Source organism: Streptomyces polyrhachis, assembly GCF_042663125.1.
GTDB lineage: Bacteria > Actinomycetota > Actinomycetes > Streptomycetales > Streptomycetaceae > Streptomyces > Streptomyces polyrhachii.
In genome coordinates, this window is sequence record NZ_JBHSZO010000001.1 from 170,984 (window position 1) to 226,886 (window position 55,903).

The window sequence follows — 55,903 nt, forward strand, 5'->3', positions numbered from 1 at the left end:
GCGTCCACGCGCTCCAGCCGGCCGGGCACCCCGGGGACGGCGGCGACGCCCGCGGCGGCGGTCTGCGGGTCGATGCCCGCGGTGGCCAGCGCGACGATGGCGGCGAGGGTGTTGGCGACGTTGAAGGCGCCGGGCAGCGGGGAGGCGGCGCGCAGCGTGATGCCGTCGGGGCCGTAGACGGTGAAGGCGGAGCCCACCGGGTGGGGGTCGGCCGCGGAGGGCGCGGGGCCCAACTCCACGTCGGCGGCACGCCAGTCGGCGTCCGGGTGGCCCTCGGCGGAGAAGGTGGTGACCGGGTAGCCGGCGGCCGCGCACTCCCCGGCGAGGCGGCGGCCGTACTCGTCGTCGAGGTTGACCACGCCGGCGCGGGAGCGCGCGGGGGTGAAGAGGGCGGCCTTCGCCCGGAAGTAGTCCTCCATGTCCGGGTGGAAGTCCAGGTGTTCGGGGCTGAGGTTGTTGAAGACGGCGACGTCGAAGACGCAGCCGTCGACCCGCCCCAGCGTCAGCGCGTGGCTGGAGACCTCCATCACGACCGAGGCGACGCCGCGTTCGCGCATCACCGCGAGGAGCGCCTGCAGGTCGGTGGCCTCGGGGGTGGTGCGCTCGGACTTCAGCCGCTCGTCGCCGATGCGGGTCTCGACGGTGCCGATGAGGCCCGTCAGCCCCTCCCCCGCCTTCTCGGCGGCGGCCCGCAGGCCGCCCTCGGCGAGATAGGCGGTGGTGGTCTTGCCGGAGGTGCCGGTGATCCCGATCTGCAGCAGTCCCGCGCCGGGGTGGCCGTAGATCGCGGCGGCCAGGGCGCCCATCTCGGCGCGCGGGTCGTCCGCGACCAGTACGGGCAGTCCGGTGGCCGCCGCCCGCTCGCGGCCCTGCGGGTCGGTCAGTACGGCCGCGGCGCCGCTCTGGGCGGCCTGTGCGGCGAAGTCGGCGCCGTGGAAGCGGGCGCCGGGCAGGGCGGCGTAGAGGTCGCCGGGGCGGACGGCCCGCGAGTCGTGCGTGATGCCGGTGACGGCGGTCTCCGCGGTCTCGGCGGTCTCGGCGGCCTCGGCGGCGGAGCCGGCCCGCAGGGCGGCGGCCAGCTCCCGCAGCGGGGTGGGGGTGCTGTGTACGGGCCGGGGGGCGCCGGGGTGGGACTGATCAGGGTGGGACACGGCGGTGAGCGTACCCCCTGCCGGGGGACGCGGGGGTGCGGGGGTGGTAGCCGGGATTCCGGTCGCGGGGTCAGTCGCTGCTTGCTGTGTGCTCATCGGCCGGGGACCGCTCACTGGTTCTCGTCGGGGGAGTTGGTCGCGTTCTCGTCGCTTGCGTCCGGCTTCGTGCCGGGGGGCTGGTCGGGGTCGTAGCTCACGGGGAGCCGGGGCGCCTTGCCGCCGGACGGGGGTACCTGCAGGGTCTTCAGGGAGAACTCCATCACCTGCTTGAAGACCGGGCCGCAGACCTGGCCGCCGAAGTAGCTGCCGCGCCTGGGGTCCTGCACCGCGCAGTAGACCGTCACCCGCGGCCGGTCCGCCGGGGCGAAGCCCGCGAAGGAGGCCGTGTAGCCGCGGTAGCGGCCGGTGCGCGGGTCGACGCGGTTGGAGGTGCCGGTCTTGCCGGCCACCCGGTAGCCGGGGATGCGGGCCTTCACACCCGTGCCCTCCTCGTCGTCCACCACGGACTCCAGCATGCGCGCCACGGTACGCGCCGTCTTCTCGGAGAGCACCCGGCGCTGCTCGGGCTCGGGGGCGGGGGCGAAGCGGCCGTCGGGGCCCTCCTCGCCGCGGACGAGGGTGGGCTCGACGCGTACCCCGCCGTTGGCGATGGTGGAGTAGACGGAGGCGGCGTGCAGGGCGGTGATGGAGACGCCCTGGCCGAAGGGGATCGTGTACTGCTGCGCCTGGTCCCACTGCTGCGGCGGCTTCAGCAGGCCGGCGCTCTCGCCGGGGAGGCCGAGCCCGGTGGGCCGGCCCAGGCCGAAGTCGCGCAGGTAGGAGGAGAGCACCCGGTTGGCCGCGCGCTGGGACTTCCCGAGCTGCTCCACGGCGAGGATCGTGCCGATGTTGCTGGACTTGGCCAGTACGCCGTTGAGTGTCAGGTGCCAGGTCGGGTGGTCGATGTCGTCGGCGAAGGAGCGGTCCGCGCGGGGCAGCCGGTTGGGCACCTCGACGTGGGTGGCGGGGGTGGCCACGCCCTCCTCCAGCACCGAGGACAGGGAGATGACCTTGTTGACGCTGCCGGGCTCGTAGACGTCCTCGACGGCCCAGTTGCGCAGTTGGTCGGGCTTGGCCCGGCTGAGGTCGTTGGGGTCGAAACCGGGCGCGTTGGCCATGGCCAGCACCTCGCCGGTACGGGTGTCCTGCACGATCACGTAGCCGCGCGCGGCCTTGTGCCTGCGCACCGTCTCGGTGATCGCGCTCTGCGCGGCCCACTGGATGTCGCGGTCGATGGTCAGCTCGATGTCGGTGCCCGGCTCGGCGGGCCGCTCCTGCGAGCCGGCGGTGGGGACGCGGCGGCCGGCGGACTGGGCGTAGACCAGTTCGCCGTCGCGGCCGGCCAGCTTGCTGTTGAGCGCGCTCTCGATGCCGCCGCCGCCGGCGCCCTCGGCGTTGACGAAGCCCAGCAGGCCGGCGGCGAGGTCGCCGTTGGGGTAGACGCGCTTGCTCCGCTGCTCGGCGAAGACGCCGGCCAGGATGTTGGTGGCGGCGTCGGCGTCCTGGGCGAGGGCCGCCTTGCGCTCCTTGATCCTCTTCCAGGTCTGCGGGGACTGCAGCCGCGCCAGCAGGACGTAGCGGGAGCCGCGTGTGGACAGCAGCGCGGCCAGCTCCGCCTCGTCCTTGCCGAGCAGCGGTGCGAGCAGCCGGGCCGCGCGCCGGGGGGCGTCGGGCAGTTTGGCCTGGCCGGGGGTGAAGAGGAAGGGGTCGGCGGTGATGTCGTAGGCGTCGACGTTGGCGGCGAGGTCGACGCCGTCGCGGTCGGTGATACGGCCCCGCTCGGCGGTGAGCTTGAGCGGGACGAGCCGGTTGACCTTGGCCTTCTGCGCGTACGCGGAGGCGTCCACGGCCTGCACCTGCAGCAGCCGCACGGTGAAGACGAGCATCACGAGCGTCAGCGCCACGCTGAAGAGGCGCAGCCTCGGCCGGGAGCGGGCCAGGCGCAGGGCGGGGGCGGGGCGCGTCGGCGGGCCCGGGGGGCGGGGCGGGCCGGAGGGGGCGCGCCGCGCGGGGCGTACGGGGCGCTCGGCGCTCTCCGGGCGTGCGCGCTCGGCACGGGAAGTGCCGCTCGGGACGCGGGAGTTCGCGCGTCGCGGGTCGGAGGGGCCGGGGACCCTGGGCATGGGATCAGCGCTCCTGGGCGGGGGCGGCAGGACTCGGGGCGGACTGGGAGGCGCCGCTGGGGGCGGGGTCGGCGGTGGGGCCGGCGGTGGGGCTCTGCGAGGCGCCCTCCCCGGCCCGCGCCGCGCCGGCGGAGGCACTGGCCTTCGGGGTCGGCGTCGGGGTGGGGCTGGGCGCGGGGCGCGGGGGTACGGGCGCGGGGCTCGCGCTGCCCCGTACCCGGCCGTCCAGGGAGAGGAAGGCCGGGGCACCGCCCGGCACCATGCCCAGCTCGCCGGCCCGCCGCGAGAGGGCGTCGGGGGCGGCGTAGGCGTCGATCTCGCGCTGCAGGCGCTGCTCCTCGTCGGTGAGGACGGTGGTGTCGCGGCGCAGCTCGCCCAGCTCGAACGAGCCCTGGTTGACCGCCGCGTTGAGCAGCAGCAGCGCGATCAGCCCGGCGCCCAGCAGCGCCACCACCAGCACGACGAACGGTGTGCGCGCGGCGGCCGTGGCCCCGGAGGGGACCAGCCACGCCAGCCTGCGGGGCGTCTCCCCCATCAGCTCCCCTTCCCCAGCTCCGGACGGATGCGTTCCGCGCCGCGCAGCCGCGCGGGCGCGGCCCGGCGGTTCTCGGCGACCTCCTCCTCCGTCGGGAGTTCGGCGCCGCGGGTGAGCAGCTTCAGCCTCGGCTGGTACCGCTCGGGCACCACGGGCAGTCCCGGCGGCGCGGTGTTCTCCGCGCCGGCCGCCAGTACCTGCTTGACCAGGCGGTCCTCCAGGGACTGGTAAGACAGGACCGCGATGCGTCCCCCCACGGCCAGTGCGTCCACGGCGGCCGGGATCGCCCGCTGCAGCACCTCCAGCTCGCCGTTGACCTCGATGCGCAGCGCCTGGAAGGTCCGCTTGGCCGGGTTGCCGCCGGTGCGCTTGGCCGCCTGGGGCAGCGCGTCACGGATCACGTCCACCAGACGCGCGCTGCGGCTGAACGGTTCCCGCTCGCGCTCGCGCACCACCGCCTCGACGATCCGCTTCGCCTGCTTCTCCTCCCCGTACGCCCGCAGGATCCGCACGAGTTGGCCAGGCGGGTAGGTGTTGAGGACCTCCGCCGCCCCGATGCCCTTCGTCTGGTCCATGCGCATGTCCAGCGGGGCGTCCTGGGCGTAGGCGAAGCCGCGCTCCGCCTCGTCCAACTGCATGGAGGAGACGCCCAGATCGAACAGGACGCCCTGCACCTTCGGGACGGCGAGGTCCGCCAGCACGGCGGGCAGCTCGTCGTAGACGGCGTGCACGAGGCTCACCCGGTCGGCGTACGGCTCCAGGCGGCTGCGGGAGAGGTCCAGCGCGGCGGTGTCGCGGTCGAGGGCGATGAGGCGGGCCTGGGGGAAGCGCCGCAGCAGCGCCTCGCTGTGGCCGCCCAGGCCCAGGGTGCAGTCCACGACCACCGCTCCGGGCTCCTCCAGGGCCGGGGCCAGCAGGTCCAGGCACCGCTGGAGCATGACGGGTACGTGGCGGGCCTCGCTCAATGCGCCTCTCCTCATCCGATCGCACCCGGATGTGCGTCGCCCCGGAGCGTATGCGAAGGGAGCGCTCCCGCGCCCACCGGCGGATCTCCCGGACGGAGCGGACCGAAGGAGCGTGAGCGAGGCGACGCGGTGGCCCTCCCACTGCGGAACCGATGTCACCCCTGGGAGGGACGAAGCAGCGGTCTCCGACGGCGTCACCCTATCGAAGGTCCTGTGCGAAACGACTCAGGCGCCCCTGTACACGTGGATCCGCCAGCCGCGTTGGCGGGGAAGTGAGACGGAGATTACGTGGCCGAAACGACGGCGCCGGTGGCGGTGCGCTCCCCGGCGGCTAACGTCGTGGCTATGTCGATATCCGCGGCAGAGCCGCTGCCCCCCGCGCCGGCCGGCGACAGCCCCGACGGCGGGGCCGACCGCCACGTCATCGACCGGCTGGTAAAGGCGAACGAGGAGTACGCCGAGACCTTCACCGACCCCGGGATGGGCGCCGCGCCCGTGCTGCGGGTCGCCATCGTGGCCTGCATGGACGCCCGGCTCGACCTGCACGAGGCGCTCGGTCTGGAGCTGGGCGACTGCCACACGATCCGCAACGCCGGCGGGGTGGTGACGGACGACATCATCCGCTCGCTGACCATCAGCCAGCGCGCCCTGGGCACCCGCAGCGTGGCGCTGATCCACCACACCGGCTGCGGACTGCTCGACCTGACCGAGGACTTCCGCTACGAACTGGAGGCGGAGGTGGGCCAGCGTCCGCCGTGGGCGGTGGAGGCCTTCCGCGATCTCGACCAGGACGTGCGCCAGTCCGTCCAGCGGGTGCGCACCTCGCCGTTCCTGCTGCACACCGACGATGTGCGCGGCTTCGTCTTCGACGTCCACACCGGGCTGCTGCGCGAGGTGCTGCCCCAGTAGCGCTCCCCACGTACCGCGCCGTGCTCCGGCCGCCTTCCGCTGCCGCGGGGGGCGGCCCCTCGCACGTCGGGGGCGGGCTGCCCGGGGGCGTCTGTCACAAACCGCCGCTTGCGCGACTTTTGCCCGTACAGGCGACATAGCAGCGGGTGTTGCGGGGCGCAATGCCGGAACACCCGTGACGAAATCGCCTCTCTCCAGCAACAATGCGGGGGTGGCCGCCCGCGGCCGGGCGAGCCGTCCGGACGGGCGGGCCGCACGTATGCCGGAGAGGAGCGGACCGCGGCACGGTACGCCGGTCCGTCAGGGGTAGCCCCCGCTCCGCCAGGGGTCCGGGGGAAAGGCCGAGGAGGGCCGGGTGACGACGTATGACGAGCGATCAAGCCTCAGCGATCTGACCAGCACGGCGGAGCAGGTGCGCAGGTCGGTCGAGAGCGTCATCGAGGGCAAGCCGGAGGCCGTGCGCCTGGCGCTGACCGTGCTGCTCGCCGAGGGCCATCTGCTGATCGAGGACGTGCCGGGGGTGGGCAAGACGATGCTCGCCAAGGCCCTCGCCAGGTCGATCGACTGCTCGGTGCGGCGCATCCAGTTCACCCCCGACCTGCTGCCCTCGGACATCACCGGGGTGAGCGTCTTCGACCAGCAGCGCCGGGACTTCGAGTTCAAGCCGGGGGCGATCTTCGCGCAGATCGTCATCGGCGACGAGATCAACCGCGCCTCGCCCAAGACCCAGTCGGCGCTGCTGGAGTCGATGGAGGAGCGGCAGGTCACCATCGACGGGCAGACCTACCAACTGCCCAGCCCCTTCATGGTGGTGGCGACGCAGAACCCGGTCGAGATGGAGGGGACCTATCCGCTGCCGGAGGCCCAGCGCGACCGCTTCATGGCGCGGCTGTCCATCGGATACCCCAGTGTCGCCGCCGAGTTGGAGATGCTCGACGTGCACGGCGGGGTCTCGCCGCTGGGCGATCTGCAGCCGGTGGCGCACGCCCACGACATCCAGAAGCTGATCGACGCCGTGCGTACGGTGCACGTCGCGGACTCGGTGCGGCGCTACGCGGTGGACCTGGTGACCGCCACCCGCGAGCACCCGGAGCTGCGGCTGGGCGCCTCGCCGCGTGCCACGCTGCAGCTGGTACGGGCCGCGAAGGCCACGGCGGCGCTCTCGGGGCGGGAGTTCGCCCTGCCCGACGACGTGCGCGACCTGGCCGTGCCCGTGCTCGCGCACCGGCTGCTGCCCACGGCGCAGGCCCAGCTCAACCGCCGCGGCGCCGAGCAGATCGTCGAGGAGATCCTGCAGCAGACCCCCGCGCCGGCCGGCGACGCCCGTGCGGCGCGGGCCGCCGGGCAGGTCTATCCGCAGCAGTCGCCGGACGCGCGGAGGTACTGATGGCGGCCCCGGCGGCAGCGCCGCCCTACCGCGGCGCGGACCCGCAGACCGGCCAGGCCGCGGGGCCGGCGGGTCCCGCTGCCGGCCCCGCTACGGGCGCCGGGCAGCCGGGCGGGCTGCGGGCGGCCCTGTCGGGGCTGACCACCCGCGGGCGCTCGTTCCTCGCCGCGGGCCTGGCCGCGGTGGCGTGCAGCTACATCCTGGGGCAGCCCGACCTGCAGCGGGTGGGGCTGCTGCTGATGGCGCTGCCGCTGGTCTGCGTGGTGGCGCTGCACCGTACCCGCTACCGGGTCGCCGGCAGCCGGCGCCTCTCCCCCGCCCGGGTGCCCGCCGGCTCGGAGGCGCGGGTGCAGCTGCGCATCGACAACGCCTCGCGGCTGCCGACGGGGCTGCTGATGCTGCAGGACCGGGTGCCGTACGTACTGGGGCCGCGGCCCCGCTTCGTCCTGGACCGGGTGGAGCCGGGCGGGCGGCGCGAGGTGTCCTACCGGGTGCGCTCCGACCTGCGCGGGCGCTATCCGCTGGGGCCGCTGCAGCTGCGGCTGAGCGACCCGTTCGGGATGTGCGAGCTGACGCGCTCCTTCAGCGCGTACGACACGCTCACCGTCGTCCCGCGCACCGAGACGCTGGCGCCGGTGCGGCTGGCCGGGGAGTCCTCCGGCTGGGGCGACGGGCGGCGGCGCACGCTGGCGCTGGCCGGGGAGGACGACGTCCTGCCGCGCGAGTACCGGCACGGCGACGACCTGCGGCGGGTGCACTGGCGCTCCACCGCCCGCTACGGCGAGCTGATGGTGCGCCGCGAGGAGCAGCCGCACCGCGCCGGCTGCACGGTGCTGCTCGACACCCGGCGGGCCGGCTACTCGGGCTCCGGGCCCGACTCGGCCTTCGAGTGGGCGGTCTCCGCCGCGGCCTCCACCGCCCTGCACATGCTGGGGCGCGACTACGCGGTGCGGCTGCTCACCGACACCGGCGACAGCGTGCCGGGCTCGGACTCGGCGGGCGGCGCGATGGGCGCGCACGCGGAGTCGGCGGACGCGGCCGGCCTGCTGCTGGACACCCTCGCGGTGGTCGGGCACTCGGCGGGCGAGGAGCTGTCCGCCGCCTACGACGTGCTGCGCTCCGGGCACGAGGGGCTGGTGGTGGCGTTCCTCGGTGAACTGGACGAGCAGCAGCTCGCGTTGGTGGCGCGGATGCGGCGCCGGGCGGGGGCCGCGCTGGTCTTCGTACTGGACGGCGGGGCGTGGTCGGCGGGCGAGCGGGCGGCGCAGGACGCGGCGCCCCGCAGCGACGACCAGGTGCGGGTGCTGCGCGAGGCGGGCTGGACGGCGGTGGCGGTGCGGCCCGGCGACCGGCTGGCGGAGCTGTGGCGGGGGGCCGAGGGGGGCGCGGGCGGCCTCACGGGCGGCGGGGGCAGGGCCCAGCAGTTCGCGCGGGGCTTCGACTCGGGGGTGTGAGGACGACGTTGTACGGGACGGCGCGGTACGGGACGGCGCGGTACGGGACTGGGGAGAGCGGATGCTGAGCGGGCGGGGACGACTGGCGCTGGCGGCCTGGACCGCGACCTTGCTGACGGCCACCGCGCTGCTGCCCCTCACGGACGGCCTGGGCTGGTACCTCCAGGCGGTCTTCGCGGTGAGCGTGCTCACCGGGGCGGGCGTGGTGGGGCGCCGGGTGCCGCTGGCGCGGCCGGTGACGGTGCTGGCGCAGACGGTGCTGGCGGTGATGCTGCTGACGCTGATGTCCGTCGCGGGGCAGGCCGTCGCCGGGGTGGTCCCGGGGCCGCGGGCGCTGGCGGAGTTCGGCGTGCTGCTGGACGCGGGGGTCGAGGACGTCCAGAACTTCTCCACCCCCGCGCCGGTCACCGACGGCATCAGGCTGCTGCTGCTCCTCGGCGTGGTCACGGTCGCGGTGCTCGTGGACGCGCTGGCCGTGACGTACCGCAGCGCCGCCCCCGCCGGGCTGCCGCTGCTCGCCCTCTACTCGGTGGCGGCGGGCATCGACGACGGCAACGGCTGGCTGCTCTTCCTGCTGGTCGGCTGCGGCTATCTGGCGCTGCTGCTGGCCGAGGGGCGCGAGCGGCTGGTGCAGTGGGGGCGGGTCTTCGGCTCCGCACACGGCTCCCGTCCGCCGTCCGCCGCCGGCGCGCAGCCGGTCACCCCGATGCGCACGGGGCGGCGGCTCGGGGCGGTGACGCTGGGACTGGCGCTGATCGCCCCGGTGGCACTGCCCTCCCTCAGCGGGGGGCTGCTGGAGGGCGCCGGTACGGGGCCGGGCGAGGGGCCGGGGCGCGGGACGGTCAGCGCCGTCAATCCGGTCGTACAGCTGCAGCAGAGCCTCAACCAGCCGGACGACCGCGAGGTGCTGCGCTACCGGGCCGCCGGGGAGGGCAGCGGCGAGCAGTATCTGCGCTTCGTGGCCCTGGACCGCTTCGACGGGGTGATGTGGACCGCCGGGAAGCGGCAGATCGGGGAGATCCCCGGGAAGCTGCCGCAGCCGGCCGGGATGACGCTGGGCGATCTCGACGTACGGACGGTGGAGCTGGAGGTCGAGGCGCGGGAGTGGTACCGGCAGCAGTGGCTGCCGATGCCCTATCCGGCCTCCGAGGTCGAGGTGGACAGCCGGGAGTGGAAGTTCGAGCCCGTGGGCCGCACGGTCGTCGGCAGCGACGGGCGCGACACCGGCGGCGCCGAGTACCGGCTGAAGGTCTACCAGGTACGTCCCACGCCCGAGCAGCTGATGAACGCGGGCGAGCCGCCGGCGGAGCTGCGGCGCGAGTTCACCGCGCTGCCCGGCGACTTCCCCGCGGAGGTGCGCCGCAAGGCCGCCGAGCTCACCCGGGACGACGCGACCGCGTACGGGAAGGCGGTCTCCCTGCAGCGCTTCTTCCAGGGCAGCTTCACCTACGAGACGACCGTGGACCTCGACCGCAACGACCCGCGGGCGATCGTGAAGTTCCTCCAGGAGCGCAAGGGCTTCTGCGTCCACTTCTCCTTCGCCATGGCCTCCATGGCGCGCTCCCTCGGCATCCCGGCCCGCATCGCGGTCGGCTTCACGCCCGGCAAGGCCGAGAACGGCATGATGTCCGTCGGGCTGAAGGACGCGCACGCCTGGCCCGAGCTGTACTTCGAGGGGATCGGCTGGACGCGCTTCGAGCCGACGCCGACCCGGGGGACGGTGCCGGGCTACTCGCTCGGCGAGAGCAGCTCCACCACGCCGCGCAACCAGCCCCGGGACCCGCAGGCGACGGCGGGCAGCAGCGCACCGGCGGCGCCCGGCCCCAGCACCTCGGGCTGTCCGAGCTCGCTGCGCCGACTCGACCCCGCGGGCTGCGGGCAGGCGCAGCCGGGTGCGCTGACGGGGCCCGGGACGAAGGACCCGTGGCTGCTGCGCGGCGAGACGCTGTTCGGCGGCGCGGTGCTGCTGGCCGCCCTGGTGGCGCTGGTGACGCCCGCGCTGTGGCGGCGGCGGCTGCGCAGGACGCGGCTGGCGCGGGGGGCGCCGGCGCTGGCGGCCTGGACGGAACTGTCCGACAGCGCCTGGGACTTGGGCATCCCGCCGGACGACGCGCTCACCCCGCGGGCCGCGATGGAGCGGCTGGTGCGGGTCGGGCCGCTGAGCGGGGACGCCGCGGCGGCGGCCGAGCGGGTGGCGGGCGCGATCGAGCGGGTGCTCTTCGCGCCGGGCTCCTGGCCGGCGGCCGGGGTCGCGGGCGACGTACGCCGGGTGGTCGACGCGCTGACGGCCGCGGCGCTGCGCGGTGTGCGGCTGCGGGCGCGGCTGGCGCCGCCGTCGGTGGCGCAGGTCTTCCAGGGCTGGGCGGCGGCCTGGTCCGCGCGCGCCGAGCGCTGGTCGGACGCGGTGCGCGAGGCGGCGGGGCGGCTGCGCCCGCGCCGCCAGGGGGCCTCGTAGGGCCGGTGCGCTCCCAGGGCCTGCATCGAGTTGGCCTTCTGCGCCCCGCCGCCCGCGCTTCGCGCGGACGAAGGCCAACTCGGTACAGGCCCTACGCCGTACGGGGGATGCCGTCACCGGGCGTCCTTAACGTAAGAGGCTGTTGCCGAACCCCCGTCGTCCGCGCGAAGCGCGGGCGCAGCGGCGGTCGGTGCGTGCTCTCGGCGTGCGCCGTCGCAGGTCATGTGGCGGAGCCACCTGTCCTGCGACGGGGTGCGGCGAGAGTGCGTGCCGGGCGTCGGGGCGCAGACGGGGGTTCGGCAACAGCCTCTAAGGCTTCCGGGCACACGAAACCCCGCGCTCCTGGCGCGGGGTGCTGTGTGCGCGGTCGCGGGCGTGCGTCAGCGCTGCGGTGCGGAGGGAGGCCGGGGGTGCCGGCCTCCTCTTACTGCTGCTCGTCGCGCCGGCGCTGCCAGCGGTCCTCGATGCGGTTCATCACGGAGCGCTTCTGGCGCCCCTGCCGTCGCGATCCCGAGCCGGAAGGGCCCGAGGAGCCGACGGGGGACGCGGCGGCCTCGCCGGGCTTGCCCACCTTGCGCCAACCGGTCACGGCCAGCACCGCACATCCGAGCATGACGAGGAAGCCCACCACGCTGATCCAGATCTGCTGGGCGACCATTCCGGCCATCAGGAGCGCGATACCCACCAGAAAGCCGGCCACGGCCTGATACACCCGTCGACGGGTGTAGGTGCGCAGCCCACTTCCCTCAAGCGCTGTCGCGAATTTGGGATCTTCGGCGTACAGCGCTCGCTCCATCTGCTCGAGCATGCGCTGCTCGTGCTCCGAGAGCGGCACGGAGTCCTCCTAGTCGTCGGTCGCAGGGGGCGACCAGGGTGTCCCCTTCAGGATAGGCAGGGAACCGCCCCCGTGACACCCGCCCTCTGCGCCAAATCCACCGATCCGCGAAGGCGGACCGTGTCTGACGATGATACGGGCCGCTGAGGCCGAACGGGTGGTCTGTGGCCCACTGCACCCCGCTGCGGCACACCGCCGCCCCGGTCCGCTCAGCCGCGGGTGGCCAGCAGGTGCAACTGGCCGGCGATCGCGTGGAAGGCCGGGGACTCGGCCGCGGCCTCCTCCAGCTCCAGCAGCGCGTCCAGAGCGCCGGGCTCCTGCTCGGCAAGGCCGCCCGCGACCAGGTCCGAGAAGATCCGCACTCCGTGCACGGCGGAGATCTCCAGACCCTCCGCCGTGAGGAGGCCGCTGAGCTGTTCGGGTGTGAAGCGCCGCGGCATCGGGTCGCTGCCGCCCCAACTGCCCTCGGGCGAGGCCAGGGCGCGGCGGGCGGCGGTGAAGTGGCCGGCGAGGGCGCGGGAGAGCACCGCGCCGCCGGCGCCGGCGGCCAGCAGGCTGAGCAGGCCCGCGGGCCGCAGCGCCGCGACGGCGTTGCGCACCCCGTCGGCCGGGTCGTCCACGTACTCCAGGACGCCGTGGCAGAGCACCACGTCGTACCCGCCGCGCTCCACGACCTCGAAGAGTCCGTGCACATCGCCCTGCACTCCGCGCACCCGCTCCGCGACGCCCGCCTCGGCCGCGCGGCGCTGGAGGCCGAAGAGGGCGTCGGGGCTGGGGTCCACGACCGTGACGCGATGGCCGAGAGCGGCGATCGGCACGGCGAAGTTGCCCGTGCCGCCACCGGTGTCGAGCACGTCGAGCACCGGCCCGCGGGGCGAGCGCCCCTCCTTGGCACGCCGGTCGAGCGCCTCGCGCAGCACCCGCCAGACGACGGCCGTACGCGCCTGCGCCCGGCTGCCGCTCCCCCGCCCGGTCGCGGCCGGCGCCTTTGGGCCCTCCGGGGCAGCGGGAACGGACGGGGCGGGCGGGGCGCTGCTCTGGTCCTGCGACATGGATGCTCCGTACGCTGCTCCGGCTCGATGGCGGGCCCCAGCTTAGAGCGTGCCGATGAGCCCCTTGACCCTGCTTCCCGCTTACGCCGGAGGCGTTAGGCGCCGTCCGCCTCGCTCTGCCGGGGCAGCAGCGGCTGCACCACCAGCGCCCGCTCGACTATGCGCACGAACATCCCCGTCGCCCGGATCAGATCGTCCGCGTCGCGCCAGCTGACCGCTCCCTGTATGCCGGCCTCGGCGCGGGCCCGCACCCGGGCGCCGGCGGCGAACAGGGCGCTCCACTCGGCCAGTTCGGGAGCGACCTCGGGGAGGACCTCCCAGGCGCTGCGGATGCGCTTGCGGCGCCGGGGGGAATCCTCGGGGCGCCCGCGCACGGCGAGCACCGCGGCGGCGGTGCGCAGCGCCGCCAGATGGGCGGTGGCATAGCGCTCGTTGGCCGTCTCCAGCACCGCGGCCTCCTCCAGCCCGGCGTGCGCCTGGGCCAGCAGGTCCAGCGCGGCGCGGGGCGCCGGGGGGCGGCGGAGCTCGGGCCGGCCGGACCCGGCGGACCCGGCGGAGGGGTCAAACGCGGTGGTCGGGGGGCGGTGAGCAGTGGCACCGTGCGTGGGCTTGACTGCCATGGCGGCCTCCTTACTTCTCACGTCCTGTCGGTCGTATGCCCCCATCGTGGGGCACACCACTGACAATCCCTCCGGAGAAGGCCCTGACCTGGGACGATGCCGACAGGCGGCGGCCGGGTCCGTACAAACGAACGCGCCGCCCCGGTGCGGAACGATCCCCCGTCGTTCCGCGCCAGGACGGCGCTTCCTCCCGGCCGGTCCCCCTCCCCGCCTCCCGCTCCGCCGCCCCGTGCCGGCGGTGCGGGCCGCGAGCTCCTCCGGCCTGGTGACCACTCTGCCGTCGGCGCGGGCCGGGCCCATCCGGGCAACTACTCATCTCTCCCCCTAGGTACGGGTACTCACGCCTGCGCCCGCGACCCCATCCCCGGCGGGCGGCGGCGTGAGCAGGCGTTAGGGTCCCCGCATGGCACGGATTGCGGTGATCGGCGCCGGGATGGGCGCGATGGCGGCGGCGGCGCGGCTGGCGACAGCCGGGCAGTCGGTGACGGTGTACGAACGCGGGGAGACCTACGGCGGCGGGGTGCGCCGCCTGGTCCGCGACGGCTTCGGCTTCGACACCGGGCCGGGGCTGCTGCACCTGCCGGCCGTCTACCGCGACCTCTTCCTCAAGACCGGCCGGCGCCCGCTGGAGGAGTGCGTCGGGCTGACGCCGCTGGACCCGGCCGTGCGGCACGTCTTCCCGGACGGCACCGCCGTCACGCTGCCCGCCTCGCGCGGCGGCGTGGTCGAGGCGCTGGACTCCCTCGCCGGGCCGGACGCCGGGCGGCAGTGGGGGGAGCTGGTCAACCGGGGGCGGGACGTCTGGGAGGCCGTCCGCCGGCCGCTGCTGGAGGAGCCGCTGGCCGCCGATCCCCGGTTCCTGGGCCGCGAGCCCTATCCGCCGGTCGAGGTGCGGCGCGGGCTGCTGCGCCGGCCGCGGCCCGTACGGGCGCGGACGCTGGCGGAGGTCTGCGCGGGTCAGCTGGACGACCCCCGGCTGCGCGCGATGCTCGCGGGCGAGGCGCTGGCGTACGGCTTCGATCCGGCGCGGGCGCCGGCCTCCGCCGCCGTACTGCCGTACCTGGCGCAGACGTTCGGCAGCTGGTACGTGCACGGCGGCCTGCGCGCGCTCGCCGAGGCGCTGTACGGGCGCTGCCTGGAGCGCGGCGTCACCTTCGCCTTCGACACCCCGGTCGCCGGCGTGGCGACCGAGGGGGGCCGGGTGTCGGGGGTGGAGCTGGCGGACGGGCGGACGGCCGGGGCGCGGTACGTGGTGGCCGGTGTCCCGCCGGCGGGGCTGCGCGCCCTGGCGGGCGGCGGGGCGGAGGACGGGGGAGCGGGGGACGGCGCGTCGGCCCCCGGGCGGATCGTCGTCTGCCTGGCGCTGCGCGGCGCCCGCCCCCGCGACGCCGTGCACCGCACGGTCGTCCACGGCGGGGCGCAGGAGGCGCAGGCGCGGTGGGCCGTCCGGGGCGAGGGCGGCCTCCCGGCCGAGGCTCCCTCCGTCACGGTGCTGCGCCCCGACGACCCCGCCCAGCGGCCAAACGACGGGCACGAGGCGGTGACGCTGAGCGCGGTGGTCCCCGCCGGCGCGGACTGGGACGCGTCGGCGGCCGGGCTCTTCGCGGACCGGATGGCCGAGGCGGCCGAGGCGGCGGTGCCGGGACTGCGGGAGCGGACGCTGTGGCGCGAGGTCCGCACCCCCGCCGACACGGAGCGCGAGACGGGCGCCAGGGGCGTCCCGGGCCCGGCGCTCGCGGGGGGCGGTGGCGCGTATCTCGTACGGGGCAACGGCACCGGGGTGGCGGGCCTGTACGCCGTGGGCGGCTGGGCGCACCCGGGCGGCGGGCTGCCGCACGCGGGGATGTCCGGGGCGCTGGTCAGCGGGCTGATCGTGGAGGGGGCGGGCTTCCGCGGCTCGCAGTGAGACCGGGCGGTGCACGGGGCGGGGAAGGCGACGGCCCGCCGGCGCTGGCGGGCCGTCCCGCTGTCCCGGGAGGGTCAGTAGCGGTACTGGCCCTCGTAGTAGCCCGGCTGCTGGGTCGGGTACTGCCCGGTCTCGTACCCCTCGCCCTCGCGCTGCTGCGGCAGCCAGGTGCCGTCGGCGCCGTAACCGCCCTGCTGCGCCGGGTACTCGCCGGTGGTGTAGGCCCCCTGCGTGCCGTAGCCGCCCTGCTGGCCCTGGTCCGCCGTGGGGTGGGAGCCGGTGTCGTAGCCCTCGTAGTACGACGGGGTGGCGTACTGGGTGCCGCTGTACTGGTCGGTGTAGCCACCCGTGTCGTAGCCGCCGGTGGCATAGCTGCCGGTGTCCTGGTACGCCGGGTTTCCCTGGGCCGGGTAGCTGCCGGTGTCGTACCCGGTCGTCGGGTAGGAGCCGGTGTCGTAGCCCTGGTAGCCCGCCGTCGTGGCGTAGCTGCCGGTGTCCTGGCCGGTCGTGGCGTAGCTGCCGGTGTCGTAGCCGCCGCTGTAGGCGTCGTACGCACCGGAGCCGGCCGGGGCGCTCGGCGGCGCGGCGCCGGCGCCCCCGAAGGGCGTGAACTGGGCGGTGGCGGGGGCCTCCTGCTCGGCCGGCGCGCGGCGGGGCAGCGGCGCCTCCTCCTCGAAGTCGTCGTACTCCTGCCGGGACGGCTCCTCGCGCCGCCGGGGGCGCGGCATCAGTTCCTCGTCGTCCTCCGCGTGCGGGCCCAGCGCCCAGCCGTCGGAGAAGCCGCTGCGGTACGAGAGGGTCACCTTCACCTGGCCCACGGCGAAGAGCACCGCGCCCAGGCCGATGACGAGCCGGCTGCCCATGACGAACAGCCCCGCGGCGACGAGCAGGAAGCCGGCCAGGGCCAGCAGGCGCCAGCGCAGCCGCGCCTTGTACTGCATCAGCACTTCCCACAGCAGCCAGAGGGTCACGGCCGCGAAGGCGATGTACAGGACAGTCCTCATGCCCTCGCCCATGTTCCGCCTGCTTTCCGCCGCGTCATGCCGGCTGTCGGGACCGCTCGTGCAGCCCGAGGTTTTCGTAGATCTCCAGCGTTGCCGTGGAGTGGTTCAGCGTAATGAAATGCAGTCCGGGGATTCCCTCGGCCAGCAGCCGTGCACTGAGCTTGGTGGCGTGCTCGATGCCAAGGGAGCGTACCGCCGCCTTGTCGTCCTTGACGGCGAGAATGCGATTCGCGAGGTCGCTGGGGAATTCCTCGTTGCTCAGCTGGGCGAAGCGCTCGATCTGGCCGATGTGGGTGACCGGCATGATCTCCGGGATGATCGGCGTCTCACAGCCGGCCGCGGCGACGCGGTCGCGCAGGCGCAGGTAGTCCTCGGCGCGGTAGAACATCTGGGTGATCGCGTAATCGGCGCCCGCGCGGCACTTGTTGACGAAGTGCCGGATGTCCGTTTCCCAGTCCGCCGAGCGCGGGTGCATATTGGTGAATGCGGCCACACCGACGCAGAAATCCCCGGATTCCTTGATCAGGCGGACGAGTTCCGCGGCATATGTCACACCCTCCGGATGCGCGATCCATTCGCCCATCGGATCGCCGGGCGGATCACCGCGTACGGCGAAGACGTTGCGGATCCCGGCGTCCGCGTACTGGCCGATGATGTTGCGCAGTTCGGCGACGGAGTGCTCGACCGCCGTGAGGTGCGCCACGGGCGTCAGCGTGGTGTCGGTGGCGAGGCGCTCGGTGGCGCGCACGGTGCCCTCGCGGGAGGAGCCGCCGGCGCCGTAGGTGACGGAGACGAAGGTCGGCCCGACCGCCTCGATGCGGCGCACGGCGTCCCAGAGGGTGCGTTCACCCTTCGGGGTTTTGGGCGCGTAGAACTCGAAGGAGAAGGACTGCTTCCCGGACGCGAGAAGCTCACGAACGGTGATCGCTCGATCTGTCCTGGTCGATGCGGTGCCGTGGGCCATACGGGGCAGGCTAACCGCCCGGTAGCCGCAGACCCAAGGGCTCGCCCCTTTTGTCCCAATGGTCGTGCGGAGTAGGTGCTTCCGGCCCCTTCCGGCCCCTTCCGATGCCTGCCGCCTCCACCGCCGCCCCCTACTGCCGCCCCCGTCTCAGTCCGCGGCGGCGGCTTCCCGCAGTCGGGCCGCCAGGTGCGCGGCGGCGCTCCCGGGGTCCTGGGCGGCGGTGAGGGCGCGGACGACGACGATCCGGCGGGCGCCCGCGTCGAGGACCTCGTCCAGGTTGGCGGCGTCGATGCCCCCGATGGCGAACCAGGGGCGCGCGGGGGCCAGCGCGGCGGTGCTGCGGACGAGGGCGAGGCCGGGCGCGGGGCGGCCGGGCTTGGTGGGGGTGGGCCAGCAGGGGCCGGTGCAGAAGTAGTCGACGCCGGGCTGGACGGCGGCGGCCGCCGCCTCGGCCTCGCTGTGGGTGGAGCGGCCGATCAGCACCCGCTCGCCGAGGAGGGCGCGGGCGGCGGGCACGGGCAGGTCGCCCTGGCCGAGATGGAGCACCGGGGCGCCGGCGGCGTGCGCCACGTCGGCGCGGTCGTTGACGGCGAGCAGCCGGCCGTGGCGCCGGCAGGCGTCCGCGAAGAGCGCCAGCAGCTCCAGCTCCTCGGCGGCCTCCAGGGACTTGTCCCGCAGCTGTACGACGTCTACGCCGCCGGCGAGCACGGCGTCGAGGAAGGCGGGCAGGTCGCCCTGCGCCTTACGGGCGTCGGTGCACAGGTAGAGCCTGGCGTGGTCCAGCGTCATGGGTCCCCCCGGGGTCGCGTCCGTTGCGGCTGGGGGGATTGTGCCCGAGCGGCGGGCACGCCGGTCCTACGGGGCGGTACGCGGGGTCGGTACGGGGCCGGGCGCACGGTTGCTCCACCGCACCGGCCCCGTACCGCTCAGTGCGCCGCTAGACGGCCAGCGCCTGGGCGCGGCGCTTCACCTCCGTGCCGCGGTTCTCCAGGAGCGCCTGGGCGGGCGTGCCGGGCAGGGTGTCGTCCGGCGTGAAGAGCCACTCCAGGGCCTCCTCGTCGCTGAAGCCGTCGTCGCGCAGCAGCGTCAGCGTGCCCGACAGCCCCTTCACGATCCTGTCCTCGTCGATGAAGTCGGCCGGCACCATCAGCGCGTTGTTCTCCCCCCGGCGCACGGCGATGATCAGGCCCTCCTTCACGTACTGGCGCACCCGCGTCACCTCGACACCGAACCTTTCGGCGATGTCGGGCAGGGTCAGCCACGCAGGTACAAGTGCATCGGTCTTCGCGTCGATCTCGGTCACGGGACAAGCCTGCCATCTCCCACCGACAGCCGGTACAGGGCACCGTCTGTCGGAGGGACGCCCGACGCGGCGCCCGCTCAGCGCACCGCCGACTTCAGCGGGACCGCCGGGTCCGCCGCCCGGGCCGCGTCCAGCCGCGCGCCCTGCGCGATCAGCTTGCGCCCCTGCGTCAGGTCCCGGGGGCGCCCGACGGCCAGCAGCGCCACCAGCGCCCCGTCCCGCAGCCAGCACACCGCCCAGGAGGCGTCCGCCGGCTCCCCGCGCCAGACCAGCTCGTCCGCGCCGCCGTGGTGCCCCGCGTACTGCACGAAGCGCCCGAACTGCTCCGACCAGAAGTACGGCACCGGGTCGTACGCCACCGGTGCCGGGTCCGCGCAGCTGTCGGCGACGATGTTCGCCGCGACGGTGGCCGGCCCCTGCAGCGCGTTGTCCCAGTGGTGGACGAGCAGCCGCTCCCCGTAGCGGGCGGAGGGGAAGGAGGCGCAGTCGCCGACGGCGTAGACGTCCGGCGCGGTGGTGCGCAGCCGCGCGTCCGCCAGGACCGCCCCGTCGGGGCCCAGGTCGACGGCGGAGGACTCCAGCCACCGGGTGGCCGGGCGGGCGCCGATGCCGACCACCACCGCGTCCGCCGGCAGCCGCCGGCCGTCGGCCAGCTCCACCGCGCCGTCCACCACCCGCGCGACGGCCGTCCCGGTGAGCAGCCGCACGCCCGCGGACTCGTACCAGTCGGCCATCGGCGCCGCGACCTCGGCGGGCAGCGCGTGCGCGAGCGGGCGGTCGGCCGCCTCCACGACCGTGACGGAGCAGCCGGCCTCGCGGGCGGCGGTGGCGAACTCCGCGCCGATCCACCCGGCGCCGACCACGACGATCTCGCCGCGCCCGGCGAGCACCGGGCGCAGCCGCTCCGCGTCGTCCAGGGTGCGCAGCAGGTGGACGCCGGGGACGCCCGCGCTGCCGGGCAGCGCGACGGGTTCGGCCCCGGTGGCCAGCACGAGCACGTCGTACGGCACCTCGCCGGCCTGCGTACGCACCACGCGGCGCCCGGCGTCCAGGCCCGAGGCACTCTCCCCCAGGCGCAGTTCGACGTCCAGCGCCTCGAAGTCCACGTCGAAGGCGGAGTGCTCCGCCTTGCCGAGCAGGACGGCCTTGGACAGCGGCGGGCGGTCGTAGGGCTGGTGCTGCTCGGCGCCGATCAGGACGACCTCGCCCGCCCAGCCCTGCTCGCGCAGCGCGACGGCCGTCTGCACCCCGGCCATACCGGCCCCGACGATGACGGCCCGCCAGCCGCTGGTCCGCTCGTTCATGCGGTCACCCTAGGTCAGAACATCCCCGCAACGGGCCTGCCACCTGCGCGATCCGCGGTCACCTGGGCGGGCGCCCCTGGGAGCGCCCCGCAACTGCCGCTACCCTGGCGGACGTAGACCACTCGCGGGAGCCCGGTGGACGGGCTGAGAGGGAGGCGGACGCCTCCGACCGTACGAACCTGATCCGGGTCATGCCGGCGAAGGGAGGGGCTGTCCGGTCATGCGGTCAGTCAAGTCAGGCACATCCAGCACGGCAAGCACGTCCTACGACACCCTGATCATCGGCGGCGGCATCATCGGCCTGGTGACCGCCTGGCGCCTCGCGCAGCGCGGCCTCGCGGTGGCCGTGGCCGATCCGGCGCCCGGCGCGGGCGCGGCTCGGGTGGCGGCGGGGATGCTCGCGCCCGTGACGGAGGTCCACTACGGGGAGGACGCGCTGCTGGCGCTGAACCTCGCCTCCGCCCGCCGCTACCCCGACTTCGCGGCCGAGCTGGCCGAGGCCGCGGGAGGGGCGGGCGCGGCGGACGGGGACATCGGCTACCGCGCCTGCGGCACCCTCGCGGTCGCCCTCGACGCCGACGACCGGGCGCAGTTGCGCGAACTGCACGCCTTCCACGGGCGGTTGGGGCTCTCCTCGCAGTGGCTGCAGGGCCGCGAGTGCCGCCGCCTGGAGCCGATGCTCTCCCCGGCCGTACGCGGCGGGCTGCGTGTCGACGGCGACCACCAGGCCGACCCCCGCCGCCTCGCCCGCGCCCTGCTGCTGGCCTGCGAGCGCGCCGGGGTCGCCGTCCACCGCACGCGCGCGCTGCGGCTGACGGTGGCGGGCGGCCGGGCGCGCGGCGCGGCGCTGGCGGACGGCACGCAGGTGTCGGCCGGGCGGACGGTGCTGGCGGCCGGCAGCCTCTCCGGGCGACTGGACGGCGTACCGCCCCAGGTGCTGCCGCCGGTGCGGCCGGTGAAGGGCCAGGTGCTGCGGCTGCGGATCCCGCCCGCCGCCGCCCCCTTCCTCTCGCGGACCGTGCGCGCGGTCGTGCGGGGGGCGGACGTCTACCTGGTGCCGCGCGAGAACGGCGAGCTGGTGGTCGGGGCGACCAGCGAGGAGCTGGGCTGGGACACCACGGTGACGGCCGGCGGGGTGTACGAACTCCTGCGCGACGCCCATGAGTTGCTCCCCGGACTGCGGGAGCTGCCGCTGGTGGAGACCGCCGCCGGGCTGCGCCCCGTCTCCCCCGACAACGCCCCGCTGCTCGGCGCCACCGCCCTGGACGGACTGCACCTGGCCACCGGCCACGGCCGCAACGGCGTACTCCTCACCCCGGTGACGGGCGACGCCCTGGCCGAGGAGCTGACGGGCGGCGAACTGCCGCCCGAGGCACGCCCGTTCCACGCACGCCGGTTCGCGCAGAAGGGGCTGTCCCGCGTATGAGCACGATCTCCGTGAACGGACGGCCCCGCGAGCTGCCCCCCGGCGGCCTCACGCTGGCCGCCCTCGTCGCCGCCCTGTCCCCCGCCGCGAACAGCGCGGCCGCGGGCCTGGCGGCGGCCGTCAACGAGGCGGTCGTCCCGCGCTCGCGCTGGTCGGCCACCGAGCTGCGCGCGGGCGACCGCGTCGAGGTGCTGACCGCCGTGCAGGGCGGGTGAGCGCGATGGACCCCGCGGGCACCCCCGCGCGCACCCCGGACGATCCCCTCGTCATCGCCGGTACGGCCCTGGGCTCGCGCCTGATCATGGGCACGGGCGGCGCCACCGGCCTGGACGTGCTGGAACGCGCCCTGCTGGCCTCCGGCACCGAGCTGACCACCGTGGCCATGCGCCGCCTGGACCCGGGCGTCCAGGGCTCGGTGCTCTCCGTGCTCGCCCGCCACGCCATCCGCGTGCTGCCCAACACCGCCGGCTGCTACACGGCCGGCGAGGCGGTGCTCACCGCGCGGCTGGCCCGCGAGGCGCTGGGCACCGACTGGGTGAAGCTGGAGGTCATCGCCGACGAGCGCACCCTGCTGCCGGACCCGGTGGAGCTGCTGGACGCCGCCGAGACCCTGGTGGACGAAGGCTTCACCGTGCTGCCGTACACCAGCGACGACCCGGTGCTGGCGCGCAGGCTGGAGGACGCGGGCTGCGCGGCGGTGATGCCGCTGGGCTCGCCCATCGGCTCCGGGCTCGGCATCCGCAATCCGCACAACTTCGAGCTGATCACCGCGCGGGCCGGGGTGCCGGTGATCCTGGACGCGGGCGCGGGCACCGCCTCGGACGCGGCGCTGGCGATGGAGCTGGGCTGCGCGGGTGTGATGCTCGCCTCAGCGGTGACCCGGGCGCAGGACCCGGTGCTGATGGCGGCGGCGATGCGCGCCGGGGTGGCGGCGGGCCGGCTGGCGTACCGGGCCGGGCGCATCCCCCGGCGCTACTTCGCCCGCGCCAGCTCGCCGCGGGAGGGGCTGGCGGAGCTGGACCCGGAGCGGCCGGCGTTCCCCTGACGGCTTCCGGCGGCTTCCGGCGGCTTCCGGCGGCTCTCGGAGGACAGCCGTCAAGCCGTCCTACGTCAACGTTGTGCTCCAGTCCGGCCGCAGTACGCAACCGAAGGCCCGGCCCCTGTCCAGCCCCTCGTAGAATCCGGACCGTGGACACGCCCCGCCCCTACCCGCAGCCCCACCCGCAGCACGATCCGCTGCTCGGGCACACGCTCGACGGCCGCTACCGCATCGACGCGCGGATCGCCGTCGGCGGCATGGCCACGGTCTACCGCGCCCTGGACCTGCGGCTGGACCGGGTGGTGGCGCTGAAGGTGATGCTCCCGGCGCTGGCGGCCGACCCCGGCTCGGTGGAGCGCTTCATCCGCGAGGCGAAGGCCGCCGCGGCGCTGGCGCACACCAACGTGGTGGGCGTCTTCGACCAGGGCATCGACGGCCCGTACGTCTTCCTCGCGATGGAGTACGTGGCCGGCTGCACCCTGCGCGACGTGCTGCGCGGCCGCGGCGCGCTGCAGCCGCGCGCCGCCCTGGACATCCTGGAGCCGGTGCTCGCCGCGCTCGGCGCCGCGCACCGGGCCGGGCTGATCCACCGCGACATGAAGCCGGAGAACGTCCTGATCGGCGACGACGGCCGGGTCAAGGTCGCCGACTTCGGCCTGGTCCGCGCGGTCGACACGCACAGCACCAACGCGAGCGGCCAGATCCTGGGCACCGTCTCCTACCTGGCGCCCGAGCTGATAGAGCAGCAGCCGGCGACCCCGCGGGCGGACGTCTACGCCTGCGGCGTGCTGCTGTACGAGATGCTGACCGGCTACAAGCCACACCGCGGCGAGAACGCCGCCCAGATCGTCCACCAGGCCCTCCACCACGACGTGGGGCTGCCCTCCGAGCTGGCCCCCGGGGTGGCGCCCGAGCTGGACGGCCTCACCCTGGCCGCCACCGCCCGCGATCCCCGCCGCCGGCCCGCGGACGCGGTGGAGCTGCTCTCCAAGGCCCGCGCCGCCCGCGCCGCGCTCGGCGACGCCCAGCTCGACGCGCTGCCGCCGACCGCCCGCCGGGCGGAGCACAGCGGCTCGGAGGACCTCACCAGCGTGGTGCCGCGCCCGGAGGCGGCGGCGCGGGCGGCATCGCGGGCGGAGGCGGCGGAGGCGCAGCTGAACCGCACCAGCGTGCTGCAGATGGCGCCCCCGCCACCGCCCGCGGGGGGCTACGGCCCGCCCCCCGGCCGTGCGCGGCGCACGCCGGGCGCCCCCCGGCGCGGGCTGCTGGCGCTGGCGGGTGCGCTGATCGTGATCGTGCTGGGCACGGGCGTCTGGTACATCAACTCGGGCCAGTTCACCAAGGTGCCGGCGGTGCTGGGCAAGACGCAGGTGCAGGCCGAGAACGCCCTGGAGGGCGAGGAGCTGCGCTTCCGGGTCCGGGAGGTCTTCCATCCGACGGTCCCGCGCGGCGAGGTGGTCAGCAGCCTCCCCGGCCAGGGCGACCGGATCCGCGACAACGGCACGGTCACGCTGACGGTCTCCAAGGGGCCGGCGCGGGTGCCCGTACCGCAGCTGGCCGGGATGGCGCTGGAGCAGGCGCGGCAGCGGCTGGAGCAGGCGGGGCTGCGGGCGGGGAGGGTCACCGAGGAGTTCCACGACTCCGTGCGGGCGGGCGCGGTGGTCGACACCGGCATCGCGCCGGGCCGCGACGTCCGCAACGGTACGGCCGTACCGCTGGTCGTCTCCAGGGGCCGCCCGGTCGAAGTGCCGGACGTGGTCGGCCGCGAGGAGGCGGAGGCGGTCGCGGAGCTGCGCGAGGAGGGCCTCACGGTGGAGGTCGCCCCGCAGCGCGTCTTCTCCGAGGAGGACGAGGGCACGGTCGCCACGGTCGACCCGGCGCCCGGCACGCGCCTCGCCGCGGGCGACACGGTGACGGTCGCGGTCTCCAAGGGGCCGGACCTGGTCGAGGTGCCGGACGTGGAGGGCATGAGCGCCGACGAGGCGGAACGCACGCTGCGCGCGGCCGGCTTCGAGGTGAGGCGCAACAGGATCTTCTTCGGCAGCGAGGTGTTCCAGCAGTCCGTGTCGGGCGGCGACGAGGCCCCCCGGGGCAGCGAGATCACGATCTGGGTCAGGTGACGGCGAAGGGGCGGGCAGCACTCCCCCACGGGGCCCCGCAGCCCCGGCCGTCCACCTCAGACCTACAGTTCGGGTCCGTCGCCCGGCGATTCCTGGTACGAGTAGCGCTGCTCGCGCCAGGGATCGCCGACGTTGTGGTAGCCGCGCTCCTCCCAGAAGCCGCGGCGGTCCGCCGTCATGTACTCCACGCCGCGCACCCACTTGGGGCCCTTCCAGGCGTACAGCCGCGGCACCACCAGCCGTACGGGGAAGCCGTGTTCGGCGGTGAGGAGTTCGCCGTCCTTGTGCGTGGCGAAGATCGTGTCCCCGGCGAGGAAGTCCTCGATCCGCAGGTTGGAGGAGAAGCCGTACTCGGCCCAGACCATCACATGGGTGACGTCGGGCGCGGGGGGCACCAGCTCCGCCACCGTACGGGCGCACACGCCGCCCCACTCCGCGCCCAGCATGCTGAACTTCGTCACGCAGTGCAGGTCCGCGACCACCGCCTCGTACGGCAGGGCGGAGAACTCCTCGTGGTTCCAGGCGTGTTTGGCGCCGTCCGCCGTCGCACCGAAGACCGCGAACTCCCAGCGCTCCGGCCTGAAGCGGGGCACCGGACCGTAGTGCGTCACCGGCCAGCCCCGCTGCAGGCGCTGCCCCGGGGGAAGCTCCCCCGCACGGCTTTCGAGCTGACCCATGACCCAATGGTGTCAGACCGCTGCGGATGGTCATGACCGGGGATCGCGGCAAAGCACCCGCTGGCAACTCACAGTAAGCATGCACTTACTGGATTCCACCGGCGCCGGGTGCGAGGATGCGCAGCGCGTCGCGAGCGGGGTGCCCGGTGAGGGCACTCCCCCACGCGTCCCCCCACGCATCCGTCGGTACACGGAAGGACCACGCGCCATGCAGGGCGACCCCGAGATCATCGAGTTCCTGAACGAGCAGCTGACGGCGGAGCTGACCGCCATCAACCAGTACTGGCTCCATGGGGCGATCCAGGCCCACAAGGGCTGGGTGAAGCTGGCCAAGTACACGCGTGCCGAGTCCATCGACGAGATGAAGCACGCCGAGATCCTGACCGAGCGCATCCTCTTCCTGGACGGACTGCCCAACTACCAGCGGCTGTTCCACGTACGGGTGGGGCAGACGCTGACGGAGATGTTCGAGGCGGACCGGCAGATCGAGGTCGAGGCGATCGACCGGCTGCAGCGGGGCATCGAGGTGATGCGGGCGAAGGGCGACGCGACCTCGGCGAACATCTTCGAGGAGATCCTCGCGAGCGAGGAGCACCACATCGACTACCTCGAGACGCAGCTGGAGATCATCGCGAAGATCGGCGAGGACCTCTACATCGCGCAGCAGATCCAGCAGCCGGACAGCTGAGCCGCGGCCGGCGCGCGGTCAGGGCCGTCCAGGACCCCGTTACGCCGCGTCGGCCAGCGCCGCCGGCCGTGGCTCCAGCGCCCCGGGCGCCTTCGCCGCGATCAGGTCGCCGCGGGGGCAGCCCTGGCCGCGGCCCAGCAGGGCCTGGATCCGGCGGACGCACGAACCGCAGTCCGTACCCGCCTTGGAGGCGGAGGCGATGGCGCGCGGCGTGCAGCGCCCCTCGGCGGCATGCGCGTGCACCTGCTCCTCGGTGATGCCGAAGCACGAGCACACGAACATGGACGCTCCCGGACCGAAGGTTTTAGGTAACCCTAACCTTACCCGGCCCGGGAGCGTCCCAAAAGCGTGAGCCGGGTCTCACCCCGGCGCCCGCCCGTCACCGGCGCCCCTCACTGGTCGCGGTACATCTCCGCGACCAGGAACGCGAGGTCCAGCGACTGCGAGCGGTTGAGGCGCGGGTCGCAGGCGGTCTCGTAGCGCTGGTGGAGGTCGTCGACGAAGATCTCGTCGCCGCCGCCCACGCACTCGGTGACGTCGTCGCCGGTCAGCTCGACGTGGATGCCGCCCGGGTGCGTGCCCAGCTCCTTGTGGACCTCGAAGAAGCCCTTGACCTCGTCCAGCACGTCGTCGAAGCGGCGCGTCTTGTGGCCGGAGGCCGCCTCGAAGGTGTTGCCGTGCATGGGGTCGCAGACCCAGGCCACCTCGGCGCCCTGCGCGGTGACCTTCTCGATCAGCGTGGGGAGCCGGTCGCGGACCTTGTCGGCGCCCATCCGCGTGATGAACGTCAGCCGGCCCGGGGTGCGGTCGGGGTCGAGGCGGTCGACGAGCGCCAGCGCCTCCTCGGCCGTGGTGGCCGGGCCGAGCTTGACCCCGATCGGGTTGCGGATGCGCGAGGCGAACTCGATGTGCGCGTGGTCGAGTTGGCGGGTGCGCTCGCCGATCCAGATCATGTGCCCCGACACGTCGTACAGCTCGCCGGTACGGGAGTCCACCCGGGTCATCGCCGACTCGTAGTCCAGGACCAGGCCCTCGTGCGAGGAGAAGAACTCGACCGTCCTGAACTGCTCGGGGTCGACCCCGCAGGCGTTCATGAAGCTCATCGCCCGGTCGATCTCGCGGGCGAGGGCCTCGTAGCGCTGGCCGGAGGGCGAGGAGCGCACGAAGTCCTGGTTCCAGGCGTGGACCTGGCGCAGGTCGGCGTAGCCGCCGGTGGTGAAGGCGCGGACCAGGTTCAGCGTGGAGGCCGAGGCCTGGTACATCCGGGCCAGCCGGCGCGGGTCGGGCAGCCGGGACTCGGGGGTGAAGTCGAAGCCGTTGACGGAGTCGCCCCGGTAGACCGGGAGGGTGACGCCGTCGCGGGTCTCGGTGGGCTTGGAGCGCGGCTTGGAGTACTGCCCGGCGATCCGGCCGACCTTCACCACCGGCACCGAGCCGGCGTACGTCAGCACGGCGCTCATCTGCAGCATCGTCTTGAGCTTGTTGCGGATCTGCTCGGCGGAGACCCCCGAGAACGCCTCGGCGCAGTCGCCGCCCTGCAGCAGGAACGCCTCGCCCCGGGCGACGGCGGCCATCCGGTCGCGCAGCTGGTCGCACTCGCCGGCGAAGACGAGGGGCGGATAGGACTCCAGCTCGGCGATCACGTCGCGCAGGGCCTGGGCGTCGGGCCACTCGGGCTGCTGGGCCGCGGGCAGGTCGCGCCAGGAGGGCGCCCCGGGGGCTGCCTTGTCGTCGGGGGTCGTCTCGAGCTGGGAGTTGGCGTTCACCCGCCCAAGGGTACGGGTTCGTCCCCTTCCCTCCCGGTGGCGCCCATTCCCTGAGACGGATGGTCCACGGTTGCCGGGGGCGTGGCCGGGGGCGGGTGGGGCGGGGGTTCGCGGGCGATGCGCCTGACGCGCGGGGCGCGGTGCGCTACGGTGGCGGCCATGTTCGCGCAGACGTCCACGTTCTCCTGGTGGTGGCCCCGTTTCCCGGTGGCCCCGCCGACGTGTGCGCAGACATAGACCGCGCACACACGACGCACTGGCCGCCCGAGGGCGGCCTTCGGCGTTTCCGGGGCCGTCCCTCCCCCGCTGCCCGCTGCGTTCCCGTAGCTCCCCAGCAGCCGGAAGGAAGCACCCCATGGACCTCGACGCCCTGCTCAGCCGCCTCACCGCCCCCGACGCCCACCCCTTCGCCCTCCTCCACCGCCGCACCCCCGCCCGGCCGCGGGGCACGGTGGAGGTGCTGACCGGTCCGGTCGAGGAGGCCACCGCACTCGCCGGCATCGGGCTTCCGCGGGGCGCCACGGGGAGCGCCGCCACCGACGCGCTGGTCCTCGTCCCGTGCCGGCAGATCCGCGAGCGCGGCTTCGACGTGCGCGACGACGGGACGCCGCTGGCCGTGCTGCGGCCGCTGGAGTCCTGCGAGGTCCCGCTCGACGAGCTGCTCGACGCACTGCCCGACCACGCGGTGGCGGTGGACGACGGGGGCTTCGACGTCCCCGACGCCGCCTACGAGGAGGTCGTGCGGCGGGTCCTGGCGGACGAGATCGGGGCCGGGGAGGGCGCCAACTTCGTCATCCGCCGCACCTACCGGGGCCGGATCGCCGGCTACGGGGCGGCGGACGCGCTGGCGCTCTTCCGGCGGCTGCTCACCGGCGAGCAGGGCGCGTACTGGACCTTCGTGGTGCACCAGCCCGGGGTGCGCACCCTGGTCGGCGCCAGCCCCGAGGTGCACGTGCGGCTGGCGGGCGGGACGGTCGTGATGAACCCGATCAGCGGCACCTACCGCTACCCCGCGGGCGGCCCCGACCGGGCCGGGCTGCTGGCCTTCCTGCACGACCGCAAGGAGGTCGAGGAGCTGTCCATGGTCGTGGACGAGGAGCTGAAGATGATGTGCGCCGTCGGCGACCTGGGCGGCGCGGTGGTCGGGCCGCGGCTGAAGGAGATGGCCCATCTCGCGCACACCGAGTACGAGTTGCGCGGCCGGACCTCCCTGGACGTGCGCGAGGTGCTGCGCGAGACGATGTTCGCCGCGACGGTCACCGGCTCCCCCGTGCAGAACGCCTGCCGGGTGATCGAGCGCTACGAGGCCGACGGCCGGGGCTACTACGCGGGGGCGCTCGCCCTGATCGGCCGGGACGCCGCCGGCGGGCAGACCCTCGACTCCCCGATCCTGCTGCGCACCGCCGACATCGCGGCGGACGGGGCGCTGCGGGTGCCCGTCGGCGCCACGCTGGTACGCGGCTCGGACCCGGCCGGCGAGGTGGCCGAGACGCACGCCAAGGCGGCGGGGGTGCTGGCCGCGCTGGGCGTACGGCCGGGGGCGGCGCCGGTGCCCGCCGGGCGGCCCCGGCTCGCGGCGGACCCCGAGGTGCAGGCGGCGCTGGCGGCGCGGCGCACGGATCTGGCGCCCTTCTGGCTGCGGCTGCAGCAGCCGGCGCCCGCGAGCGCGGGGCAGCAGGTGCTGATCGTGGACGCGGAGGACACCTTCACGGCGATGCTGGCGCACGTGCTGCGGGCGGGCGGGCACGCGGTGTCGGTGCTGCGGCACGACACCCCGGAGCTGGCCGCTCTGGTGGGGCTGCACGAGGGGCCGGTGGTGCTGGGGCCGGGTCCGGGCGACCCGGGGGACGCGGGCGACCCGCGGCTGCGGCGGCTGCGCGCGCTGGCCGAGCGGCTGCTGCGCGAGCACCGGCACGGGCTGCTGGGGGTCTGCCTGGGGCACGAACTCATCGCCGCGGAGCTGGGGTTGCCGATCGTGCGCAAGGACGTGCCGTTCCAGGGGGCGCAGGAGCACATCGACTTCTTCGGCCGCCGGGAGACGGTCGGCTTCTACAACACCTTCACCGCGCGCTGCGACGAGGCCACGCAGGCGGAGCTGGCACTGCACGGGGTGGAGGTCGCCCGCGACCCGGCCACGGGCGACGTCCACGCACTGCGGGGCGAACGTTTCGCGTCGGTCCAGTTCCACCCGGAGTCGGTCCTGACCCTGGACGGCGCGACCCTCGTACGGGAACTGCTGGCGGCGGTGCTGGTGGGGTGAGGGGGCGGCGGGCCGGTACCTGTACGGTGCCGGCCCGTGCCGGCCCGGCCGCCCTCAACCGAAGAGGACCTCTGCTTCCGCGTACTCCGCCGGGCTCACCGTCTTCAGTTTCGCCGTCGCCGTGTCCAGCGGCACCCGCACGATGTCCGTCCCGCGCAGGGCGACCATCGTGCCCCAGTCGCCGTCGCGCACCGCGTCGACGGCGTGCAGGCCGAAGCGGGTGGCGAGCCAGCGGTCGAAGGCCGAGGGGGTGCCGCCGCGCTGGATGTGGCCCAGGACGGTGGTACGGGCCTCCTTGCCGGTGCGCCGCTCGATCTCCTTGGCCAGCCACTCGCCGACGCCGGAGAGCCGCACATGGCCGAAGGCGTCGCGCGAGCCGTCCTTGAGCACCAGCTCGCCGTCGCGGGGCACGGCGCCCTCGGCGACGACGACGATGGGGGCGTAGCGCACCTGGAAGCGGGACTCGACCCAGGCGCAGACCTGCGCCGTGTCGAAGCGCTGCTCGGGGATGAGGATGACGTTGGCGCCGCCCGCGAGGCCGGAGTGCAGGGCGATCCAGCCGGCGTGGCGGCCCATCACCTCCACCACCAGGACGCGCATGTGGGACTCGGCGGTGGTGTGGAGGCGGTCGATGGCCTCGGTGGCGATGTTGACGGCCGTGTCGAAGCCGAAGGTGTAGTCCGTGGCGGAGAGGTCGTTGTCGATGGTCTTCGGGACGCCGACGCACCTGATCCCGTACTCGCCCCACAGCCGGGAGGCGACACCCAGGGTGTCCTCGCCGCCGATCGCGATGAGCGCGTCGATCTCGTCCTTGGCGAGGTTCTCCCTGATCCGCCGTACTCCGCCGTCGAGTGTGAGCGGGTTGGTCCGCGAGGAGCCCAGGATCGTGCCGCCGCGCGGCAGGATGCCGCGGACCGACGGGACGTCCAGCGGCATGGAGTAGCCCTCCAGGGGGCCGCGCCAGCCGTCGCGGAAGCCGGTGAACCCGTAGCCGTAACTCTGCACGCCCTTGCGGACGATGGCGCGGATCACCGCGTTGAGGCCGGGGCAGTCCCCGCCGCCGGTCAGCACTCCTACCCGCATCGCGCGCATCCCTTCCGCCGGGCGGACGTCGTACGGCACCACGCTAACGGTGACGCACGTCACAGGGGATGTGGCGGGGCACTGATTGTGTTGTGGACGGCGGGAGTTGACCGCGGGCGGGCGGATCCGGTCAGCCGCGGCCGGGTCCGGGCCCGTCCCGATCAGGCTCAGTCCGGCTCAGTCCGGCTCAGTCCGCGTCGTCCAGGCCGCGCTCTATGGCGTAGCGGACCAGCTCCACGCGGTTGTGCAGCTGGAGTTTGCCGAGGGTGTTCTGCACGTGGTTCTGCACGGTGCGGTGCGAGATGACCAGCCGCTCGGCGATCTGCTTGTACGACAGGCCCTTGGCCACCAGGCGCAGGACCTCCGTCTCGCGCTCCGTCAGCTGCGGCGCGGCGGGGCCGCCGGAGCCGCCGGAGGAGGGGGACGCCGGCTCGGTGGCCAGGCGGCGGTACTCGCCCAGGACGAGGCCGGCCAGACCGGGCGTGAAGACGGCGTCGCCGCGGGCCGTGCGGCGCACGGCGTCGACCAGCTCGGCGGTGCTGGCGGACTTCACCAGATAGCCCGTCGCCCCGGACTTCACCGCCTCCAGTACGTCCGCGTGCTCACCGCTCGCGGAGAGCACCAGCACGTGCAGCCCGGGCTGCGCGGCCAGCGTCTCGCGGCAGACCTGCACGCCGGGCATGCCCGGCAGGTTGAGGTCGAGCACCAGCACGTCCGGTGTGACGGCCTGGGCGCGGCGCACCGCCTGCGGGCCGTCGCCGGCGGTGGCGACGACCTCGAAGCCGGCCTCCGCGAGGTCGCGGGCCACGGCGTCCCGCCACATGGGGTGGTCGTCCACGACCATCACCCGCACGGCGCCGGGCTGGCGCCCGGCCTGGTCGGTGCTCTCGCTCGGCATCTTCGCTCCCTCGTCGTCGCAGGCAGAGGCTACCGGGTCGGCGCCAACCGCTCGGAGAGCGGCGCTCGTTCAGACCTTCGACCGCTCACTCCCGGCGTCCGGTCACCTCGGCGCCCGCAGCTCCACTTCCGTGCCCTGGCCCGGCGGCGAGATGATCTCCACCGTCCCGCCGATGTCGCGTATCCGGCCGAGGATCGACTGGGCGACGCCGAGGCGCCCCTCGCCCCGCGCCGCCGCGAGGCGGCCCGCCGGGATGCCGGGGCCGTCGTCGCGCACGGTCACCACGACCGCGTCCGGCTCGTCCTCCAGCAGGATCCACGCCCGCGCTCCGGGGCCCGCGTGCTGCTCGACGTTGTCCAGGGCGGCGCCCACCGCCGCCGCCAGCTCCTGCGCGCTGCGGCGCGGCAGCAGCACCGGGGTGCCGGGCTCCGCGTAGGAGACGCGCGTCCCCGCGTACGGCGCCAGCAGCGGGCGCAGGTCGACCGGGCCGCCGGCCCGCTCCGGGCCCGCCGGCGCGTCGGGCGGCCCGCCGCGCCGCTGGGAGCGCCGTCCGGAGCGCAGTCGCAGCCGGGCCCCCCGGGCGGCGCGGGCCCCCTGGACCCCGTACGCCTCGTCGTCCGCGCCGGACCCGCCGCCGGTGACCAGCGTGCGCAGCGCGATCTCCTGCTCGCCCGCCAGCGCGCCCAGCTCCGCCGCCTCGCCGCCGATCGCCGCCCCGCGCCGCTGCACCATGCTCAGCACCTGCAGCACGCCGTCGTGGATGTCGCGGGCCAGCCGCTCGCGCTCGCGGGTGGCCGCCTCGATCTGCAGGGCGCGGGCCAGCGTGCGCTCGGAGGCGCGGGCGACCTCGACGATGTAGCCGATGGCCGTGGCGGCGACCATCAGCAGCACGATGTTGTGGACGTTCCCCTGCACGACGGCGCCGCGCTCGATGATGTTGGAGACCCCGACCGTCGTGGACGCCGCGGCCCCCCAGCGCCAGCCGCCCTTGATCGCGAAGCCCAGCACCGCGCCGGCCGTCCAGATCGACGGGAGCGTCGCCGCGCCGTCCTTGATCTCCGCGGGCGTCTCGACCGCCATCGTCAGCAGGATGCCGGTGAGCGCCATCCCTATGTCGGCGGCCAGGAAGCGGAAGGTGCAGCGCTCGGCGGAGCTGACGCGGCGGAAGGTGGCCACCGTCCAGACCGTGAGCGCGGCCATGAACGCCCAGCCGAGCCAGGGCCGGGCCGCGTCGCCGGCCCGCAGGGACCAGCCGATCAGCGCGTAGCCCAGCGTCAGGACCCGGAACCAGGTCAGCGCCGTCCACAGCGGCTGCTCGACCGACATCCGCACGGGCGTTCTCCCTGCCGCTGCCATCACTCCCCCTGTACGCAGCGCGCGCCGGCCCCCCGCCAACGCTGTGGGCACACCCTATGCGGCGTCTCTGACATCGCCGCCGGCCGGCTGCTTCTCCTCGACCCCGGCGACCCCGGCGGCCTCAACGGCCCCGGCAGTCCCGGCAGTCCCGGCGGCCTCCTCGGCCGCTGCCTTCGCCGCGTCCACGAGCTGGCGCTTGGCCGCCGCGGCGTACATGTCGACGTACTCCTGGCCGGAGAGCTTCATGATCTCGTACATCACCTCGTCGGTGATCGAGCGCAGCACGAAGCGGTCGCCCTCCATGCCCTGGTAGCGGCTGAAGTCCAGCGGCTTGCCGATCCGGATGCCGGGGCGCATCAGCTTGGGCACGAGCTTGCCCGGGGGCTGGATCTTCTCGGTGTCGATCATCGCGACCGGGAGGACCGGGGCGCCGGAGCCCAGGGCGACGCGGGCCAGGCCGCCGGGCTTGCCCCGGTAGAGGCGCCCGTCCGGGGAGCGGGTGCCCTCGGGGTAGATGCCGAACAGCTCGCCGTTCGCCAGCACTTCCAGGCCCGCCTTGATCGCCGCCTCACCGGCGCCGCGGGCACCGGAGCGGTCCACGGGGAGCTGGCCGACGCCTTTGAAGAAGGCGGCGGTGAGCTTGCCCTTCAGCCCGGAGCCGGTGAAGTACTCGGCCTTCGCGATGAAGGTGACCTTGCGGTCCAGCATCGCGGGCAGGAAGAAGGAGTCCGAGAAGGAGAGGTGGTTGCTGGCCAGGATCGCCGGGCCGTCGGCCGGGATGTTCTCCAGACCCTCGACCCACGGGCGGAACGCGTATTTGAGCCCGTTGCCGATGGTCAGCTTCGTCGCGCCGTACAACACCCTCAAGACCTCCCTAGCCTGACGAGGAGACCTTAGCCTGCCCCGCCGCGGACTCGGCCCCGGCGGTACTGTGGAGTACGCCCGTCGCCCCATCGCCCTGTTCCCACCGGGCCGGGGGCGTCAGCGCTTGTGGTCACTTCCTGTTCCGCCCCCGAGTCGAGACGGAGTCCGCGGTGACACTTCTCCCCGGTGCCGAGCCCTACCGCCGTACAGGCGGCGAGGTCGGCGTCCTGCTGTGCCACGGCTTCACGGGCAGTCCGCAGAGCATGCGCCCCTGGGCGGAGTACCTGGCGGAGCGCGGGCTCACCGTGTCCGTACCGCTGCTGCCGGGGCACGGCACCCGCTGGCAGGACATGCAGCTCACCACCTGGCGCGACTGGTACGCCACGGTCGAGCAGGAGCTGCGGACGCTGCGCGAGAGCTGCTCGCGGGTGTTCGTCTTCGGCCTGTCGATGGGCGGCACCCTGGCGCTGCGGCTGGCCGCCCAGCACGGCGACGACATCAGCGGCGTGGTCGTCGTCAACCCGGCGAACCGGCTCCACGGCTTCCTGCCCCGGCTGCTTCCGGTCGTGCGGTATCTCGTGCCGAGCCTGCCGGGCGTCGCGGACGACATCGCCAAGGAGGGCGCGCACGAGATCGGTTACGACCGGGTGCCGCTGCACGCGGTGCACTCCTTCCGGCAGTTCCTCGCCCGGGTGGACACGGAGCTGCCGCAGGTGACGCAGCCGCTGCTGGTGCTGCACAGCCGGGTCGACCACGTGGTGGAGCCGGTGGACTCGGTGCGGGTGCTGGGCCGGGTGTCGTCGGTGGACGTGACGGAGACGGTGCTGGAGCGCAGCTACCACGTGGCCACGCTGGACCACGACGCGGAGCTGGTCTTCGAGGAGAGCTACGCGTTCGTGGCGCGGCTGAGCGGGCTCGCGGACGTGCCCGCCGAGGTCGCCGAGGTCGTCGAGGTGGAGAGCACGGACGAGGGCGAGACGAGGGGAGTCGCGCGTGACGGAGCGTAATCCGGCCGGGGAGCCCGAGGAGGTTCCGGAGGGGCCGCCCGCCGAGACCGCGAAGGCCGCCGACGACCCCGGAGCGCCGTCGGCGGCGGCGCCGCTGGACGAGGAGGCGGCCTGGGCGCAGATCGTCGCCGCCTACGGGGAGGAGCCGCAGGCGGCCCCCGTCGAGCCCCCCGCCGGCTCCCCCGACACCGTCCGCAGCATCACCGTCTTCCCGGCCGGCGGCTCGGTCGACGCCCCGGCCGAGACAGCGGGCGACGCCTCCGCCGACCCCTTCGCGGACTCCTTCACGAACAAGGGCCCGCGCGACTGGGACCTCGCCAAGCCGTCGGAGGGGGACCTCGACAGCTCCGACGAGGGTCACTTCGTACCGCCGGAGCCGCCGCCGCTGCCGCAGGCCGACACCACCACGCGGTTCGCCTGGCTCGGCGTGCTCGGGGGGCCGCTGCTGCTGATTGTGCTGGTGGTGGCCCAGGAGCCGATCACCTGGTGGTCGGCGCTGGTGGGCCTCGGCGGGTTCTTCGGCGGGTTCGCGACGCTGGTGATGCGGATGCGGCCCGGCGACGAGGACGACGACGAGCTGCCCGGGGGCGGCGCGGTGGTGTGAGCGGGGCCGTACGGCGGTGCGGCGCTCCCCTCCCCTGCTTCTGCCGCGCCCGCCCGGGTGGGTACTGTCTCGTCCGATGCACAAGACCCTGATCGTCACGAACGACTTCCCCCCGCGCCCCGGCGGCATCCAGGCGTTCCTGCACAGCATGGCCCTGCGGCTCGACCCCGGCCAGGTCGTCGTGTACGCCTCCACCTGGAACCGCAGCGCCGAGGGCCGCGCGGCGACGGCCCGCTTCGACGCCGAGCAGCCCTACCCCGTCGTCCGCGACCGTACGACGATGCTGCTGCCCACCCCCCGCACCACCCGGCGCGCCGTCGCGCTGCTGCGCGAGCACGGCTGCTCCTCGGTGTGGTTCGGCGCCGCCGCCCCGCTGGGGCTGATGGCGCCCGCGCTGCGGCGGGCCGGCGCCGGGCGGATCGTCGCCACCACGCACGGCCACGAGGCCGGCTGGGCGCAGCTTCCGGTCGCGCGGCGGCTGCTGCGGCGGATCGGTGAGGGTACGGACACCCTGACGTACCTCGGCGGGTACACCCGCGCGCGGATCGCCGGCGCCCTGACGCCCGGGGCGGCGGCGCGGATGGTCCAACTGCCGCCGGGCGTCGACGAGAAGACCTTCCACCCGGGCTCGGGCGGTGCGGCGGTACGCGAGCGGCTCGGCCTCAGCGACCGCCCCGTCGTCGTCTGCGTCTCGCGGCTCGTCCCGCGCAAGGGGCAGGACACCCTCATCCGCGGCTGGGCGCAGGTGCTGCGCGCGGTGCCGGAGGCGGTGCTGCTCGTCGTGGGCGGCGGCCCGTACCGCGCGGAGCTGGAGAAGCTGGCCGCCACCTGCGGCGTCGCGGACTCGGTGCGCTTCACGGGCCCGGTGGCCTGGGAGGAGCTGCCCGCGCACTACGGGGCGGGCGACGTCTTCGCGATGCCGTGCCGCACCCGGCGGGGCGGCCTGGACGTCGAGGGCCTGGGCATCGTGTACCTGGAGGCCTCGGCCACCGGCCTGCCGGTGATCGCCGGCGACTCCGGCGGCGCGCCGGACGCGGTGCTGCACGGGGAGACGGGCTACGTCGTGCCGGGCGGCTCCCCGGCGGCGGTGGCCGAGCGGGTGGTCGAGCTGCTGGGGGACGCGGACCTGCGGGAGCGGATGGGCGCCCGGGGCCGGGAGTGGGTCGAGGAGAAGTGGCGGTGGGACCTGCTGGCCGGGAGGCTGGAGCAACTGCTCTAGGTCCTGTACGAAGTTGGGAAAGGCCCGCACCCCCCGGCCGGGGGGTGCGGGCCTTTCCCGTTCACTACTTCGTGTACAGCGCCTCGATCTCGGCGGCGAAGTCCTTCGCCACCACACCGCGCTTCAGCTTCAGCGACGGCGTCAGATGGCCCGAGTCCTCCGTGAACTGCACCGGCAGGATGCGGAACCTGCGCACCGACTCGGCCTTGGAGACCGCCGCGTTGCCGTCGTCGACCGCCTGCTGGACCGCCGCCAGCAGGTCAGCGTCCGCCGCCAGGTCCGCCGCCGTGGAGCCGGCCGGCTTGCCGTTCTCCCGTGCCCAGCGGACCAGGAACTCCTCGTCCAGGGTGACCAGTGCCGCCACGAAGGGGCGGGCGTCGCCCACCACCATCGTCTCCGCCACCAGCGGGTGCGCGCGGATGCGGTCCTCGATGACCGCCGGGGCGACGTTCTTGCCGCCCGCCGTCACCAGGATCTCCTTCTTGCGGCCGGTGATGGTCAGGAAGCCCTCCTCGTCCAGCGCCCCTATGTCGCCGGTGTGGAACCAGCCGTCGGCCATGACCTCCTCGGTCGCCGCCGGGTTGTTCCAGTAGCCGCTGAAGAGGTGCTCGCCGTGCAGCAGCACCTCGCCGTCGTCGGCCACCCGCACCGTGCTGCCCGGCAGCGGCTGCCCCACGCTGCCGATCTTCTGCCGCTCCAGCGAGTTGAACGCCGTCGCCGCGCAGGTCTCCGTCAGGCCGTAGCCCTCCAGCACCGTGAAGCCGATACCCCGGTAGAAGTGCCCGAGGCGCTCGCCCAGCGGTGCCCCGCCGCTGATCGCGTGCGTGGCCCGGCCGCCGAGCACCGCGCGCAGCTTCCCGTAGACCAGCTTGTCGAAGAGGCGGTGGCGCAACCGCAGGCCCAGGCCCGGGCCGCCCGGCGTCCCCAGCGCGCGGCTGTACGCGATCGCGGTGTCCGCCGCCCGGTCGAAGATCCGGCCCTTGCCGTCGGCCTGCGCCTTCGCGCGCGCCGAGTTGTAGACCTTCTCGAAGACCCGGGGCACGCCCAGCAGCAGCTTGGGGCGGACCTCGCCCAGGTCGTCGGTGAGGTTCTTCACGTCCGGTACGTGCGCGAGCTTGATCGGCGCCAGTACCGCGGCCACCTCCACCAGCCGGCCGAAGACGTGCGCCAGCGGCAGGAAGAGCAGGATCGACGACTCGCCGGGGACGAAGACGGGCTTGAGCCGCTCCACCACGTTGCCGCACTCCGCGAAGAAGCTGCGGTGCGAGAGCACGCAGCCCTTGGGGCGGCCGGTGGTGCCGGAGGTGTAGACGATCGTCGCGGGGTCGTCCGCGCGGGCCGCCGTGGTGTGCTCGGCCAGCAGCGCGTCGCCGACCCCGGCGCCCGCGCGGCCCAGCTCCGCGACGGCTCCCGCGTCGAACTGCCAGACGTGCCGCAGCGCGGGCAGCTCCGCGCGCAGGGAGGCGACGAGTGCCTCGTGCCCGGAGGTCTCCACCACGCAGGCCACCGCGCCGGAGTCGCCGAGGATCCACCGCACCTGCTCCGGCGAACTGGTCTCGTACACGGGCACCACGACGCCGCCCGCGCTCCAGATCGCGAAGTCCAGCAGCGTCCACTCGTAGCGCGTGCGCGACATCAGCGCCACCCGCTCGCCCGGCCTGATGCCGGCCGCGATCAGGCCCTTGGCCACCGCGGTCACCTCGGCGAGGAACTCCACCGACGTGACGTCGCGCCACACGCCGTCCACTCTGCGGGTGACCACCGCCACCTCCGGGTGGAGGGAGGCATTACGGCGGATCAGATCCGTCAGATTGCCGTCCGCCGGGACCTCGTACAAGGCGGGAAGGCTGAACTCGCGCACTACGCATGCTCCTCAGGCACTCAGGGCAGGACCAACCGACACTATCGCCTGCACGGCCGAAGACGGCTGTCGGGAAACTCACGTCCGGCCTCCGCCGCGGGGGCCCCGGGCCTGTTCCGAGTGGCCCCGCGAGTGTCGGCGCAGGCTCTAGGCTGATCACATGCGGGTCCATGTGGTGAGTGACGTGCACGGGAACGCCGAGGCGCTGGCGCGGGCCGGGGAGGGTGCCGACGCGCTGGTGTGCCTGGGCGACCTGATCCTCTTCCTCGACTACGCCGACCACTCCCGGGGCATCTTCCCCGACCTCTTCGGCAGCGAGAACGCCTCGCACATCGTGCGCCTGCGCACCGAGCGGCGCTTCGAGGAGGCCCGCGAGTTCGGCCGCTCCCTGTGGGCCGGGCTGGACCGCGAGGCGCTGATCGAGCAGGCGGTGCGCCGGCAGTACGCGCAGCTCTTCGCGGCCTTCGCCGCCTTCCCCGGCCCCACCTACGCCACCTTCGGCAACGTCGACATCCCCCGCCTGTGGCCGGAGTACGCCCGGGCGGGCACCACCGTGCTGGACGGCGAGCGCGCCCTGATCGGCGGCCGGGTCTTCGGCTTCGTCGGCGGGGGGCTGCCCACCCCGATGCGCACCCCCTACGAAATCGACGAGGAGGCGTACGCGGCGAAGGTCGCGGCCCTCGGCGAGGTCGACGTGCTCTGCTCGCACATCCCGCCGCTGGTCCCGGAGCTGTGCTACGACACCGTCGCGCGCCGCTTCGAGCGCGGCAGCGAGGCGCTGCTGGAGGCGATCCACCGGGTGCGGCCCGCGTACGCCCTCTTCGGCCACGTCCACCAGCCGCTCGCCCGGCGGATGCGCATCGGCCGCACGGAGTGCGTCAACGTCGGCCACTTCGCCTCGCGTGGGACACCGTGGGCCCTGGAGTGGTAGACCACCACCTGGGTGGCAGCGCGAGCCGGACCAGCCGGTAACCTGCCGGGACGAAGGCTGATCGAGGGGATACCGGGCAGATGGCAGAACAGACCAGCTCCAGCATCACGATCGACGCCGCACCCGAGCAGGTCATGGCGGTCATCGCGGACTTCGAGCGCTATCCGCAGTGGGCCGGGGAGGTCCAGCAGGCCGAGGTGCTCAGCACCGGCGCCGACGGCCGCCCCGAGGAGGTCCGCATGGTCCTCGACGGCGGCGGCCTCAAGGACGACTACACCCTCAGCTACACCTGGTCCGGCGAGAGCGAGGTGCGCTGGACACTGGTCAAGGCCCAGCTGCTGCGCGCCCTCGACGGCTCCTACGCGCTGCGGCCCGTCGACGGCGGGGCGCGCACCGAGGTCACGTACCAGCTGGTCGTGGACCTCAAGATCCCCATGTTCGGCATGCTGAAGCGCAAGGTCGAGAAGGTCATCATCGACCGCGCGCTGCCGGGGCTGAAGGCCCGGGTGGAGAGCGTCACCGGTACGGACTGACGGGTCGCACGGTGCGCACGGTCCTGGTCACCGGCTTCGCGGGCGCCGGCCGTACGGCGGTCGCCGCCGCGACCGCCCGGCGCGACCCCTCGGCGCTGCTCGTCACCGCCGAGGACGTCCCCGGCGAGCGCGTCCTGCGCGTCGACGCGGACGCCTTCCTGCGCCGGCACCTCGCCGCGCTGCAGGAGCGGGCCGCCCCCGTACTGGAGCAGCTCGGCGCCGACCCGCTGGAGGCGGAGGAGCTGACCGGCCTGGCGGGCGCGCAGAGCCTGGCACTGCTGGACGCCTGGCACACGGCCCGCGCCTGCGGCCGCTACGAACTGCTGGTCGTCGACCTGCCGCCGCTCCCCCAGGCGCTGCGGCTGCTGGCCCTGCCCGAGGAGCTGCGGCGCTATCTGGCCCGGCTGCTGCCCCCGCGGCGCCAGGCCGCCCGCGCCGCCCTGCGCCCCTTCCTCGCCCAGCTCGCCGGTATCCCCGCGCCGACCGCCCGGCTCTACGCCGCCGCCGAGCGCTGGAGCGCCCGCCTCGACGGGCTGCGGGCGGCCGTCGAGGCGCCGGGGACGACGGTGCGCCTGGTGCTGGAGCCGGGCCCGCGCGCGGTACGGGAGCTGCCGGCGCTGCGCGCCCGCCTGGCCCTGGCCGGGCACACCCTCGACGCCGTGGTCGCCAACCGGGTGCTGCCCGACTCCGCCGACCCCTGGCTCGCGGGCCTCGTACACGAGCAGCGCCGCGCCCTGGACGAACTGGCCCGCCAGCTCCCCGAGTCGGGGCCCCGGCTGTACGAGGTCCCCCACCTCGGCCCCGGCGAGCCCGCCGCCCTGCCCGTACCGGACGTGCCCCCCGCCGAGCGGCCGGCCGAGCCCTGGACGGTCGACGACCTGCTCGCCGACGAGGGCGTGCTGCGCTGGCGGCTGCCCCTGCCGGGCGCCCGGCGCGGGGAGCTGGAGCTGGTGCGCCGCGGCGAGGAGCTGATCGTCGGCCTCGGCCCGCCCGGCGAGCGCTACCGCCGCGCGCTGCGGCTGCCCTCCGCGCTGCGGCGCTGCGTGATCGAGCGGGCCGGGCTGCACGACGGTGAGTTGCGGGTGCGCTTCGCCCCCGACCCCGCGCTGTGGCCGCTGCCCGCCCGCCTCCCCGCGCAGCTCTCCGAACACGGCGCCCCGCAGGAGGTACCGTCGAAGGCATGACGGATCCCTCCAAGAGCCCTTCCGAGAGCGACCCCTGGGCGCAGGCCTGCGCCGAAGACCTCGCCGCCGAGCAAGCCCGCCGCAAGGAGCGGTACGGGACCCCGCCGGGCAGCGCCGCCGAGGAGCTGCGCCGCCTCTTCGACACCGTCGCCGGCCGGCTCACGGGCCCGGCGGCCCGGGTGGCGGGCGCCACCGCGGCCGGCGCCGCCGCCGCGGGGGCCCAGGAGCTCGCCCGCCAGTTCCTCACCACCGCGCGGGCGGCCACGGAGTCGGTGGTCGAGCGCAACCCCGAGGTCTTCGACCACCTCCTGGCCGCGCGCGACGAGCTCCTCGCCGCCTACCGCGCCGCCGCGGCGCGCGACGAGGCCCGCTGGAGCAGGGACGAACCGGACGCCGGGCCCGAGCGCATCGACCTCGACTGACCGTCAAAGGCCGCGAAGTGCTCCGGTAACGTAGCCCTCGCAGCGGGGTCGGACGACAACGAGGGATACATGGGACTCACCATCGGCGTCGACATCGGCGGTACGAAGATCGCGGCCGGTGTGGTCGACCTCCAGGGCGCGATCCTCAACACCAGCACGGTGCCGACCCCCGCCACCCCCGAGGGCGTCGTGGACGCCATCTGCGCCGCCGTCCAGGAGGCCAGCGCGGCGCACCGGATCGAGGCGGTCGGCATCGGCGCGGCCGGCTTCGTGGACGACAAGCGGGCCACGGTGCTCTTCGCGCCGAACATCAACTGGCGCTACGAGCCGCTGAAGGACAAGGTCGAGCAGCGCGTCGGCCTGCCGGTGGTGGTGGAGAACGACGCCAACGCCGCGGCCTGGGGCGAGTTCCGCTTCGGCGCGGGCCAGGGCCACGACGACGTCGTCTGCGTCACGCTCGGTACGGGCATCGGCGGCGGCGTGATCATCGGCGGCCGGCTGATCCGCGGGCGCTTCGGCGTCGCGGCCGAGTTCGGCCACATCCGCCTGGTCCCCGACGGCCTGCTCTGCGGCTGCGGCAGCCAGGGCTGCTGGGAGCAGTACGCCTCGGGGCGCGCCCTCGTGCGCTACGGCCGCCAGCGCGCCGCCGCCACCCCGGAGGCCGCGGCGATACTGCTGGGCCTGGGCGACGGCACCCCGCAGGGCATCCAGGGCAAGCACATCAGCGAGGCCGCCCGGCAGGGCGATCCGGTCGCGGTGGACTCCTTCCGCGAGCTGGCCCGCTGGGTCGGCGCGGGCCTGGCCGACCTGGCCTCGCTCTTCGACCCCTCCGCGTTCATCGTCGGCGGCGGCATCTCCGACGAGGGCGACCTCGTACTGGAGCCGATCCGCAAGTCCTTCCGCCGCTGGCTCGTCGGCAACACCTGGGGCCGCCCGCAGGCCCCGGTGCTCGCGGCCCGGCTGGGCGGCCGGGCCGGGCTGGTGGGCGCGGCGGACCTGGCGCGCCAGGGGTAGCGGTGGCGCTCGCGGACCTGCCGCCCTCGGGCACCGATCCCGCCACGGGCGCGGCGGTGGTCCGCGTGCTCAGCTACAACATCCGCTCGATGCGCGACGACCCGGCGGCGCTGGCCCGGGTCGTCCGGGCCTGCGCCCCGGACGTGGTGTGCGTCCAGGAGGCGCCGCGTTTCCCGCGCTGGCGCAGGCGGGCCGCGCTGCTCGCCCGTCTGACGGGGCTGACGTACGTCGCGGGCGGTGCGACGACCTGCGGCCCGCTGCTGCTGGCCTCGATGCGGGCGCGTGTGGTGCGCACGCGGGAGGTGCTGCTCCCCCGTACTCCCGGGCTGCACCGGCGCGGGCTGGCGATGGCGGTGCTGCGCTTCGGCGCCGCCTCGCCGGGGGCCGAACTGGCCGTGGCCAGCTGCCACTTGAGCCTGGCCGCCGCCGAGCGCGAGGCGCAGACGGGTCTGCTGCTGGAGCACCTGGGCGCGCTGGGCACCCCGCACGCGGTGCTGGCCGGCGACATCAACGAGGGGCCGGGCGGCCGTTCCTTCCGCCAGCTGGCCGCCCAGCTGCAGGACGGCTGGGCGGTCCGCCCGTGGGGCTCGGAGCTGACCCTGCCGCCGGCCGCGCCCCGCACGCGCATCGACGCCGTGTTCGCCTCGCGCGGCGTGGAGGTGCTGGGCTGCGGCGTCCCCCTCGGACTGCCCGGCGTCACGCAGGCGGACCTGATGGCGGCGACGGACCATCTGCCCGTGCTGGCAGCCGTGCGGGTCCCGGCGGGCTAGCGCGCGCACCGCCCGCGTCCCACGATCCTGAATAATCGCTCTCATGTCCGAAGCTGTCCTTCCCCTCCGCACCGCGTCCGGGCCCGGGCCCGAGGCCGCGCCCAGGGCCCCGCGGCCCTTCGCCGCGCGCCTGCGCGCCGCCGCGCCCGCGCTCCTGGGCTACGCGGCGATCCGGGCGCTCGGGCTGCTGGTGCTCGCGCTGTGGTCCGCGAGCCCGGCCAAGGACCTGCGGGTCCTGCTCTCGCAGCGCTGGGACGCCCTGTGGTACGTCCGCGTGGTCGAGCACGGCTACGACTTCACCCTCCGCGCCCCCGACGGGCGGATCCTCTCCGACCTGGCGTTCTTCCCCCTGCTCCCCGCCCTGGAGTCGGCGCTGTCCCGGCTGACCGCGCTCACCCCGGGGGACGCGGGGCTGCTGGTCAGCGCGCTGGCCTCGCTCGCGGCGGCGGCCGGGCTCTACGCGGTCGGCGAGCTGCTGCACGGCCGCCGGGCCGGGATCGCCCTCGCGCTGCTGTGGGGCGCGCTGCCGGTGGCGGTGGTGCAGTCGATGGCGTACTCGGAGTCCCTCTTCACCGCGCTCGCCGTCTGGTCGCTCTACGCGCTCCTCACCGGCCGCTGGATCGGCGCGGGCGTCCTGTGCGCCCTCGCCGGTCTGACCCGGCCCATCGGGGTGGCGGTCGTGGCGGCGATCTGGCTGACGGGGCTGCTGGCGCTGCGGGACGGTACCGGCCGACGGGCCCGGGTCCTCGCGGGGCTGGCGCTCGCACCGCTCGGCTGGCTGGGCTACCTCCTCTGGGTGGGGGTCCGTACGGGCGGGCCGACCGGCTACTTCGGCGTCCAGGCCGCCTGGGGCAACGGCTTCGACGCGGGGCTGACCTTCGCCCGCTTCATCGGCGCCCGCTTCACCGCCCCCGGCGCTGGCCCGCTCGCCGGCCTCGCGCTCTGCGCCGGACTGGCGCTGCCGGCCTGGGCGTTCACCCTGTGCGTACGCGCACGCCAGCCGCTGGCGCTGCTCGTCTACGCCGCCGTGGTCGTCGCGCTGGCGCTGGGCGCCTCGGGCTACATCGGCTCCAAGCCCCGGCTGCTCCTGCCGGCCTTCCCGCTGCTCCTCCCGGCGGCGGTGGCGCTGGCGCGGGCCCGTACGGCGCGGGCGGCGGCCGTGCTCGCCGGGCTGGCGGCGGCCTCGGTGCTCTACGGCGCGGTGTGGCTGACGGGCTCGGGGCCCCCGTAAACCCCGGACCCCTCTTACCCGGGTCCCACCCGGTCTCACCCGAGCCGCTCGCGCAGATAGCGCTGCCAGAGCCGCACCAGCTCCGCCCGCCCGATGCCCAGCCGCAGCCGCAGCGCCCGTTCCACCGCGTCCCCCGGCGCCGCGTCCGCGCCGACCGAGCGGTAGACCCCGCGCAGGGCCTGCGGACCCCAGCGCTCCGCGATCAGCCGGCAGGCCAGCCACGACTGCTCGTATGCCTGCGCGAGCCGGTCCGCGGAGCCGTCGAAGCGGAAGTCGGCGTCCGTCGGGAGGTGGGCGGGCACCTCGCCGCGGGCGAGGGCGTCGGTCAGCTCGGGCGCGGCCTTGCGCGCGTCGCCCGACTCGCCCAGATAGCCCGCCCAGTCCGCGAACCCCTCCGAGAGCCACAGCGGTGTGGCCGCCGAGGTGGCCGAGCGGGTGGCGACATGGGCGGCCTCGTGGGTCAGGACGATCCGCCGGCCGACCTCCCCGAGCCGCCCGTACGCCTCCGGGTTGAGCACCACGCGGTCGGCCGACGCCGCCCCCGGCGGCCCCGAGGCGGCGCTCTCGCCCGTCGTCACCGCGGCGATGCCCTGGTAGCCGGCCGCCGGCGCGTCCAGCAGGTCTGCCATCCCGTCCAGCGTCCCGGGGACGAGGACCACCACCCGCCGCCCCCACCGCCCGTCCCACGCCCGCTCCACCGCCGGCACCGAGCGGTCGGCGACCCGCCCGATCTCCCGCAGCCGCGCCCGGTCGGCGGCGCCGCGCCCGACACCCAGGACGAGCGAGCGCGGGCCGCGCTCCACCAGCACCGGCCCCTGGTCCCACAGCTGCCCGCGCCCCTCGCCGCCGGGGGCGGTCCCGGTCACGTACCAGCGCCCGCCGCGCTCGGTGAGGAGCAGCTGCTGCGCCACGCGTACGGGGGCGGCGTCGTAGCCGCGCAGCCGGTAGCCCACCTCGACCCGGGCCCGCGCCCGGCCGCCGGTGTCGGGCCGGGGCGGGGCGGTGAGCCGGTAGTGCCAGGAGGCCAGCGGCACCTCGGCCAGGTTGCGGAAGAGCGCCGCCTCCCGCGCCCGGTAGCCCCGCGCCCGCGGATCGACGCCGCCGAGGAAGCCCGCCTCGTCGCGCGCCAGCAGGGCCCGCGCGCGCCGGTCCAGCAGCGCCTGCACGGCCTCCCGCGAGGCCCGCGCGGGCCCGGGGTCCGTGCAGCCGCCCACCCCCAGAAGCGTCAGGCATCCGAGGAGGAGGGCCAGGGCGGCGGCCGACGGGCGGTTCAGGCGGTGCACCCGACCGATCGTAGGGCAGCGGACGGGGTCCTCAGGGCCGGGTGACGGAGGCGATGGGCATCATGCCCACCGGGTCGTAGCGCACCTGCGCGCCCGGATAGGGGGCGTGGACGACCTGGCCGCCGCCCATGTAGATGCCGACGTGGCTGGCGTCGCCGCGGTACGTGACGAGGTCGCCCGGCATCGCCTGGCCCAGGCCGACCTGGCGTCCCGCGTAGCGCTGGCCCTGGGAGGTGCGGGGGATGGCCACGCCCGCCTCCCGGTACGCCCACTGCGTCAGCCCCGAGCAGTCGAAGCCCCCGGCGGAGGCGCCGCCCCACAGGTACGGGGTGCCGACGGCCCGCCGGGCGGCGGCGACCGCCCGCCCGGCGTACGAGGAGGAGGCCGGCCCCGCGGACTCCGGCGACGTGCCGCTGCCGTACCCGCGACCGGCGGCGCCCGGGGCCGCGATCCCCTCGGCCCCCTCGGGCAGCGCGGCGACCAGGCGGCGCATCGCGGCCAGCTTGGCGGTGACGGCGCGCTTGTCGCGGGCCACGGTCTCGCGCGCGCGCTCCAGCTCGCGCAGGACGGCCGCGGCCTCCGTGCGCTGCTGCTCCAACTCCCGCCGCAGGCGCAGCAGTCGGGTCAGCCGACCGCTCTGCAGGCTGCTGATCCGCTCCAGGGTGGCGGCCTTGGCCAGATACGCCTCGGGGTCCCGGGAGAGCAGCAGGCCCAGGCCGGGGTCCACACCGCCGGAGCGGTACTGGGCGCCGGCCGCCGCGGCCAGGAGGCCGCGTGCCTCGCCGAGCTGCTCGGCCACGCGGGCCGCGCGGTCGGCGATCCGCTCGGATCTGCCGTGCAGCTCCTCGGTGCGCTCCTTGGCGGCGTTGTACTTCTCCGTCGCCCGCTCGACCTCGGCGAAGAGCTCCTGCACCCGCTTCTCGGGGCTGGCGGGCCGGGTACGGGGGGCCGCGCCGGCCGTGGGCCCGGAGATCGCGGCTGCCGCCGTCGCCACCGTGGCCGCGGTCAGCGTGAGCACGGTGGCGCGGACGGGGCTGAGCGCGGGCAGGACCGCCCGGGGGGCGGTGGGCCGGCTGGTTTGTCGATGGGATGGCACGCCGGAGAATGTAACGGCGCGATCACGCCCGGTCCAAGACCCGCCCCCGCCGCGGAAGGTGACGCTCCGCCACCCCCGCAGGTCATCCCCCGCAGCGACCACCGCACGGCGCGCCCACGATTCCCCCGTTCGGGCGGCACACCCCGCACCAGAGCGGGGCGCGTGCCGGGCGGCGCTCAGCCGACGCGGACCGCTCCCATGTACGGCATGCTGTTCAGCGGCGCGTAGACGATGCCCGTCGTCGGGTTCGAGGCGTGCACGATCTGGCCGTTGCCGGCGTACATGCCCACGTGGTGCAGGTCGCTGTAGTAGAAGACCAGGTCGCCGGGCTGCAGTTGGCTCTGCGAGACATGGGTGCCGGCACCGCTGTACTGGGCCTGCGAGGTGCGCGGAATGCCGACACCGGCCGAGGCGTACGCGGCGGAGGTCAGCCCCGAGCAGTCGAAGGAGCCGGGGCCGGTGGCGCCGTAGACGTAGGGCAGGCCCACCTTGGACTTGGCGAAGCTGAGCGCGGCGGCCGCCCGGGAGGAGGAGGCGGGGGCGTTGCCCAGGTCCGCGCGGGTGGTGGTGCGGCTGGCGGCGTTGGCCTCGGCCAGCTCGGCGCGCTCGGCGGCGGTCAGCCGGTTGAGTACGCGCTGCGCCTCGGCCAGCTTCTTCTGCACCTCGGCCTTGCGCTTGCCCAGCTCGGTGCGGGTCTCCTCCAGGTCCTGGAGCTTCTGCCCGGCCTCCTGGCGCTGCTGGGTGAGGCTGCGCTGCTTGGCGGATATCTGCTTGAGCGCGTCCGCCTGCTTGGCCGAGACGTGGTCCAGCGCGGACGCCCGGTCGAGGTAGGTGTCCGGGTCGGAGGAGAGGAAGAGCTGCATGGAGGGGTCGAGGCCGCCGCCGCGGTACTGCGCCGCGGCCATCGAACCGAGGCCGTCGCGCAGCTCGTTGAGGTCCTCCTGGCCGCGCGCCACCTGGTCCTGGATCTGCTCGACCTGCTTGGTGAGCTTGGCCTGGCGCTCCTTGGCGGCGTTGTACTGCTCGGTCGCCACCTCGGCCTTCTCGTAGAGCGCGTCGACCTTCTTCTTGACTTCGCTCTTGGACGGTTCCGCGTGGGCCGACTGCGTGGTCAGCGCAACAGCTGCCGCCGCTCCGGCCGTGAGAACGGTGACACGGGCGCGGTTGGGCTGCTTCGGTCGACGGTGGGACGCCACGGAGGCAAGCTCCTCTTCCCTCTGGCCGCCTGGCCCGCGATGGCGTCGCGGTGTCGGCGGGACCCTCGTCGCCACCCCGTGTGGGTGATCGACAGTACGAAGGTTCGAGGCTCGACCCTAGTGATGCTCTCGTGATCAGATCAAATCGTTGCGGCTCTTTTCTCGCCCTCGGCCATGATTCTTTACCCGTATCGCACGCACGGTGACGCCGAATTGACTCCCCGCGACGGATCCGGAGATTCCAATTCCGCTTCCCTGGCGCCCAATTGGGACATCACGTCGATAGCGCCACAGAGCGGCGCACGATCCCGATTAACGGCTGAACCGGCGGAAACTACGTCCTCGCCAGTCGCTTCAGCAACAGTACGGCGGCGACCGGGCGGGCGCCCGCCTGCGCGACACCGTCGGCGACCTCCTTGTCGGAGGAGACCACCACCACCGGACGGCCCGGCGGCTCCGCGCGCACCAGGCGGCGGATCAGCTCGTCGGCCGTCTCCCCCGGCTTGCTGAAGAGCACCCGCACTCCGCGCGGGGGCGCCAGCAGCACCGGCGCCGCCAGCTCCGCACCGTCGAAGACACAGGTCATCTCGGCCCCGGTCTGCGCCGCGAGGACCGCGAGGCCGCCCAGCAGCCGCAGCCGCTGCTTGTCCAGCGGCATCGTCGGATAGCCGCTCTTGGTGACGTTGTAGCCGTCCACGACCAGATGGGCCTGCGGCAGCGCCAGCAGCTGGTCCAGCAGCGCGGGGTCGGTCTCGGACAGGGCTCGCGCGGCGATGTCCCGGGGCGACTGGTGCCCGGGCGCCACGGCGGGCACCGTGTCCGCGGGGCGCGTGGTCGCGGGCGGCAGCGCCAGCTCCCGGCGCAGTCCCTGGGCGGCGTCCAGCACCGTGTCGAGCAGCAGCCGCAGCCGCATGTCCTCCACCGAGCGCCCCTCGCGGACGGCCCGCCGGCCGGCCTCCGCCTGGGACTCCAGCTCCGCCACCCGCGCGCGCAGCCGGCGCGACTCGCCGTCCGCCGCGCCGAGTTGGGCGGCCGACTCGGCCCGTAGCGCCGTCAGCTCCGCCTGCAGCTTGCGCACCGCCGCCTCACCGCGCTTGACGTCGCTGAGGGCGGAGCGCAGCTTGCGCTGCAGGGAGTCGGTCTCCTTGCGCAGGGCGTCCTGCTCGGCGCGCGTCCGCTCCGCCTCCTGGCGCGCGGCGCCGCGCGCCTGCGCCAGCTCCTCGCGCAGCCGCTGCAGTTCGCGGCCGGTCTCCTCCCCCACCCGCTCGGCCTGGGCGCGCTGCTCCTCCTCGCCGGCGGCGGCGATGAGCTTGGTCCAGCCCTCGGGGCGCAGTACGTACGCCAGCGCCGCCACGTCCACCGGATCGGCGGCGGCGGGCAGGCTGCCGCTCTCCACGGCCGCGGCCAGCTCCGGCTGCAGCTCGCGCAGTTGGACGGCGACGTGCTGGCGGAAGACCGGCTCGCCCTCCAGCGCCGCCGCCATCGCGTTCCCGGCGAACCTGGCCCGCCGGGAGGGGGTGAAGCGGGCGTACTGGCGCAGCTGTACGGGCAGGTCGGCGACGGTCAGCCGGCCGAAGCACTCCCCCGCCAGCGCGACCGTCCGCCGCCGTACGGCCTCGGGCAGCGGACGGTCGAGGGCCTCACCGCCTGCCGTCCCACCTGCCGACGCGCTGTCCGGTGCGGTGTCCGCACCGCCGGTACGCTCCACCACCCGCCTGTCACCTGCCCTGTCCGTGCTCTGCCGTACGCGTCCAACCGCTCCGTGTGCAACCCTAACGGGCCGAGCGCCCACCAGGGCGGCCGGTTAAAGTGAGGCGCCGCCCGCGAAGGACCCCGGGCGGCCCAGTGGGAGACGGGAGACGGGCAGTCATGGTCACTGCGATCGTGCTCATCAAGACCAGCGTGGACCGCATCCCGGAGATCGCCGAGGCGATCGCCGCGCTGGAGGGGGTGAGCGAGGTGTACTCGGTGACGGGGGCGCACGACCTGATCGCCCTGGTGCGGGTGGCGCACCACGACGAGCTGGCGGACGTCATCCCGGGCCGGATCAGCAAGGTCCCGGGCGTGGCCGCCACGGAGACGCACATCGCCTTCCGCACGTACTCCCAGCACGATCTGGAGGCGGCGTTCGCCATCGGGCTGGACGCCTGACCCCTCCTGCGCCCCCGCCCCTCACCGCACCCGGGCGACCAGCTCGCCCACCGCGGTCAGGAAGCGCTCGACGTGCTCGTCCGGCGTGCCCGCGCCGAAGCTCACCCGCAGCGCGTGCAGCGGGCGTCCGGCGGGGTCGGCCGCGGTGTCCGTGTCGACTGTGTCGGCTGTGTCGGCAGGGGGAGCAGGGGGGGCCTCGCAGTCGGCCGGCTCGTCGCCCGGGGCGTCCAGCAGGGTCCGTACCAGCGGGTGGGCGCAGAAGAGCCCGTCGCGCACCCCGATGCCGTACTCGGCGGAGAGCGCCCGGGCCAGTGCCGAGCTGTCCCAGCCCTCGACGGTGAGGGAGAGCACGCCCACCCGGTCGGAGTCCTCGCCGAAGAGGGAGAGCACGCGCACCCCCTCGATCGCGGCCAGACCGCCGCGCAGCCGGGCCAGCAGCCGGGCCTCGCGGGCCACCAGCGCCTCGAAGCCGGCCTCGGTGAGCGCCTTGCAGGCGGCGGCGACGGCGTAGGCGCCGATCACGTTGGGCGAGCCGGCCTCGTGGCGGGCTGCCGTGGTGTGCCACTCCACCGAGACGCCGCCGCCCGCGCGGCGCGCCACGCTGCGGCTGGCGCCGCCGCCCGCCAGGTACGGCTCGGCGCTGCGCAGCCAGTCCGCGCGTCCGGCCAGGACGCCGGTGCCGAAGGGCGCGTAGAGCTTGTGGCCGGAGAAGGCCACCCAGTCCACGTCCCAGGCGGCGAGGTCCACCGGGCGGTGCGGGGCGAGCTGGGCGGCGTCCAGCACGATCCGGGCGCCGTGGCGGTGCGCGGCGGCGGCGAGTTGACGTACGGGCCAGACCTCGCCGGTGACGTTGGAGGCGCCGGTCACGCAGACCAGCGCCGGGGCGCCGGCCGCGCGTGTCGCCAGCGCCGCCTCCAGCCGGCCGACCGCCTCGCCCGGCGAGCGCGGCGCGTCGAGGTAGACCACCTCGGTGTCCGCGCGGCGCTCCCAGGGCAGCAGGGCGGCGTGGTGCTCGGTCTCGAAGACGAACACCCGGGTGCGGGGCGGCAGTACGGCTGCCAGCAGGTTGAGCGAGTCGGTGGTGGAGCGGGTGAAGACCACCTGGTCGTCCTCGCGGCAGCCGAGGAAGCCGGCGACGGTGGCGCGGCTGGACTCGAAGAGCTCGGTGGAGAGCTGCGAGAGGTGCCCGGCCCCGCGGTGCACGCTGCCGTAGTACGGGGCGTAGGCGGCCACCTCGTCCCAGACGCGGCGCAGCGCCGGGGCGCTGGCGGCGTAGTCCAGGGCGGCGTAGAGGGCCTCGCCGCCGCCGGCGAGCGGGACGCGCACCTCGTCGCCCAGCACGGGCAACGGGGCGTCGCAGGCGGCGGGCGCGGTGGCGGGTGCAGCGGGTGCAGCGAGTGCAGTGGGAACGGCGACGGCGCTGTGCACGGACATGACGGGATCTCCCTCGACGACCAGGACCCCTGGCGTGCGAGGGGTCCGCGCTTGCCGCAGGCCTTGCTGCCTGCGGCCCGGTCATCACCCGGGGCACCCCGCCACGGACGGAGGGTTGCCGGACAGCGGGCCGGGGCCTGAATCGCTGTCACTCGTGACCTGGTCAGGAGTATGCCCACGCGCCCGCCGGATCGCAAGACGGTTGTCCGCTCCGTGGGATGCCGCAGCCGCGCGCAGGGGCGCCGCCCCGGGTGGGCAACGCCCCTCGTACGCCTGCCGCTTGGGACCTCTCAGCTGTTGCTGGCCGCCACCCAGCGCTCCAGCGTCCGCTGGGCGGATCCGGAGTCGATCGACTCGGCCGCCCGCACCATCCCGGCCGCGAGCTGCTCCTCCAGGGGGGCGTCCGTCAGGTCCAGGGCGGTGAGCGCGGCGGCCGAGTTGAGCAGCACCGCGTCCCGTACCGGGCCGCTCTCCCCCGCCAGCAGCCGCCGGGCCACGTCCGCGTTGTACGAGGCGTCCGCGCCCCGCAGCGCCGCGACGTCCACCAGCGGGATGCCGAGGTCGCGCGGGTCGAAGGAGCTTTCAGCGACCGTGCCGTCGCGGACCGTCCAGACCCGGGAGGTGGCGGTGGTCGTCAGCTCGTCGAGGCCGTCGTCGCCGCGGAAGACCAGCGCCGAGGAGCCCCGCTCGGCCAGCACCCCGGCCATGATCGGCGCCATCCGGGCGTCGGCGACGCCGGTCGCCTGGGCCCGCACCCGCGCGGGATTGGTCAGCGGGCCGAGGAAGTTGAAGGGGGTGGCCACCCCCAGCTCCTTGCGCGCCTGGGCGACGTGGCGCAGCGCGGGGTGGAACCTCACCGCGAAGCAGAAGGTGATGCCCGCCTCCTCGGCGACCTCCACCACCCGCTGCGGAGTCAACTCCAGGTTGACGCCGAGCTTTTCCAGCACGTCGGAGGCGCCCGAGGCGGAGGAGGCGGCCCGGTTGCCGTGCTTGACGACCTTGGCGCCGACGCCCGCCACGACGATCGCGGACATGGTGGAGATGTTGACCGTACGGGCCCGGTCGCCGCCGGTGCCGACGATGTCGACCGTCGGGCCGGGGACGTCGATCACCCGGGCGTGCGCGTACATGGCGCGCACCAGGCCCGTCATCTCGGCGGTGGTCTCGCCCTTGGCGCGCAGGGCCACCGCGAAGCCGGCGATCTGCGCGTTGGTGGCCTCGCCGCGCATCACGCGGTCCATCGCCCAGGCGGTGTCGTCGGCACCGAGGTCCCGCCCGTCCAGCAGCGCACTGAGCAGGTCGGGCCAGGTGCGAGTGCCTCCGGCCGGTGTGGCAGCGCTCATGCGGGGTCCCTCCTGTGCTCGTGCGCCCGGCGGCGCGGCTCGGTCGTGCCTGCGCAGCCTATCCGCGCGGCGCGCACGCGTGTGCCCCGTGCCCATTCCTCGAAACCCCGCTCCTCCCCGGGGAACGACCCGGGCGCACGCGAGCGGGCCCCGGCCCTCCCCGGGGGGGAGGAACGGGGCCCGCTCGGTGCGGCAGTCGGGGATCCGACCGGGTCAGTGGTGCCCGTGACCCGAGGTGATCTCCTCGTACTCGGCGGCGGTGGGCTTGGCGATCTGGCCCTCCGGGCCGAAGGCGTGCTGCGAGAGCTTCACCCGCAGCCGCTCCAGCAGCTTGGGCTTGCGCACCACGCCGTTGTCGTCGACCGTCGGACCGGCTTCCAGCGGCTGGTACTGCTCGTGCGCCGTCAGCTTGTAGCGCTCGCCCGCCGACAGCGGCTCGTGCACCTCGATGAACTCACCGTGCGGCAGGCGCTTGATGATGCCGGTCTCGCGGCCGTGCAGCACCTTGTCGCGGTCCCGGCGCTGCAGGCCCAGGCAGATCCGCTTGGTGATGACGTAGGTGATGACCGGGATCACGAAGAACCCGATACGCACGAACCAGGTGATCGCGTTGATCGACAGGTGGAAGTGCGTGGCCCACAGGTCGTTGCCGCCGGCGATCATCAGCACCACGTACGCGCTCATCCACGCCACGCCGAAGGCGGTGCGGCTGGGCACGTCGCGCGGGCGCTGGGCGATGTTGTGCTCGCGCTTGTCGCCGGTCAGCCACGACTCGTAGAACGGGTAGAAGGCGAGCAGCACCGGCAGGACACCGACCAGGAGCAGCGGGATGAACACACCGAAGTTGATGGTGTGGCCCCAGAAGTCCCACTCCCAGGCGGGCATCGCGCGGATCATGCCCTCGGAGAAGCCCATGTACCAGTCGGGCTGGGCGCCGGTGGAGACCTGGTCGGGGCGGTAGGGGCCCATGACCCAGATCGGGTTGATCGACGTGGTGCCCGCGATGAAGGCGACCACACCGAAGACCAGGAAGAAGAAGCCGCCGGCCTTGGCGATGTAGACCGGGAGGAGCGGCATGCCGACGACGTTGTCGTTGGTGCGGCCGGGCCCGGCGAACTGGGTGTGCTTGTGGTAGAAGACCAGGATCAGGTGCGCGACCAGCAGGCCGAGCATGATGCCGGGGACCAGCAGCACGTGGATGGAGAAGAACCGCGGGATCACGTCCGTGCCCGGGAACTCCCCGCCGTACAGGAACATCGCGATGTACGTGCCGACCAGCGGCACCGCGAGGATCGCGCCCTCCATGAAGCGGACACCGGTGCCGGAGAGCAGGTCGTCGGGGAGCGAGTAGCCGGTGAAGCCGGCGATGCAGCCCAGGACCAGCAGCGAGAAGCCGAAGAGCCAGTTGACCTCGCGCGGCTTGCGGAAGGCGCCGGTGAAGAAGACGCGCATCATGTGGATCGCCATGGCGGCGACGAAGATCAGCGCGCCCCAGTGGTGGATCTGCCGGATCAGCAGACCGCCGCGGACCTCGAAGGTGATGTCCAGCGTCGAGGCGTACGCCTCGGTCATGTTGATGCCGTGCATCGGCTCGTAGGCGCCGTGGTACTCCACCTCGGCCATCGACGGGTGGAAGAACAGCGTCAGGTAGACACCCGTGAGGATGACGATGATGAAGGTGTAGAGGCAGATCTCGCCCAGCATGAAGGACCAGTGGTCCGGGAAGATCTTGCGCATGTTGGCCTTGGCCAGGCCGTAGATGCCCAGCCGGCCGTCCGCCCAGTCGGCGATGCGCTCGCCGGCGGGCGCCTTGCCGCGGCGGCTGTCGGTCGTAGTCGTCGTTGACATGCTCATCCCCGCTCGAAGAAGCTCGGGCCGACCGGCTCGGTGAAGTCACCGAGCGCCGTGAGGTAACCCTCGTCGTCCACGTCGATCCGCAGCTGCGGCAGGGGGTGGCCGGCGGGGCCGAAGATCACCCGCGCGCCGTCCGCGAGGTCGAAGGTCGACTGGTGGCACGGGCACAGCGCGTGGTGCGTCTGCTGCTCGTAGAGGCTGACCGGGCAGCCGACGTGGGTGCAGATCTTGGAGTAGACCAGGATGCCGTCGTGGCCCCACTCGGCGGAGCGGGCGTCCTTGATCTCCTTCGGCTGGATGCGCACGATCATCAGCGCGGCCTTGGCGATCTGGTTGTTGAAGTCGTGCGCGTCGTTCTTCAGGCTCTCCGGCTTGGCGAAGGAGAGCGAGCCGACGATGATGTCCTCGGGCTTCAGCGGCTCGTCGGTGTTGATGTTGACCAGCCGCTCCCCCTTCTTCCACATCGTGTGGCGGAGCTTGTCCTTCGGCAGCGGGCCGAGGTCGCGCAGCAGCATGACACCGGTGAGCGGCACCATGGCCAGCGCGCCGAACAGGGTGGTGCGCAGCAGCTTGCGCCGGCCGAAGCC

General features: G+C 74.6%; 50 protein-coding genes and 2 riboswitches (2 of these 52 cut by a window edge). Of the genes, 22 read left to right on the forward strand and 28 right to left on the reverse strand.

What is annotated here, in order from left to right; translation table 11 throughout:
* The 4 genes in view from ACFQLX_RS00750 to rsmH are tightly spaced (at most 14 nt apart) and all read right to left on the reverse strand, a layout consistent with a single transcriptional unit that may run on beyond the window.
* A protein-coding gene (locus ACFQLX_RS00750) for a UDP-N-acetylmuramoyl-L-alanyl-D-glutamate--2,6-diaminopimelate ligase (RefSeq protein ID WP_386410480.1) crosses the window boundary here: on the reverse strand, positions 1–1,247 show its 5' portion. Its footprint begins 523 nt before the window's first position; only the first 1,247 of its 1,770 coding nucleotides appear in the window; its start codon is at positions 1,245–1,247; the stop codon falls past the left edge of the window.
* Between the two features lie 14 nt (positions 1,248–1,261).
* Positions 1,262–3,313 (reverse strand): peptidoglycan D,D-transpeptidase FtsI family protein, encoded by a 2,052-nt coding sequence (locus tag ACFQLX_RS00755; RefSeq protein WP_386410483.1) that lies wholly within the window; start codon positions 3,311–3,313, stop codon positions 1,262–1,264.
* A gap of 4 nt (positions 3,314–3,317) precedes the next feature.
* A complete protein-coding gene (gene ftsL / locus ACFQLX_RS00760) occupies positions 3,318–3,848 on the reverse strand; it encodes a cell division protein FtsL (protein ID WP_386410486.1) in 531 nt (176 codons plus the stop codon).
* A complete protein-coding gene (rsmH, locus tag ACFQLX_RS00765) occupies positions 3,848–4,813 on the reverse strand; it encodes a 16S rRNA (cytosine(1402)-N(4))-methyltransferase RsmH (protein WP_386410489.1) in 966 nt (321 codons plus the stop codon). The genes ftsL and rsmH overlap by 1 nt, the downstream gene beginning before the upstream one ends.
* A 345-nt stretch (positions 4,814–5,158) precedes the next feature.
* Here rsmH and ACFQLX_RS00770 point away from each other — a divergent pair, with 345 nt between their 5' ends.
* The 4 genes from ACFQLX_RS00770 to ACFQLX_RS00785 all read left to right on the forward strand — a co-directional run bounded on the left by ACFQLX_RS00770 (position 5,159) and on the right by ACFQLX_RS00785 (position 11,018).
* Positions 5,159–5,722, forward strand: a complete 564-nt coding sequence (locus ACFQLX_RS00770; RefSeq protein WP_386410491.1) for a beta-class carbonic anhydrase — start codon at positions 5,159–5,161, stop codon at positions 5,720–5,722.
* A 355-nt stretch (positions 5,723–6,077) separates the two neighbouring features.
* Entirely contained in the window at positions 6,078–7,109 is a 1,032-nt protein-coding gene (locus tag ACFQLX_RS00775; protein ID WP_386410493.1) for an AAA family ATPase, read from the forward strand.
* Complete coding sequence (locus ACFQLX_RS00780; RefSeq protein WP_386410496.1) at positions 7,109–8,563, forward strand: DUF58 domain-containing protein; 1,455 nt, start codon at positions 7,109–7,111, stop codon at positions 8,561–8,563. The genes ACFQLX_RS00775 and ACFQLX_RS00780 overlap by 1 nt, the downstream gene beginning before the upstream one ends.
* A 61-nt stretch (positions 8,564–8,624) precedes the next feature.
* The gene (locus tag ACFQLX_RS00785; RefSeq protein ID WP_386410498.1) at positions 8,625–11,018 is read left to right on the forward strand and encodes a transglutaminase TgpA family protein; all 2,394 of its coding nucleotides are present in this window, start codon (positions 8,625–8,627) and stop codon (positions 11,016–11,018) included.
* A 424-nt stretch (positions 11,019–11,442) separates the two neighbouring features.
* On the opposite strand, the gene ACFQLX_RS00790 is transcribed toward ACFQLX_RS00785, so the two are convergent.
* The 3 genes from ACFQLX_RS00790 to ACFQLX_RS00800 all read right to left on the reverse strand — a co-directional run bounded on the left by ACFQLX_RS00790 (position 11,443) and on the right by ACFQLX_RS00800 (position 13,525).
* Positions 11,443–11,853, reverse strand: a complete 411-nt coding sequence (locus ACFQLX_RS00790) for a DUF3040 domain-containing protein (protein ID WP_386410501.1) — start codon at positions 11,851–11,853, stop codon at positions 11,443–11,445.
* Positions 11,854–12,062: 209 nt separating this feature from the next.
* Positions 12,063–12,905, reverse strand: a complete 843-nt coding sequence (locus ACFQLX_RS00795) for a methyltransferase (RefSeq protein WP_386410504.1) — start codon at positions 12,903–12,905, stop codon at positions 12,063–12,065.
* Positions 12,906–13,000: 95 nt separating this feature from the next.
* Positions 13,001–13,525, reverse strand: coding sequence for an SAV_6107 family HEPN domain-containing protein (locus ACFQLX_RS00800; protein WP_386410507.1), 525 nt, complete (start codon positions 13,523–13,525; stop codon positions 13,001–13,003).
* A gap of 403 nt (positions 13,526–13,928) precedes the next feature.
* Between ACFQLX_RS00800 and ACFQLX_RS00805 the strand changes: the two genes are divergently transcribed.
* Entirely contained in the window at positions 13,929–15,431 is a 1,503-nt protein-coding gene (locus ACFQLX_RS00805; RefSeq protein ID WP_386410509.1) for a phytoene desaturase family protein, read from the forward strand.
* A gap of 74 nt (positions 15,432–15,505) precedes the next feature.
* Here the strand turns inward: ACFQLX_RS00805 and ACFQLX_RS00810 are convergent, their stop codons facing one another.
* The 5 genes from ACFQLX_RS00810 to ACFQLX_RS00830 all read right to left on the reverse strand — a co-directional run bounded on the left by ACFQLX_RS00810 (position 15,506) and on the right by ACFQLX_RS00830 (position 20,006).
* Positions 15,506–16,435, reverse strand: coding sequence for a hypothetical protein (locus ACFQLX_RS00810; RefSeq protein ID WP_386410511.1), 930 nt, complete (start codon positions 16,433–16,435; stop codon positions 15,506–15,508).
* Between the two features lie 34 nt (positions 16,436–16,469).
* A complete protein-coding gene (gene metF / locus ACFQLX_RS00815) occupies positions 16,470–17,399 on the reverse strand; it encodes a methylenetetrahydrofolate reductase [NAD(P)H] (RefSeq protein ID WP_386410514.1) in 930 nt (309 codons plus the stop codon).
* Between the two features lie 147 nt (positions 17,400–17,546).
* Positions 17,547–18,188 (reverse strand): thiamine phosphate synthase, encoded by a 642-nt coding sequence (thiE, locus tag ACFQLX_RS00820; protein WP_386410517.1) that lies wholly within the window; start codon positions 18,186–18,188, stop codon positions 17,547–17,549.
* A gap of 148 nt (positions 18,189–18,336) precedes the next feature.
* The gene (locus tag ACFQLX_RS00825) at positions 18,337–18,702 is read right to left on the reverse strand and encodes an Rv2175c family DNA-binding protein (protein WP_386410519.1); all 366 of its coding nucleotides are present in this window, start codon (positions 18,700–18,702) and stop codon (positions 18,337–18,339) included.
* A gap of 77 nt (positions 18,703–18,779) precedes the next feature.
* A complete protein-coding gene (locus ACFQLX_RS00830) occupies positions 18,780–20,006 on the reverse strand; it encodes an NAD(P)/FAD-dependent oxidoreductase (protein ID WP_386410521.1) in 1,227 nt (408 codons plus the stop codon).
* A 114-nt stretch (positions 20,007–20,120) separates the two neighbouring features.
* Positions 20,121–20,229: riboswitch (TPP riboswitch) on the forward strand.
* Between ACFQLX_RS00830 and thiO the strand changes: the two genes are divergently transcribed.
* The 4 genes from thiO to pknB all read left to right on the forward strand — a co-directional run bounded on the left by thiO (position 20,227) and on the right by pknB (position 24,591).
* Positions 20,227–21,432, forward strand: a complete 1,206-nt coding sequence (gene thiO, locus ACFQLX_RS00835; protein ID WP_386410524.1) for a glycine oxidase ThiO — start codon at positions 20,227–20,229, stop codon at positions 21,430–21,432. It overlaps the preceding riboswitch by 3 nt.
* Entirely contained in the window at positions 21,429–21,647 is a 219-nt protein-coding gene (gene thiS, locus ACFQLX_RS00840; protein WP_386410527.1) for a sulfur carrier protein ThiS, read from the forward strand. The genes thiO and thiS overlap by 4 nt, the downstream gene beginning before the upstream one ends.
* 5 nt (positions 21,648–21,652) lie before the next feature.
* Complete coding sequence (locus ACFQLX_RS00845; RefSeq protein ID WP_386410666.1) at positions 21,653–22,477, forward strand: thiazole synthase; 825 nt, start codon at positions 21,653–21,655, stop codon at positions 22,475–22,477.
* Between the two features lie 143 nt (positions 22,478–22,620).
* A complete protein-coding gene (gene pknB / locus ACFQLX_RS00850) occupies positions 22,621–24,591 on the forward strand; it encodes a Stk1 family PASTA domain-containing Ser/Thr kinase (RefSeq protein WP_386410530.1) in 1,971 nt (656 codons plus the stop codon).
* Between the two features lie 62 nt (positions 24,592–24,653).
* Here the strand turns inward: pknB and ACFQLX_RS00855 are convergent, their stop codons facing one another.
* Positions 24,654–25,268, reverse strand: a complete 615-nt coding sequence (locus ACFQLX_RS00855; protein WP_386410533.1) for a sulfite oxidase-like oxidoreductase — start codon at positions 25,266–25,268, stop codon at positions 24,654–24,656.
* Between the two features lie 208 nt (positions 25,269–25,476).
* Between ACFQLX_RS00855 and bfr the strand changes: the two genes are divergently transcribed.
* Complete coding sequence (gene bfr, locus ACFQLX_RS00860; RefSeq protein WP_386410535.1) at positions 25,477–25,956, forward strand: bacterioferritin; 480 nt, start codon at positions 25,477–25,479, stop codon at positions 25,954–25,956.
* A gap of 39 nt (positions 25,957–25,995) precedes the next feature.
* On the opposite strand, the gene ACFQLX_RS00865 is transcribed toward bfr, so the two are convergent.
* Together ACFQLX_RS00865 and ACFQLX_RS00870 are read right to left on the reverse strand one after the other, a co-directional pair.
* Positions 25,996–26,238 (reverse strand): (2Fe-2S)-binding protein, encoded by a 243-nt coding sequence (locus ACFQLX_RS00865; protein WP_386410537.1) that lies wholly within the window; start codon positions 26,236–26,238, stop codon positions 25,996–25,998.
* A 110-nt stretch (positions 26,239–26,348) separates the two neighbouring features.
* Complete coding sequence (locus ACFQLX_RS00870; RefSeq protein ID WP_386410669.1) at positions 26,349–27,650, reverse strand: class II 3-deoxy-7-phosphoheptulonate synthase; 1,302 nt, start codon at positions 27,648–27,650, stop codon at positions 26,349–26,351.
* A gap of 427 nt (positions 27,651–28,077) precedes the next feature.
* Between ACFQLX_RS00870 and ACFQLX_RS00875 the strand changes: the two genes are divergently transcribed.
* Complete coding sequence (locus ACFQLX_RS00875; RefSeq protein ID WP_386410540.1) at positions 28,078–29,982, forward strand: anthranilate synthase family protein; 1,905 nt, start codon at positions 28,078–28,080, stop codon at positions 29,980–29,982.
* Positions 29,983–30,036: 54 nt separating this feature from the next.
* Here the strand turns inward: ACFQLX_RS00875 and ACFQLX_RS00880 are convergent, their stop codons facing one another.
* From ACFQLX_RS00880 to ACFQLX_RS00895, 4 genes are all read right to left on the reverse strand, one after another.
* Entirely contained in the window at positions 30,037–31,065 is a 1,029-nt protein-coding gene (locus tag ACFQLX_RS00880; protein WP_386410671.1) for a 6-phosphofructokinase, read from the reverse strand.
* A gap of 187 nt (positions 31,066–31,252) precedes the next feature.
* Entirely contained in the window at positions 31,253–31,963 is a 711-nt protein-coding gene (locus ACFQLX_RS00885) for a response regulator (RefSeq protein WP_386410543.1), read from the reverse strand.
* A gap of 102 nt (positions 31,964–32,065) precedes the next feature.
* Positions 32,066–33,289 (reverse strand): MacS family sensor histidine kinase, encoded by a 1,224-nt coding sequence (gene macS, locus ACFQLX_RS00890; protein ID WP_386410674.1) that lies wholly within the window; start codon positions 33,287–33,289, stop codon positions 32,066–32,068.
* Between the two features lie 84 nt (positions 33,290–33,373).
* Positions 33,374–34,180: a lysophospholipid acyltransferase family protein gene (locus tag ACFQLX_RS00895; RefSeq protein ID WP_386410677.1), complete on the reverse strand. Its 807-nt coding sequence runs from the start codon at positions 34,178–34,180 to the stop codon at positions 33,374–33,376.
* Between the two features lie 173 nt (positions 34,181–34,353).
* Between ACFQLX_RS00895 and ACFQLX_RS00900 the strand changes: the two genes are divergently transcribed.
* The 3 genes from ACFQLX_RS00900 to ACFQLX_RS00910 all read left to right on the forward strand — a co-directional run bounded on the left by ACFQLX_RS00900 (position 34,354) and on the right by ACFQLX_RS00910 (position 37,013).
* The gene (locus ACFQLX_RS00900; protein ID WP_386410546.1) at positions 34,354–35,190 is read left to right on the forward strand and encodes an alpha/beta hydrolase; all 837 of its coding nucleotides are present in this window, start codon (positions 34,354–34,356) and stop codon (positions 35,188–35,190) included.
* Positions 35,177–35,794 carry a hypothetical protein gene (locus ACFQLX_RS00905; protein WP_386410549.1) on the forward strand — a complete coding sequence of 206 codons (618 nt, stop codon included), beginning with the start codon at positions 35,177–35,179 and terminating at the stop codon, positions 35,792–35,794. The genes ACFQLX_RS00900 and ACFQLX_RS00905 overlap by 14 nt, the downstream gene beginning before the upstream one ends.
* A gap of 76 nt (positions 35,795–35,870) precedes the next feature.
* Positions 35,871–37,013 carry a glycosyltransferase family 4 protein gene (locus ACFQLX_RS00910; protein ID WP_386410552.1) on the forward strand — a complete coding sequence of 381 codons (1,143 nt, stop codon included), beginning with the start codon at positions 35,871–35,873 and terminating at the stop codon, positions 37,011–37,013.
* Between the two features lie 64 nt (positions 37,014–37,077).
* Here ACFQLX_RS00910 and ACFQLX_RS00915 read toward each other — a convergent pair whose 3' ends face one another.
* Positions 37,078–38,874 carry an AMP-dependent synthetase/ligase gene (locus ACFQLX_RS00915; RefSeq protein ID WP_386410555.1) on the reverse strand — a complete coding sequence of 599 codons (1,797 nt, stop codon included), beginning with the start codon at positions 38,872–38,874 and terminating at the stop codon, positions 37,078–37,080.
* Positions 38,875–39,034: 160 nt separating this feature from the next.
* On the opposite strand from ACFQLX_RS00915, the gene ACFQLX_RS00920 reads away from it, so the two are divergent.
* The 7 genes from ACFQLX_RS00920 to ACFQLX_RS00950 all read left to right on the forward strand — a co-directional run bounded on the left by ACFQLX_RS00920 (position 39,035) and on the right by ACFQLX_RS00950 (position 44,959).
* Positions 39,035–39,805, forward strand: a complete 771-nt coding sequence (locus ACFQLX_RS00920; RefSeq protein WP_386410558.1) for a metallophosphoesterase family protein — start codon at positions 39,035–39,037, stop codon at positions 39,803–39,805.
* An 80-nt stretch (positions 39,806–39,885) separates the two neighbouring features.
* On the forward strand, positions 39,886–40,338 hold the full coding sequence (locus ACFQLX_RS00925) for an SRPBCC family protein (protein WP_386410561.1): 453 nt from the start codon (positions 39,886–39,888) through the stop codon (positions 40,336–40,338).
* An 11-nt stretch (positions 40,339–40,349) separates the two neighbouring features.
* Positions 40,350–41,522, forward strand: a complete 1,173-nt coding sequence (locus ACFQLX_RS00930) for an ArsA family ATPase (RefSeq protein WP_386410562.1) — start codon at positions 40,350–40,352, stop codon at positions 41,520–41,522.
* Complete coding sequence (locus tag ACFQLX_RS00935; protein WP_386410564.1) at positions 41,519–41,944, forward strand: DUF5304 family protein; 426 nt, start codon at positions 41,519–41,521, stop codon at positions 41,942–41,944. Before ACFQLX_RS00930 ends, ACFQLX_RS00935 begins: the two co-directional genes overlap by 4 nt.
* 69 nt (positions 41,945–42,013) lie before the next feature.
* A complete protein-coding gene (locus ACFQLX_RS00940; protein WP_386410566.1) occupies positions 42,014–42,958 on the forward strand; it encodes an ROK family glucokinase in 945 nt (314 codons plus the stop codon).
* A 2-nt stretch (positions 42,959–42,960) separates the two neighbouring features.
* Complete coding sequence (locus tag ACFQLX_RS00945) at positions 42,961–43,728, forward strand: endonuclease/exonuclease/phosphatase family protein (RefSeq protein WP_386410568.1); 768 nt, start codon at positions 42,961–42,963, stop codon at positions 43,726–43,728.
* A 43-nt stretch (positions 43,729–43,771) separates the two neighbouring features.
* Complete coding sequence (locus ACFQLX_RS00950; protein WP_386410570.1) at positions 43,772–44,959, forward strand: mannosyltransferase family protein; 1,188 nt, start codon at positions 43,772–43,774, stop codon at positions 44,957–44,959.
* Between the two features lie 35 nt (positions 44,960–44,994).
* On the opposite strand, the gene ACFQLX_RS00955 is transcribed toward ACFQLX_RS00950, so the two are convergent.
* The 4 genes from ACFQLX_RS00955 to ACFQLX_RS00970 form a co-directional block, all read right to left on the reverse strand.
* On the reverse strand, positions 44,995–46,242 hold the full coding sequence (locus ACFQLX_RS00955; RefSeq protein ID WP_386410572.1) for a hypothetical protein: 1,248 nt from the start codon (positions 46,240–46,242) through the stop codon (positions 44,995–44,997).
* 31 nt (positions 46,243–46,273) lie between these two features.
* On the reverse strand, positions 46,274–47,338 hold the full coding sequence (locus tag ACFQLX_RS00960; RefSeq protein ID WP_386410574.1) for a C40 family peptidase: 1,065 nt from the start codon (positions 47,336–47,338) through the stop codon (positions 46,274–46,276).
* A 176-nt stretch (positions 47,339–47,514) separates the two neighbouring features.
* Complete coding sequence (locus ACFQLX_RS00965) at positions 47,515–48,534, reverse strand: C40 family peptidase (protein WP_386410577.1); 1,020 nt, start codon at positions 48,532–48,534, stop codon at positions 47,515–47,517.
* 334 nt (positions 48,535–48,868) lie between these two features.
* A complete protein-coding gene (locus ACFQLX_RS00970; RefSeq protein ID WP_386410579.1) occupies positions 48,869–50,245 on the reverse strand; it encodes an NYN domain-containing protein in 1,377 nt (458 codons plus the stop codon).
* 158 nt (positions 50,246–50,403) lie between these two features.
* On the opposite strand from ACFQLX_RS00970, the gene ACFQLX_RS00975 reads away from it, so the two are divergent.
* Positions 50,404–50,685: an Lrp/AsnC family transcriptional regulator gene (locus ACFQLX_RS00975; protein WP_386410580.1), complete on the forward strand. Its 282-nt coding sequence runs from the start codon at positions 50,404–50,406 to the stop codon at positions 50,683–50,685.
* A gap of 21 nt (positions 50,686–50,706) precedes the next feature.
* Here ACFQLX_RS00975 and ACFQLX_RS00980 read toward each other — a convergent pair whose 3' ends face one another.
* From ACFQLX_RS00980 to qcrA, 4 genes are all read right to left on the reverse strand, one after another.
* Positions 50,707–52,119: an aminotransferase class V-fold PLP-dependent enzyme gene (locus ACFQLX_RS00980; protein ID WP_386410582.1), complete on the reverse strand. Its 1,413-nt coding sequence runs from the start codon at positions 52,117–52,119 to the stop codon at positions 50,707–50,709.
* 42 nt (positions 52,120–52,161) lie between these two features.
* Positions 52,162–52,279, reverse strand: a riboswitch (SAM riboswitch).
* A gap of 130 nt (positions 52,280–52,409) precedes the next feature.
* Positions 52,410–53,462 carry an anthranilate phosphoribosyltransferase gene (gene trpD / locus ACFQLX_RS00985; RefSeq protein ID WP_386410584.1) on the reverse strand — a complete coding sequence of 351 codons (1,053 nt, stop codon included), beginning with the start codon at positions 53,460–53,462 and terminating at the stop codon, positions 52,410–52,412.
* A 213-nt stretch (positions 53,463–53,675) separates the two neighbouring features.
* Positions 53,676–55,310, reverse strand: coding sequence for a cytochrome bc1 complex cytochrome b subunit (gene qcrB, locus ACFQLX_RS00990; RefSeq protein ID WP_386410586.1), 1,635 nt, complete (start codon positions 55,308–55,310; stop codon positions 53,676–53,678).
* A gap of 2 nt (positions 55,311–55,312) precedes the next feature.
* Positions 55,313–55,903 carry the 3' portion of a cytochrome bc1 complex Rieske iron-sulfur subunit gene (gene qcrA / locus ACFQLX_RS00995; protein WP_386410589.1) on the reverse strand. Its footprint extends 462 nt past the window's final position, so 591 of the gene's 1,053 nt are visible here — the last part of the coding sequence; its start codon lies off the right edge, out of view; the stop codon is at positions 55,313–55,315.

What these genes read in the sequence shown, in the direction of transcription:
- ACFQLX_RS00810 (WP_386410511.1), bottom strand. Translation starts at nt 16,435, where the DNA reads ATGAGGACTGTCCTGTACATCGCCTTCGCGGCCGTGACCCTCTGGCTG.
- trpD (WP_386410584.1), bottom strand. Translation starts at nt 53,462, where the DNA reads ATGAGCGCTGCCACACCGGCCGGAGGCACTCGCACCTGGCCCGACCTG.
- ACFQLX_RS00785 (WP_386410498.1), top strand. Translation starts at nt 8,625, where the DNA reads ATGCTGAGCGGGCGGGGACGACTGGCGCTGGCGGCCTGGACCGCGACC.
- bfr (WP_386410535.1), top strand. Translation starts at nt 25,477, where the DNA reads ATGCAGGGCGACCCCGAGATCATCGAGTTCCTGAACGAGCAGCTGACG.
- ACFQLX_RS00980 (WP_386410582.1), bottom strand. Translation starts at nt 52,119, where the DNA reads ATGTCCGTGCACAGCGCCGTCGCCGTTCCCACTGCACTCGCTGCACCC.
- ACFQLX_RS00925 (WP_386410561.1), top strand. Translation starts at nt 39,886, where the DNA reads ATGGCAGAACAGACCAGCTCCAGCATCACGATCGACGCCGCACCCGAG.
- ACFQLX_RS00880 (WP_386410671.1), bottom strand. Translation starts at nt 31,065, where the DNA reads ATGCGGGTAGGAGTGCTGACCGGCGGCGGGGACTGCCCCGGCCTCAAC.
- ACFQLX_RS00885 (WP_386410543.1), bottom strand. Translation starts at nt 31,963, where the DNA reads ATGCCGAGCGAGAGCACCGACCAGGCCGGGCGCCAGCCCGGCGCCGTG.
- ACFQLX_RS00795 (WP_386410504.1), bottom strand. Translation starts at nt 12,905, where the DNA reads ATGTCGCAGGACCAGAGCAGCGCCCCGCCCGCCCCGTCCGTTCCCGCT.
- ACFQLX_RS00780 (WP_386410496.1), top strand. Translation starts at nt 7,109, where the DNA reads ATGGCGGCCCCGGCGGCAGCGCCGCCCTACCGCGGCGCGGACCCGCAG.
- ACFQLX_RS00855 (WP_386410533.1), bottom strand. Translation starts at nt 25,268, where the DNA reads ATGGGTCAGCTCGAAAGCCGTGCGGGGGAGCTTCCCCCGGGGCAGCGC.
- metF (WP_386410514.1), bottom strand. Translation starts at nt 17,399, where the DNA reads ATGGCCCACGGCACCGCATCGACCAGGACAGATCGAGCGATCACCGTT.
- thiO (WP_386410524.1), top strand. Translation starts at nt 20,227, where the DNA reads ATGCGGTCAGTCAAGTCAGGCACATCCAGCACGGCAAGCACGTCCTAC.
- qcrB (WP_386410586.1), bottom strand. Translation starts at nt 55,310, where the DNA reads ATGTCAACGACGACTACGACCGACAGCCGCCGCGGCAAGGCGCCCGCC.
- ftsL (WP_386410486.1), bottom strand. Translation starts at nt 3,848, where the DNA reads ATGGGGGAGACGCCCCGCAGGCTGGCGTGGCTGGTCCCCTCCGGGGCC.
- ACFQLX_RS00950 (WP_386410570.1), top strand. Translation starts at nt 43,772, where the DNA reads ATGTCCGAAGCTGTCCTTCCCCTCCGCACCGCGTCCGGGCCCGGGCCC.
- ACFQLX_RS00800 (WP_386410507.1), bottom strand. Translation starts at nt 13,525, where the DNA reads ATGGCAGTCAAGCCCACGCACGGTGCCACTGCTCACCGCCCCCCGACC.
- ACFQLX_RS00935 (WP_386410564.1), top strand. Translation starts at nt 41,519, where the DNA reads ATGACGGATCCCTCCAAGAGCCCTTCCGAGAGCGACCCCTGGGCGCAG.
- ACFQLX_RS00940 (WP_386410566.1), top strand. Translation starts at nt 42,014, where the DNA reads ATGGGACTCACCATCGGCGTCGACATCGGCGGTACGAAGATCGCGGCC.
- macS (WP_386410674.1), bottom strand. Translation starts at nt 33,289, where the DNA reads ATGTCGGTCGAGCAGCCGCTGTGGACGGCGCTGACCTGGTTCCGGGTC.
- thiE (WP_386410517.1), bottom strand. Translation starts at nt 18,188, where the DNA reads ATGACGCTGGACCACGCCAGGCTCTACCTGTGCACCGACGCCCGTAAG.
- ACFQLX_RS00865 (WP_386410537.1), bottom strand. Translation starts at nt 26,238, where the DNA reads ATGTTCGTGTGCTCGTGCTTCGGCATCACCGAGGAGCAGGTGCACGCG.
- ACFQLX_RS00770 (WP_386410491.1), top strand. Translation starts at nt 5,159, where the DNA reads ATGTCGATATCCGCGGCAGAGCCGCTGCCCCCCGCGCCGGCCGGCGAC.
- ACFQLX_RS00910 (WP_386410552.1), top strand. Translation starts at nt 35,871, where the DNA reads ATGCACAAGACCCTGATCGTCACGAACGACTTCCCCCCGCGCCCCGGC.
- ACFQLX_RS00845 (WP_386410666.1), top strand. Translation starts at nt 21,653, where the DNA reads ATGGACCCCGCGGGCACCCCCGCGCGCACCCCGGACGATCCCCTCGTC.
- ACFQLX_RS00805 (WP_386410509.1), top strand. Translation starts at nt 13,929, where the DNA reads ATGGCACGGATTGCGGTGATCGGCGCCGGGATGGGCGCGATGGCGGCG.
- ACFQLX_RS00920 (WP_386410558.1), top strand. Translation starts at nt 39,035, where the DNA reads ATGCGGGTCCATGTGGTGAGTGACGTGCACGGGAACGCCGAGGCGCTG.
- ACFQLX_RS00875 (WP_386410540.1), top strand. Translation starts at nt 28,078, where the DNA reads ATGGACCTCGACGCCCTGCTCAGCCGCCTCACCGCCCCCGACGCCCAC.
- thiS (WP_386410527.1), top strand. Translation starts at nt 21,429, where the DNA reads ATGAGCACGATCTCCGTGAACGGACGGCCCCGCGAGCTGCCCCCCGGC.
- ACFQLX_RS00830 (WP_386410521.1), bottom strand. Translation starts at nt 20,006, where the DNA reads ATGAACGAGCGGACCAGCGGCTGGCGGGCCGTCATCGTCGGGGCCGGT.
- ACFQLX_RS00975 (WP_386410580.1), top strand. Translation starts at nt 50,404, where the DNA reads ATGGTCACTGCGATCGTGCTCATCAAGACCAGCGTGGACCGCATCCCG.
- ACFQLX_RS00755 (WP_386410483.1), bottom strand. Translation starts at nt 3,313, where the DNA reads ATGCCCAGGGTCCCCGGCCCCTCCGACCCGCGACGCGCGAACTCCCGC.